This window comes from Streptomyces cinerochromogenes, assembly GCF_014648635.1.
In the GTDB taxonomy this organism is placed as follows: Bacteria; Actinomycetota; Actinomycetes; order Streptomycetales; family Streptomycetaceae; genus Streptomyces; species Streptomyces cinerochromogenes.
On the sequence record NZ_BMRM01000020.1, the window covers coordinates 57,672 to 115,342 of the forward strand.

A 57,671-nucleotide genomic window follows, 5' to 3' on the forward strand; every position below is an offset into this window, starting at 1 on the left:
CTCGGCCACGAGGGCCGGGTAGTAGCCGCTGCGCTCGATCGCCGCGCGCAGCCCCTGGGTCGTCGTACTGGTCTTGGCCATGGCGTCCATCCTAATCCGTGGGCAAGGGGGGTCCGGGCCAGTCGCCCGGACCGGGAGCGGCCTCCGTGTCCGCGCGCCGGGGCCTGGGCACGGACCCCGGGAGGATGGCCGGCGCTTCGGCGGCGACCAGGCAGGAGACGGCCTCCCGGCCGCCGGCGTCCGCCTCGAACGCGACGACGAGGGGCGCGGCCTCGCCCAGGACCCGGGCGAGACGGGCCGTCTCCCGGGGGTGGGCGGGCGGAAGACGGGGTCCTGGAAGGCCGGCGGGCAGGAGACGAACAGCGGGGCGGTGAAGATCACTTCGAGGCCGTGGTGGTAGGTGAGGTCGTACCCGGCGGCCAGGCGCAGCTGCCCCGCGTCGCAGGCGGTGATCTCCCAGTCCCACCAGCTGCCCTCGGGCAGCTTCCGTCCCGCGATCTCCATGCGCTCCCCTTCCCCCGGGCCCGCTCAGTAGGCCGGCAGGGTCCGCGGGCCGAGGTCGTCGCGGGCGGGGGGTGGTGCGAGACGCACCGTGGCGCCGAGCACGCTGACTCCGTGCGGGGCGACGACGACCGGCTCCAGGGTGACCGCGACCACCTCCGGGTGGTCGTCGACCAGTCGGGACACCCGCAGCAGCAGCTCCTCCAGGGCCGGGGTGTCCACCGGTGTGGAGCCGCGCCAGCCGAACAGCAGCGGTGCCGTCCGGATGGACCGCACGAGGGAGGTCGCCTCCCGGTCGGTGACGGGGACCAGCCGGTGGGCCATGTCGCCGAGCAGCTGGGAGGCGGCGCCGGCCAGGCCGAAGGACAGCACGGCGCCGGCCGCCGGGTCGATCACCGCGCGGACGACCGTGTCGACCCCGCGCGGTGCCATGCCCTGCACCACCGGACGCAGTTCCTCCGGCTGCCCGAACAGCTCGGTCAACTCGGTGTACGCCCGCAGCAGTTGCTCCTCGTCGGCGAGGTCCAGGCGTACGCCGCCCAGGTCGGCGCGGTGCCTCAGGTGCGGGGCGGTGGCCTTGAGGGCGACCGGGTAGCCGAGCGCGCGGGCGGCCTCCACGGCCGCGTCCGGGGTGGGCGCGGGCAGGGCGCGGCGCACGGGTATGCCGTACCTGCCGAGCAGCTCGCAGGTCTCCGCGTCGGAGATGGTGAGCCCCTCCCCGCGCGCGAGCAGCTCGCCGATCAGCCGGGCGGCCCCCTTCTCGTCGATGTCGTCGAACTCCGGCACCCTCCCGGGATCGGCCGCCTCCCGCCGCCACTCGGCGTACTTCACGGCTTCGGCGAGGGCCCGGACGGCACGTTCGGCGGCGGGGTAGGCCGGGATGAGGTGCGTGCCCTCGGGAGGGGTCGTCAGGGTGGCCGGGGCCGCGGCCTCCGCGGTGCCGGGCGCCTTGTCGACGGCCCCGGGTGCCGTGCTCGCCGCGGCCGACAGCGCCTCCGCCAGTCCCCCCAGCTCCACGTGCACCACCAGCACCGGCTTTCCCGGCACCGCCGCGGCGGCCGACCGCAGCGCCTCCGCCAGCTCGGCGTCCCCCGGCGAGCCCTCTCCGATCGCGGGGATCGCCGTCACGACGACGGCGTCGTTCGTGTCGTCGGCCAGCGCCGCGGCGAGCGCCCGGTGGAAGTCCTCCGCCCTCGCCCCGGTCGTCAGGTCCACCGGCCGGGCCGGCCGCAGCCCCTCGGCGAGGCACCGGTCGTACGTCAGCACGCCCAGCGACTCGGAGTTGCCGAGGATGGCCACGCGCGGCCCCGTGGGCAGCGGCTGGCGCGCGAGGAGCAGCCCCGCGTCGACCAGCTCGGTGATCGTGTCGACCCGGATCACGCCGGCCTGCCGGAGCAGCGCGGAGACGGTCGCGTACGGCAGCCGCGTCGCCCGTACCGCGTGGCCCTGGGGTGCCGTGCCGGTGCCCTGGACCACCACGAGCGGCTTGGCCGCCGCCGTCCGCCGGGCGAGGCGGGTGAACTTGCGGGGGTTGCCGATGGACTCCAGGTACATGAGGACGACGTCGGTCTCGGGGTCGTCGTACCAGTACTGCAGGACGTCGTTGCCGGAGACGTCGGCGCGGTTGCCGGCGGACACGAACGTGGAGACGCCGGTGACACCGGTGACCCCTCCGCCGCGCCGGTGCAGCCGGGACAGCAGGGCGATGCCGATGGCCCCGGACTGGGCGAACAGCCCGATGCGGCCGGGGCGGGGCATCTCGGGTGCGAGGGAGGCGTTCAGCCGGACCTCGGCGGCGGTGTTGATGATCCCGAAGGCGTTCGGGCCGATGATCCGCATGCCGTACGCGCGCGCGGCCCGCACGAGGGCGCGCTGCCGCTCGCGTCCCTCGGGCCCGCTCTCGGCGTATCCGGCGGAGAGCACGACCAGTCCCTGGACGCCGTGTTCGCCGCACTCGGCGACCACGGCGGGCACGTCCTCGGCCGGTACGGCGACGACGGCGAGGTCCACCGGCGCGTCGATGTCCCGCACCGAGCGGTGCGCGGGCACCCCGTCGACCTCCTTGAGGTCTTCGGGGAAGGCCTTGTTCACCGCGTACAGACGGCCGGGGTAGCCGGCGTCGCGGATGTTGCCGAGGACGCCGCGGCCCACTCCGCCGGGGGCACGGCCGACGCCGACGACCGCGACGGAGCCGGGGGTGAGGAGCCGCCGTACCGAGCGGGCCTCGGCGCGCTGCTCCCGCGCGCGCTGCACGGCGAGGGAGCGGTCGGTGGGTTCGAGGTCGAACTCCAGGCGGACGACGCCGTCCTCGAAGCTGCGCTTCTGGGTGTAGCCGGCGTCCGTGAACACCTTGATCATCTTGTTGTTGGCGGGCAGCACCTCGGCGGCGAAACGGCGGATGCCCCGCTCGCGCGCCACGGCCGCGATGTGCTCCAGCAGCGCGGAGGCGACCCCGCGGCCCTGGTGGGCGTCCTGCACCAGGAAGGCGACCTCGGCCTCGTCGGCCGCCCCGGACGCGGGCAGCCCGTCCGTGCCGATGCGGTCATAGCGTACGGTGGCGATGAACTCGCCGCCGATGGTGGCCGCGAGTCCCACCCGGTCCACAAAGTCGTGGTGCGTGAAGCGGTGGACGTCCTTGGCGGAGAGTCGCGGGTACGGCGCGAAGAAGCGGTAGTACTTCGACTCGTCCGAGACCTGCTCGTAGAAACTGACCAGGCGGTCGGCGTCATCAACGGTGATGGGCCGGATGCGCGCGGTACCACCGTCGCGCAGCACCACGTCCGCCTCCCAGTGGGCGGGGTACTGGTACCGGTCCTGCCGGTCCGCCGAGGTCTGCATGGGCCCCAGAGTACGGCTCGCGTCCGACAACGGCGCGAGGCAGTCTGTGGAGGACGGAAGAGCCGGACCGAGGCCGCGGTCCGGCGCCACACCGAGAGGGGACGCAGTCCCCTCCGGGCACGCTTCACGATGTGGGAAACTGGTCTAGACAACCCTGAACACCGAAGGGCAGCAACACATGGCTGAGCGCCGCGTCAACGTCGGCTGGGCCGAGGGCCTCCACGCCCGCCCCGCCTCCATCTTCGTCCGAGCCGCCACGGCCGCAGGCGTCCCGGTGACGATCGCCAAGGCCGGGGGCAACCCCGTCAACGCGGCCTCCATGCTGGCCGTCCTGGGCCTGGGCGCCCAGGGTGGCGAGGAGATCGTCCTCGCCTCCGACGCCGAGGGTGCGGACGCCGCCCTCGACCGTCTGGCCAAGCTGGTCTCCGAGGGCCTGGAGGAGCTGCCCGAGACCGTCTGAGCGAGCCGTCGATCAGAGCGCCGGAGCCGCGTTCGCCTTTCGGGGCGGCGCGGCTTCGCCGTATCCGGAGCGGCGCCCGTCGTCCCCGGAGCGGCGCGGCTTCGCCCCTACGTGGAAGTGCTCCGGCAGCTGCCGTCGATTTACGGGGCGGCCGGCGCCATAATTCCGGGCACGATAAATCCGGGCAGCAGAAATGCCCCGCCCGGAAATACCTCTTCTTTGTATACGGCGCCCGTGTTAATGCCGCAGGCCCGACATGTTTACGGCGTGTTGCGAAGTCCTCACACGCTCGGCGGCCCCGGAAAAGCGCAGTCGATGGGCGCCCGTCGCACGCTCGGCGTGCAGGGCCGTGAGCGCCCGCGCGCGCTCGGCGTCCCCGCGTGCCACCGCGTCCACGATCGCCCCGTGCTCCGTCCAGGACTCCACGGGACTGCCCGGCGCCTCCACCGCGTACATCCAGGCGATCTTGTGCCGCAGCTGGGTGAGCATGGAGGTCAGCGAGGGACTGCCGCAGGCCTGGGCGAGCGTCTCGTGGAACCAGCCGCCCAGCGAGCGGAGATCCTCGCTGCTGCCCCTCCTGGCCCGCTCCTGGCCCAGCCGGACCAGGCCGCGCAGCACCTTCAGATGGGCCTCGGTACGCCGCTGGGCGGCCCGGGCGGCGCCCAGCGGCTCCAACAGCATCCGCATCTCCAGCAGGTCGGCGGCCTCCTGCTCGGTCGGCTCGGCCACGCACGCGCCCGCGTGCCGGCGCGTCACCACGAACCCCTCGGCCTCCAGGGTGCGCAGGGCCTCACGCACGGGGACGCGCGAGACGCCGTACCGGCGGGCCAGGACTTCCTCGGTGAGCCGGCCGCCGCGCTCGTAGACACCGGCGACGATGTCGTCCCGGATCGCCGTGCACACCGAGTGCGCCGGAATACGCATGACCGACCTCCGCCTTAATCCCCGTGAAACGCCGACGATGGACGCGTGTTCCGTGAACTCTATTCCAATGGGCCGGAATTTCCGACGGCAGGCGGTAATCCATGGATATTTTTTGGTCAGCGCATCCGGCGGACGCTGCGAAAAACGGCGAAAGCCCCGGCTCGGTGAGCCGGGGCTTCGGACAGCCGTGCGGTGGCGTCAGAGGTCCACGCCGTGCTTGCGGAGGTAGGCGACCGGGTCGACGTCCGAGCCGTACTCGGGGGTCGTACGCGCCTCGAAGTGCAGGTGCGGGCCGGTGACGTTGCCGGTGGCGCCGGACAGGGCGATCTGCTGGCCCGGGACGACCTTCTGGCCCACCGTGACGCCGATGGACGACAGGTGCCCGTACTGGGTGTACATGCCGTCGGCCATCCGGATCACGATCTGGTTGCCGTACGCGCCGCCCCAGCCGGTGGAGACGACCGTGCCCGAACCCACCGCGTGGACGGCCGTACCGCTGGCCGCGTGGAAGTCGATGCCGGTGTGCGAGCCGGAGGACCACAGGGAGCTGCTGGCCTGGTAGCCGGTGGAGACGTACGAGTGCGCGATCGGGGCGACGAAGGTGTTCAGCAGCTTGCGCTCCGCCTCGCGGGCGGCACGGGCCTTGGCCGCCCGCACCTCCTCGGCCCGCTTGGCGGCGGCCTTCGCCGCGGCCTCCTCGGCCGCCTTCTGCTCGGCGGCGTGCTGCTGGGCGGCGGCCTGCGCGTCGATCTGCTCGGGGACGTCCTCGGTCATGGTGAGGACGGGGACGAGGCCGGTCTGCTCCGTGGGGTTCTCGGCGGCGAGCGCCGGGGAGGCGGCGAGGGTGCCGATCACACCGGTGGTGGTGAGGGCCGCGACGCCGGCCGCCTGAGCCGTGGTCCGCTTGACCCGACCGGGCTTGCGGTGCTTCCCGGTGGCGCACATGAACGCCATGAAGTGGCTGGTCCTTTCCTTCCCTCTCGCCTACCGGGTTAGCTGACGGGTTCGGAGCAGGAAGGTCTCCTACGGGCCCCCTCGCAGCCGCGCGGGCGCCCGATTCACCCCAGGGACGATGGGTCCCCGGCTCCCCTGGCTCGCGCCGTACGGGGACTCGGCGATGACTGTCCGGTGCCGCGGGTGCGGCGCACTGCCTGACGAACAGCCCGGACGACGCTACGGCGGCCCGCTTTCAATCCTCAAACAGATCCGGGTTTTTGTAGCGCATCCCACAGGGCAGACAGGCAACCTCCGCCCCAAAACGGGCATCTGAGGAACCGCGTGGAAGAGCGGGGGACGAGCGGGGGACGAGCGGGGACGAGCGAGGGAAGAGCCGGGGGAAAGCGGTGGCACGGCAGGGGCCCTGACGACCCGTAGGTCGGCGGGGCCCCACGCGCGCGTGCCGCCGGGCGGCTACTCCGCGGCGACGACGGTGACTTCGCCGATGCCGAGCGCCTCCACCGGCGCCTTGATCTGGGCGGCGTCGCCGACGAGGACGGTCACCAGGCGGTTCACCGGGAAGGCGTTCACGACGGCCGCGGTGGCCTCCACCGTGCCCGTGGCGGCCAGCTGCTGGTACAGCGTCGCCTGGAAGTCGTCGGGCAGGTGCTGCTCGACCTGGTCGGCCAGGGTGCTCGCGACGGCCGCAGCGGTCTCGTACTTCAGCGGCGCCACGCCGACGAGGTTCTGCACGGCGACGTCCCGCTCGGCGTCGGTCAGGCCCTCCGCCGCGACGGTCCGCAGCACCTTCCACAGGTCGTCCAGCGCCGGGCCGGTGTTCGGCGTGTCCACGGAGCCGCTGATGGCGAGCATCGCCGCGCCCGTGCCGTCCGGCGCGGACCTGAGGACCTGCCCGAACGAGCGCACGCCGTAGGTGTAGCCCTTCTCCTCGCGCAGGACGCGGTCCAGGCGGGAGGTGAGGGTGCCGCCGAGGCAGTACGTGCCGAGCACCTGGGCGGGCCAGACGCGGTCGTGCCGGTCGGGGCCGATCCGTCCGATGAGCAGCTGCGTCTGGACGGCGCCGGGCCGGTCCACGATGACCACGCGCCCGGTGTCGTCGGCGGTCACCGGCGGCACCGGCCGGGGCTCGCCCGGCGTGCCGGTCCAGGCACCCAGGGTGTCGCCGAGCAGTTCGTCCAGGTCGGTGCCGGTCAGGTCGCCGACGACGACCACGGTGGCCGTGGCGGGCCGGACATGGCGGTCGTAGAAGGCGCGCACGGCCGCGGCGTCGATCTTCTCGACCGTCTCCTCGGTGCCCTGGCGCGGCCGGGACATGCGCGAGGTGGCCGGGAACAGCTCCTTGGAGAGTTCCTTGGCGGCGCGGCGGGAGGGGTTGGCCAGCTCGTGCGGGATCTCGTCCAGGCGGTTGCGGACCAGCCGCTCGACCTCGCTCGGGGCGAAGGCGGGCGCGCGCAGGGCGTCGGCGAGCAGGCTGAGGCCCTTGGCCAGGCGGGAGGCCGGGACCTCCAGGCCGAGCCGGACGCCGGGGTGGTCGGCGTGGGCGTCCAGGGTGGCGCCCGCGCGCTCCAGTTCGGCCGCGAACTCCTCGGCGGAGTGCTTGTCGGTGCCTTCGGAGAAGGCCCGCGCCATGATCGTGGCGACACCGTCCAGGCCGGCCGGCTCGGCGTCCAGGGGCGCGTCCAGCAGCACCTCGACGGCGACGACCTGCTGACCGGGGCGGTGGCAGCGCAGCACGGTCAGGCCGTTGTCGAGCGCGGTGCGCTCGGGCGCCGGGAACGCCCACGGCCTGGCCTCGCCGGGCTGCGGCTGGGGGTGGAAGTCCATGGTGGCGAGCTGGGTCACTTGGCCGTCTCCTCGTTCTCGGTCTCGTCGCGGCCCGCCTCTACGGTCGCTTCCTGCTCCGGGTCCTCGGGGACCTCGGCGTCCGGGACGGTCTCCGGGGACTTCGGCTCGTAGACGAGGACAGCGCGGTTGTCGGGCCGCAGGCGGGCCGCCGCGACCTCCTGGACCTCCTCCGGGGTCACCTCCAGGACGCGCTTGACGGCGGTCAGGGCGAGCTGGGGGTCGCCGAACAGGACGGCGTACCGGCACAGTTCGTCGGCGCGGCCGGCGACCGTGCCGAGCCGGTCCAGCCACTCGCGCTCCAGCTGGGCCTGGGCGCGCTCCATCTCCTCGGGCGTGGGCCCCTCCGCGGCGAACCGGGCCAGCTCCTCGTCGATGGCCGTCTCGATGACGGGCACCTCGACGTCACCGGAGGTCTTCACGTCCAGCCAGCCCATGGAGGGCGCGCCGGCCAGGCGCAGCAGGCCGAAGCCGGCGGCGACGGCCGTACGGTCGCGGCGCACCAGCCGGTTGTACAGGCGGGAGGACTCGCCGCCGCCGAGGATGGTCAGGGCGAGGTCGGCCGCGTCGCACGCGCGCGTGCCGTCGTGCGGGAGCCGGTAGGCGGCCATCAGGGCGCGTGCCGGGACCTCCTCCACGACGACCTCGCGCTTCTGCTCGCCGATGACGTCCGGCAGGGAGCCGTCACGGGGGGCGGGCTTTCCGTCGTGGGACGGGATGGAGCCGAAGTACTTCTCGACCCAGGCGAGGGTCTGCTGGGGGTCGATGTCGCCGACCACGGAGAGCACCGCGTTGTTCGGCGCGTAGTAGGTGCGGAAGAACTGGCGGGCGTCCTCCAGGGTGGCCGCGTCCAGGTCCGCCATCGAGCCGATCGGCGTGTGGTGGTAGGGGTGGCCCTCCGGGTAGGAGAGGGCGGTCAGCTTCTCGAAGGCGGTGCCGTACGGCACGTTGTCGTAGCGCTGGCGGCGTTCGTTCTTGACGACGTCCCGCTGGTTCTCCATGGACTCGTCGTCCAGGGCGGCCAGCAGCGAGCCCATGCGGTCGGCCTCCAGCCAGAGCGCCAGCTCCAGCTGGTGGGCGGGCATGGTCTCGAAGTAGTTGGTGCGCTCGAAGCTGGTGGTGCCGTTCAGCGAGCCGCCGGCGCCCTGCACCAGCTCGAAGTGGCCGTTGCCCTTCACCTGCGCGGAGCCCTGGAACATCAGGTGCTCGAAAAGGTGAGCCAGACCGGTACGCCCCTTGACTTCGTGGCGGGAGCCGACGTCGTACCAGAGGCAGACCGCCGCCACCGGGGTCAGGTGGTCCTCGGAGAGCACCACGCGCAGACCGTTGGCCAGGCGGTGTTCGGTCGCTGTCAGGCCCCCGGAGCCTGCCTCGGCTGTGGTCGTGTGACCCATGGGCATGTACGTCCCTTCGCGAGCGGAGGCGGTTGATGGAAACCGCTGTTTTCCTGCCGGTCCTGCCACTGTATGCAAAGCGTGCGGGGGCTTCGCGAAGTTCCCGCGGGACGTACGCCCACAGCGGATCCTGCGGCCTGCCCGGACCCCGGGCGCGGGCGTACCCCGCCGCCCCGGCCGGGGTGCCCCGGGCCGCCCCGGCCCCCTGTGCCTCCCGCCGTGCCCGGGCCGGCCCCGGATGCCGGGAGATCCTCCGGTACCGGGTCGCGGCACGGGTTGTCAGTGCCTCGGTCCACAATGGTCGGCGTCAGTTCCGTCCATCCTTTCAGCAAGGAGCCGGCAGCGATGGCCCGCCGCAGCACGAAGACCCCGCCGCCCGACGATTCGTTCGAGGAGAGGATCCTCGACATCGACGTCGTGGACGAGATGCGTGGCTCCTACCTGGAGTACGCGTACTCGGTCATCTACTCGCGCGCCCTGCCGGACGCCCGTGACGGCCTCAAGCCGGTGCACCGCCGGATCGTCTACCAGATGAACGAGATGGGCGTGCGCCCCGACCGCGCCTATGTGAAGTGCGCGCGCGTCGTCGGCGAGGTCATGGGCAAGCTGCACCCGCACGGCGACGCGTCGATCTACGACGCCCTGGTCCGCATGGCGCAGCCGTTCTCCATGCGCGTGCCGCTGGTCGACGGCCACGGCAACTTCGGCTCGCTGGGCAACGACGACCCGCCGGCCGCCATGCGGTACACCGAGTGCCGGATGGCCGAGGCCACGAGCCTGATGACCGAGTCGATCGACGAGGACACGGTCGACTTCGCGCCGAACTACGACGGCCAGGAGCAGGAGCCGGTGGCGCTGCCCGCCGCCTTCCCGAACCTGCTGGTCAACGGCGCCTCCGGCATCGCGGTCGGCATGGCGACGAACATGCCGCCGCACAACCTGCGCGAGGTGATCAACGCCGCGCGCCACCTGATCCGGTTCCCGAACGCCGATCTGGACGCGCTGATGAAGCACGTCCCCGGCCCCGACCTGCCCACGGGCGGCCGGATCGTCGGCCTGGACGGCATCCGGGACGCGTACGCGACCGGTCGCGGCACCTTCAAGATGCGCGCGACGGTCTCGATCGAGACGGTCACCGCCCGCCGCAAGGGCCTGGTCGTCACCGAACTGCCGTTCACGGTCGGCCCCGAGAAGGTCATCGCGAAGATCAAGGACCTGGTCAACGCGAAGAAGGTCCAGGGCATCGCCGACGTCAAGGACCTCACCGACCGCGAGCACGGCCTGCGCCTGGTCATCGAGATCAAGAACGGCTTCGTGCCGGAGGCGATCCTGGAGCAGCTGTACAAGCTGACCCCCATGGAGGAGTCCTTCGGCATCAACAACGTCGCCCTGGTCGACGGCCAGCCGCTCACCCTGGGCCTGAAGGAGCTGCTGGAGGTCTACCTGGACCACCGCTTCGACGTGGTCCGGCGCCGCAGCGAATACCGCCGCGGCAAGAGGCGCGACCGGCTGCACCTGGTCGAGGGCCTGCTGACCGCGCTGGTCGACATCGACGAGGTCATCCGGATCATCCGCTCCAGCGAGAACTCCGCGCAGGCCAAGGAGCGCCTGATCGAGCGCTTCTCGCTGAGCGAGGTGCAGACCCAGTACATCCTCGACACGCCGCTGCGCCGGCTCACCAAGTACGACCGGATCGAGCTGGAGGCGGAGAAGGACAAGCTCACCGCGGAGATCGAGGAGCTGACCCGGATCCTGGAATCGGACGCGGAGCTGCGCAAGCTCGTCTCGGCCGAGCTGGCCGCGGTGGCCAAGAAGTTCGGCACCGACCGGCGCACGGTCCTGCTGGAGTCCGCGGGTGCCCCGGTGGCCACGGTGCCGCTGCAGGTGGCCGACGACCCGTGCCGGGTGCTGCTGTCCTCGACGGGGCTGCTGGCCCGCACGGCGACCGCGGAGCCGTTCCCGGAGGCGGCGGGCGCCAAGCGCGTCAAGCACGACGTGATCGTCTCGGCGGTGCCGGCGACCGCGCGCGGGGTGATCGGCGCGGTGACCTCGGCGGGCCGGCTGCTGCGGATCAACGTGGTCGACCTGCCGCAGCTGCCCGAGTCGGCGACGGCGCCGAACCTCGCCGGAGGGGCCCCGCTGGCGGAGTTCGTCTCCCTGGACGACGACGAGACGGTGGTCTGCCTGACCACGCTGGACGAGTCGTCCCCGGGTCTCGCGCTCGGCACCGAGCAGGGTGTCGTCAAGCGGGTGGTGCCCGACTACCCGTCCAACAAGGACGAGTTGGAGGTCATCACGCTCAAGGAGGGAGACCGGATCGTCGGCGCGGTGGAGCTGCGCACCGGCGAGGAGGACCTGGTGTTCATCACGGACGACGCGCAGCTGCTGCGTTTCCAGGCCTCCATCGTCCGTCCGCAGGGCCGCCCGGCGGGCGGCATGGCGGGCATCAAGCTCACCGAGGGCGCGAAGGTGATCTCCTTCACGGCGGTCGATCCGGCCGCCGACGCGGTGGTGTTCACGGTGGCGGGCTCGCGCGGCACGCTGGACGACTCGGTGCAGACGACGGCCAAGCTGACCCCGTTCGACCAGTACCCGCGCAAGGGCCGGGCCACGGGCGGCGTCCGCTGCCAGCGGTTCCTGAAGGGCGAGGACTGCCTGTCGCTGGCCTGGGCGGGGCCGGCGCCCGCGCTCGCGGCGCAGAAGAACGGCACTCCGGTGGGGCTGCCGGAGGTGGACCCGCGCCGGGACGGCTCGGGCACGTCGCTGCCGAAGACGGTGTCCGTGGTGGCGGGCCCGGTGTTCTAGGCGGGCGGATCCTCCAGGTCGGCTTCCGCCTCGTCGGGACGCTGTACGTAGCGCAGGACGCCCCACATGCCGTGCTCGTCGGCGTGTGGGGCGCCGTCCTTGCACCCCTCGAGTTCCTTGCCGAGGGTGTCGGCGTCGATGCCGGAGCCGATCAGCACGAGCTGGGTGAGCCGGGTCGCGCGGGGTGTCCAGGGCTCCGGGTAGAAGCGCAGGAACCGGCCGACGGCGTGGACGGCGTACCGGTTGAGCGGGTCGTACGGCCCGAAGTCGACGTACCCCTTGATCCGGTACAGCCCCTCGGGCCTGCTGTCCAGGAACCGCATGAGCCGGCGGGGCTCCAGCGGCACCTCGGAGGTGAAGGACAGGCTGTCGTAGCCGGTGTGCAGGTGCCCGGCGTGGTCCTGTCCGTCCTGCCCGTGCTGGTGCAGGTCGTCGAAGGAGAGCTGCCCGACGCGTTCCTCGCTCGGCCGGCAGTCGAAGAGGAACTCGGGGTCGATGCGGCCGTAGGTGGCGGGGACGACGGCGGCGCGGTCGGTGAGCGAGCGGACGAGCCCCAGGGTCCGGTCGGCGTCGTCGGCGCGGTCGAGCTTGTTGACGACGACCAGGTCGGCGAGGGCGAGGTGCCGGTCGATCTCGGGGTGCCTGGCCCGCGTCTCGTCGAACTCGGCGGCGTCGACCACCTCGACCAGGCCGCCGTAGACGATGCCGGGGTGCTCGCTGGCGAGGACCATGCGCACGAGTTCCTGCGGTTCGGCCAGCCCGCTCGCCTCGATGACGATCACGTCGATGCCGGCGGCGGGCGCGGCGAGCCGGTCCAGGTAGAGGTCGAGTTCGCTCGCGTCGACGGCACAGCACAGGCAGCCGTTGCCGAGTGAGACGGTCGAGTCGCCGAGGGCGCCCGCGACGGCCATCGCGTCGATCTCGATGGCCCCGAAGTCGTTGACGATCGCCCCGATCCGACTGCCTCCGCTGCGGTGCAGCAGATGGTTGAGCAACGTGGTCTTCCCGGAGCCCAGGAAACCTGCGAGCACGATCACCGGGATCTGCCGCTGACTGCCGCTGTCTCCCCAGCTGTTCCCCAAGGTGGCGACCTCTTTCCTCTCTCCCACGGTTTCCGGGGACCAGGATAGGAGCGGGAGGAAACGCGGCGAAGTGATCCTCTCTGCCGTGATTGATCATGGCGTCCGTGATCGACTTCACCCATGTCAACATTGATCGAATCAATAATCGGGCATCAATGTATGCAGAGGCGACTACGGTGAGCCCCATGCGCGATCACGACACCGCTCCCCACCGCCCCGGGCGCCGGCTGACCACCAAGGAGACCGCCGAAGTCCTCGGCGTGAAGCCCGAGACGGTCTACGCGTACGTGAGCCGCGGCCTGCTCAGCAGCAGACGCGAGCCCGGCGGCCGGGCCAGCACCTTCGAGGCCGGCGAGGTGGAGGCCCTGGCCCGCCGCAACCGGCGGGAGGCGGCCGGGAGCCCGGGGTCCGGCGGAGACCTGTCCGTCCGCACCCGCATCACGCTGATCGAAGGGGACCGGTACTTCTACCGGGGCGTCGACGCCGTCGAACTGGCCACCCGCCACTCCTACGAGGAGGTCGCGGAGTGGCTGTGGACGGGCCGGCCTGCCCCCGGGGTGACCTTCTCCGCGCCCGAGGACACCGTCGGGGTCGCCCGCCGCGCCGTGGACGCCCTGTCCGAGCACGCCTCCCCCGTCGACCGGCTGCGGGTGGCGGCGATCGCCGCGGCGGCCGAGGACCCGCTGCGCTTCGACCTGTCCGAGGAGGCCGTGCTGAACACGGCGCGGACCCTCATCCCCACCCTCGTCGCCGCGCTGCCGCCGGCCGCGCACCGGCGCGAGGACGACGGTCCGCTGGCCCACCGCCTGTGGTACCGGCTGACCGGCCGCCCGGCCGACGAGGCCTCCCTGCGCGTGCTGGACACCGCGCTCGCGCTGCTCGCCGACCACGACCTGGCCGCGTCCACCCTGGCGGTGCGGGTCGCCGCCTCGGCCCGGGCGCACGCGTACGCGGCCGTCTCGGCCGGGCTCGGCGTGCTGGAGGGGCCGCTGCACGGCGCCGCCAGCGGCCTGGCCCACCGGATGCTCCTGGACGTGCTCGACCAGGGCACGGCTGTCCCGGTGATCGCCGCCGAACTGCGCGCGGGCCGTCGCGTGCCCGGCCTCGGCCACCGGCTCTACACGGGCGAGGACCCTCGCGCACGGATGCTGTTCGGCATGCTGGAGCAGGTCCCGCGCGCGGAGTCCGCGCTGCTCGCGGCCCGGGACATCGTCGCCACCACCGCCCGGCACACCCCGCTGCACGCCAACGTGGACCTGGCCCTGGCCGTGTTCACCGCGTCCTTCGGCATGCCGGCCACGGCCGGGGAGACGATCTTCGCCGTCGCCCGGACCGCGGGCTGGATCGCCCACGCCCTGGAGGAGTACGGAGAGCGCCCGCTGCGCATGCGCCCCAGCGGCCACTACGTCGGTCCGCGCCCGCCGCAGCCCCTCCCGGAGTAGGACACGGCACCGGCCGGAAGTCCCCCTGGGGGAACTCAGGTTAGGCTCACCTCTGTGAGTAGGTGTGCGACCGTCTCCCGGAGCCTCGACGAGCCGATCTCCGGCACGGCAGCCACGGCGACGACGTGGCTGCTGCTGGAACAGCCCGGCCCGTGGGGTGCCAAGGCGCTGACGTCCAGCCACCTGGACCCCGCGCTGGGGCGGGCCCTGGAGGCCGCCGCCGACGGGACCGGCGTGCGGATCGCGCTCATCCGGCGCCCCGGGCGCCACGCGGACCCCGGCACGCCCCCGATCCGGCAGGTGTACGCCGCACACACCGTTCCGGGACGCGTGTGGCTGCACAGTGCCACCACCCGCGATCCTCGGCGGCTGCTCGAACTGGACTTCGCCGGCCTGGGGAGCGGCGACCACCGTTCCTTCGGCGCGGTGCTCGACGGACGGCCGCACCGGGGTGACCCGCTGGCGCTCGTGTGCACCAACGGCAAGCGCGACCGCTGCTGCGCCCTCCTCGGCCGCCCCCTCGCCGCCGAGCTGGTCGCCTCGGGGGTGCGCGGGGTCTGGGAGGTCACCCATCTGGGTGGACATCGGTTCGCGCCCACGGTGCTCGTGCTGCCGTACGGCTACGCCTACGGCCGCGCCGAGGCGCACACCGTCAAGGCGGCCCTGCACGGCGTGCAGGAGGGGCGTGTGGTCGTGGAGGGGTGCCGGGGGTGCTCCGCGTGGGCGCGGCCCGGGCAGGCGGCGGAGCTGGCCGTGCGGTCGGCCGCGAACGAGTACCGGGCGGGCGTGCTGAGCGTCGTACGGACCGACGGTGCGGCTCCGCGCTGGGAGGTCACCGTCGGCCACGCCGACGGCCGCCGGTGGCGGGTCACCGTGGCGCAGGGGGCGTCGCTGCCGCCCCGCCCGGAGAGCTGCGGCGCGGCCGTGCTCGGCGCGCCGGCGCGGATGGACGTGGTCGAGGTACGCGAGCTGGGGCCTTCGGCGCTGGCGAGCTAGCCGGGCGGCACGCGCCGTCCCGCGGGCGAGCCGGCCGGACGACACGCGCCGTCCATCATTGATCAACAGATGGATCAAGAGATCCACACCACACCCGCTGGGGCGCCTGCGGACGGTCCACGTACCGTCGTGGGTATGAGCCCCACTCCCCCCGCCCGCCGACTGCGCCTCGGACTGCCCCGGCGCATGTTCTCGCAGGTGCTGCTGATGCAGGTGGCGATCGCGGCGGGAGTCGCGGTGCTCGCGACCGGGCTCTTCCTCGCCCCGCTGAGCAAGCAGCTGGACCAGGAGGCGATGCGCCGCGCGCTGGCCATCGCCGAGACCACCGCGCAGGACCCGCACATCGCCGAGGGTGTCGTCACCACACCGCCGTCCAGGAACGGCCCGGTGCAGCGGGAGGCGGAACGGATCCGGCGGGCCACGCACGCCGAGTACATCGTGGTGCTGAACCGGGACTGGGTGCGCTGGTCGCACCCCACCCCCTCGGAGATCGGCCGCCGCGTCTCCACCGACCCCACCGACGCCCTGGCCGGCCAGGAGGTCATGGAGATCGACAAGGGCACCCTGGGACGCTCGGCACGCGGCAAGGTGCCGCTGTACGACGACAACCGCCGGATCGTCGGCGCGGTCTCGGTCGGCATCGCCTACGACAGCGTGCGGGCGCGGCTGATCAGCGCGATCCCGGGGCTGTTCGCGTACGCCGGGGGCGCCCTCGCGGTGGGCGCGCTGGCCGCCTGGCTGATCTCGCGCCGGGTCCAGCGGCAGACCCGGGACCTGGCCTTCTCCGACATCTCCGCGCTGCTCGCGGAGCGCGAGGCGATGCTGCACGGCATCCGCGAGGGCGTGGTCGCGCTGGACCGGGCCGGTCGCGTCCGGCTGCTCAACGACGAGGCCCGACGGCTGCTGGGCATCGGCGACGAGGCCGTCGGGCGGACCCCCGACGAGGCGCTCGGCGCGGGCCGTACGACGGACGTGCTCGCAGGACGGGTGACCGGCACCGACCTGCTCACCGTGCGCGGCCAGCGCGTCCTGGTCGCCAACCGCATGCCCACCGGGGACGGCGGCGCCGTGGCCACCCTGCGCGACCGCACCGAACTGGAGCAGCTGGGGCGCGAACTCGACTCCACCCGCGGGCTGATCGACGCCCTGCGCGCCCAGGACCACGAGCACGCCAACCGCATGCACACCCTGCTGGGGCTGCTGGAGCTGGAGATGTACGACGACGCCGTGGAGTTCGTCGGTGAGGTGGTCGGGGACCACCGGGCCACCGCCGAGCAGGTCACCGAGAAGATCCAGGACCCGCTGCTCGCCGCGCTGCTGGTCGGCAAGGCCACCGTGGCGGCCGAGCGCGGGGTCGCCCTGTGGGTGTCGGAGAGCACCCGGCTCCCGGACCGGCTGATCGACCCCCGGGGGCTGGTGACGGTCGTGGGCAACCTCGTGGACAACGCTCTCGACGCGGTCGCGGGCACCCCGCACGCGCGCGTGGAGGTCGAGTTGCGCGCGGAGGGCCGTTCGGTCGTCCTGCGGGTGCGGGACACGGGTCCCGGTATCCCCGAGGAGCAGCGGGAGGTGGTCTTCACGGAGGGCTGGTCCACCAAGAAGCCGCCCGCGCACGGCAAGCGGGGTATCGGGCTGTCCCTGGTGCGCCGGCTCGCCGAGCGGCAGGGCGGGAGCGCGACCGTGGGCACGGCGGCCGGCGGTGGCGCGGAGTTCACCGTGGTCCTGCCCGAGGCGCTGACCGAGCCGGAACCGGAACCCGCTGTGTCCGAGGCGTCCCTGGAGACCGCCGCCGTCGCCGAGGAGGAGGCGCGATGATCGAGGTCCTGGTCGTGGACGACGACACGCGCGTCGCCCGCGTCAACGCCGCCTACGTGGAGAAGGTGCCCGGCTTCCACGTGGCCGGCGAGGCCCACAACGCGGCCGAGGCGCTGCGCCTGGTGGAGAGCCTGCCGCGGCTCGATCTCGTCCTGATGGACCACTACCTGCCCGACGACACGGGTCTCGCGGTCGTCCAGGAGATGCGCCGGCGCGGCCACCAGACCGACGTGATCATGGTGACGGCGGCGCGGGACGTGTCGACCGTGCAGGCGGCCATGCGGCAGGGGGCGTTGCAGTACCTGGTGAAGCCGTTCGCCTTCGCCGGTCTGCGGGCGAAGCTGGAGGCGTACGCCGAGCTGCGGCGCACCCTGGACGGCGGCGGCGAGGCCGAGCAGGCGGAGGTCGACCGCATCTTCGGTGCCCTGTCCGCCCCGTCGGAACCCGGGCTGCCCAAGGGGCACTCCCCCACGACGGCCGAGCTGGTGCGCCAGACACTGCTGAGCGCCGAGCGCCCCCTGTCCGCCCAGGAGATCGCCGAGCGGACCGGGGTGAGCCGGCAGACCGCCCAGCGGTACCTGAAGCTCCTGGAGCGCACCGGCCGGGCCCGGCTGACCCTCAAGTACGGCGACGCGGGCCGCCCGGAACACCGTTACGTGTGGGCGACCCGCGCCTGAGCGGGGTTCGAGCAGCGCGATCCCTGCCGCGGGATTCAAGCGGGATTCATGCGGCGGGATTCATGTACGGGTCACTTGACCGCCTTGACGAACTCTGTCGTGTACGTCTTGGTCAAGTCGACCTTCGCGTTCTTGATGTTGGGGTTGAACGCCTTGAGGACCTTTTCGACGGTCTCGGGACCGCCCTGGGGCATCACGCCGTCGTCGGTGAACATCGGCAGGGTGCTCTTGATGGCTTGCGCGTACAGGCCCTTGTTGCCCTGGGAGTAGTCGGCGGGCATCTTGGCGGCGATCTCGTCGGCGCTGTGCGCGGACATCCACTTGAGCGTCTTGACGAACGCGTTGGCCAACTTCTGGACGGTGTCCTTGTGTCCGTTCACCCAGTCCGTCTGCATGTACAGACTTGACGAGGGGTACGGCCCGCCGAGCGCCTCCTGAGAACCCTCGGGGGTGCGCATGTCGATGAGGATCTTCCCGGCCTTCTTGTCCAGGATCGTCGCGACGGTCGGATCGGTGGTCATGCCGCCGTCGATCGCCCCCTTCTGGAGCGCCGCGATGAACGTCGGCCCCGCGCCGACCGCGACCGGCGTGAACTCGCTGATCTTCACGCCGTTCTTGACCGCCAGGTACTTGGTGAGGAAGTCGGTCGAGGATCCGAGCCCGGTCACGCCCAGCTTGCGGCCCTTGAAGTCCCTGGGCGAGGCGAGGTCTCCTGCGGCCTTGTCCGAGACGACCTCCACCTCGCCGGGAGCGTGCGAGAACTGCACGACCGACTCCACCTCCTTGCCCTTCACCTGCAGGTCGAGCGTGTGGTCGTAGAACCCGACCGCTCCCTGCACCTGCCCGGAGACGAGCGCGGTCTCGGCCTGGACGCCGGCGGGCTCGCTGAGGAGCTGGACGTTCAGCCCCTCGGCCTGGAAGTAGCCGAGGCGCTGGGTGAGCATCGCGGGCAGGTAGATGACCTTGTCCAGGCCACCGACCATGATCTTGACGCTCTCGCCCTTGCCGCCGCCGCTGCCGGTGTCGGCCGTGGAGCTTGCCGCGTCGTTGGCGCAGGCGGTGAGGGAGGAGAGGGCGAGCAGCCCGGCGGCGGCCAGGGAGGCGTGTCTGGCGGTCTTGCGCATGCGGTTCACGTCCTTGTGAGAGGGCGGTACGGGGGTGGGTGAGGCGGCGAGGGTCCGGTCAGCTGTCGGAGCCGGTGGGCCTCCAGCGGAAGATGCGGCGCTCGGCGAAGGTCAGCAGCCCCTCGGCGACGAGGGCGACGACGGCCAGGATGACCATCGCGGCGTACACGCCCGCGGCGTTGAAGGTGTTCTGGGACTGCGCGACGAGCAGGCCGATGCCCTTGGTCGCGCCGATGTACTCGCCGACGATGGCGCCGATGAGCGCGAAGCCGAAGCTGACGTGGAGGCTGGTGAAGATCCAGGAGGTGGCGGACGGGATGACCACCTGAAGGGTCACCCTGCGGTCGCTCGCGCCCAGGATCCGGGCGTTGGCCACGAGGTTGCGGTCCACTTCGCGGGCGCCCTGGAAGGCGTTGAAGAACACCGGGAAGAAGACGAGCACCACGGCGGAGGCCACTTTGGAGGACGGCCCGAGGCCGAACCAGATCAGGAAGATGGGCGCCAGCACGATCCTGGGGATCGAATTGAGCACCTTGATGTATGGACCAAGGATCTCGGCGAGCAATCTGATCCGCCCGAGCGCAATGCCGAGGACCACACCGGCGACCACGCCGATGACCCAGCCGAGCAGTGCCTCGTACAGCGTGTACCAGATCTGCTCGCCCAGGGAGCCGAGCGCTGTCCCGTGGGCCACCCAGGTGTGGATCTGGTCCCAGATCTTCGAGGGCATCGAGAAGTTGAACGGGTCGATGACCTTGGCGCGGGAGAGTGCCTCCCACAGTCCGAGGACGGCCACCAGGACCACCGCGCGCGCCACGTTGACGAACACCTTGCGCCGGCGTGCGGCCTGGGCCCGGGTCTCCGCGCGACCGGGTGCCTTGGCGGTGTCGACGACCGGCGTGCTGAGGACCTCAGGCGACATGGGCGGCACCCCTCTCGCGGGTGATGCGGACCTCTTCGCCGAGGGACTCCCAGATCTCGCGGTAGATCTCGATGAACCGCGGCTCCAGTCGGACCGACTCGACCTTCCGCGGGCGGGGCAGATCGATGGCGAAGACCTGCTTCACGGTCGCGGGTCCGGCGGTCATCACGACGACCTTGTCCGCCAGCGCGATGGACTCCTCCAGGTCGTGGGTGACGAAGACGACGGAGGCGCCGGTGCCCTCCCACAGCTCCAGCAGCTCGTCCGACATCAGGGCCCGGGTCTGCACGTCGAGCGCCGAGAACGGCTCGTCCATCAGCAGGATCTCGGGGTCGTTGACAAAGGTGGCCGCCAGGGCGACGCGCTTGCGCTGGCCCCCGGAGAGCTGGTGCGGATAGCGGTCCTCGAAGGCGGCGAGTCCCACCCGGGCCAGCCACTCACGGGCCTTCTGCCTGGCCTCCGCCTTGGGCACGCCCCTGAAGCGCGGGCCCGCCATGACGTTCGACAGGACCGTCCGCCAGGGGAAGGTGGCGTCCTGCTGGAAGACGAAGCCGACCTTGTCACCGACGCCGTCGACCGGCTCCCCGGCCACCAGCACCTCACCCTCGGTGGGCTCCTCCAGGCCGCTGACGAGGGTCAGCGTGGTGGACTTGCCGCACCCGGTCGGCCCTACGACGGCCACGAACTCGCCGCGTTCGACGGTGAGGTCCAGGCCGCGCACGGCCGTGTGCAGTCCCCCGGACGGGGTCCTGAAGGTCTTGCTCGCGCCCCGCAGCTCGATGGCGGGGCTGGTGTGTGCGCTCATGGGCCGGGACGGTAGGTGTGGCCCCGGCCACAGCAGCAGTCTTGTGAGCACAAGCCGTTCTTTTGCTCGCAAGAACCTGTTGTGCTCGTTTTGCTCGCGCTACAACTGCGGAGCCGAACACGGGCTGCACGCTCGCCGGCCTTGAAGGAGAGGCCTGATGATTGACGTCCTGGTGGTCGACGACGACTTCCGTGTCGCTGAGATCAACGCCAAGTACGTGGGAAAGGTTCCCGGCTTCCGGGTGGCCGCCCGCGCGCACAGCGCCGCGCAGGCCCTGACCGCCGTCGAACGCGGCACCATCGACCTGGTCCTGCTCGACCACTACCTGCCGGACCAGACCGGTCTGGAACTCGTGCACCGCATGCGGGAGCAGGGGCACGGCACCGACGTCATCATGATCACCGCGGCCAGTGACGTGACGACCGTCCAGCAGGCGATGCGCCTGGGCGCCCTGCACTACCTGGTCAAACCGTTCACCTTCGCCGCCCTGCGGGCCCGCCTGGACTCCTACGCCGCCCTGCGCCGCACGGTCGACCGGGTGGGCGGCCGGGGCCTGACGGGTCAGGAGCAGGTCGACCGGATCTTCGGTGCCCTCCGCGCCGCCCCCGCGCCCTCCGCACCCGGCCTGCCGACCGGCCACTCCGAGCCCACGACCGACCTCATCTGCGGTGTCCTGCACCGCGCCGACCACCCGCTCTCGGCCCACGAGGTGGCCGCCCGGACGGGCCTGAGCCGCTCCACCGCCCAGCGCTACCTCCGCCACCTGGAGCAGGCGGGCCGGCTCCGCCTCTCGCTGAAGTACGGCGACACCGGCCGCCCGGAACACCGGTACGCGTGGGTGACGCCGTAATCCCACCGGCGGCCGGTGCTAGACGGCTCCGGCTCCGGTCAGCGAACGCACCTCCGTCTCGGCGTACTTGGCCTCGTCCGCGACCTCGTCGGAGGTGACCGTGCCCAGCCAGCCGGCGAGGAAGCCGAGCGGGATGGAGACGATGCCCGGGTTCTCCAGCGGGAAGTACTGGAAGTCGACGGCCGGGAAGAGGGAGTCCGGGTCGCCGGACACCACCGGCGACAGCAGCACCAGTCCGATCGCCGGGAGCAGCCCGCCGTACACCGCCCACACCGCGCCGCGCGTCGTGAAACCGCGCCAGAACAGCGAGTAGAGCAGGACCGGCAGGTTCGCCGACGCGGCGACGGCGAAGGCGAGGCCGACCAGGAAGGCGACGTTGAGATCGCGGGCCAGCAGCCCGAGCGCGATCGCCACGACACCGATGCCGACCGCCGCCCACCGGGCCACGGCGACCTCACTGCGGGCCTCGCCGTGCCTACGGCGCAGCGAGGCGTACAGATCGTGGGCCACCGAGGCCGAGGAGGCCAGCGTGATGCCCGCGACCACCGCGAGGATCGTGGCGAAGGCCACCGCGGCGACCACCGCGAACAGCACGGTCCCGCCGGTGGAGCCGGCTCCGCCGCCCAGGTCGAGAGCGAGAAGCGGCACCGCCGTGTTGCCGGCCGCGTTGGATCCGCGTACGGCACCCGTCCCCACCACCGCCGCCGCGCCGAATCCGAGGACGATCGTCATCAGGTAGAAGCTGCCGATCAGACCGATGGACCACACCACGGAGCGACGCGCGGCCCGCGCGGTGGGCACGGTGTAGAAGCGGGACAGGATGTGCGGCAGTCCGGCCGTGCCCAGCACCAGCGCGAGTCCCAGGCTGATGAAGTCGACCCGGGCGGTCCAGTCCCCGCCGTACTTCAGGCCCGGCGCCAGGAACGCCGTCCCGTGCCCGCTGCGCTCCGCGGCCGTAAGCAGAAGCCGGTCGACGTCTCCGTGGAACCGCAGCAGGACGAGCACGGTCAGCACGACCGTCCCCCCGAGCAGCAGGACCGCCTTCACGATCTGGATCCAGGTGGTGGCCCGCATCCCTCCCAACGACACATAGATCACCATGAGCGCCCCGACGCCGATGACCGTCCAGGCCTGCGCCGCGCCGCTCGTCCGCCCCAGCAGCAGCGCCACCAGGCTGCCCGCGCCGACCATCTGCGCCACCAGATAGAGAACGGACACCGTCACCGAGGAAGTTCCCGCGGCGATCCGCACCGGCCGCTCGCTCATCCGCGCGGCCAGCACGTCGGCCAGCGTGAACCGCCCGCAGTTGCGCACCAGTTCGGCCACCAGGAACAGCACGACCAGCCACGCCACGAGGAATCCCACGCAGTAGAGCAGCCCGTCGTACCCGTACAACGCGATGAGTCCGGCGATCCCCAGGAAGGAGGCCGCCGACATGTAGTCACCCGCGATGGCAAAACCATTCTCCATGGGGGAGAACAGCCGCCCGCCGGCGTAGAACTCCTCCGCCGAACCGCGCCGCCGGCGGCTCACCCAGGTCGTGATCCCGAGGGTGACCGCCACGAACCCGGTGAACAGCAGCAGCGCCAGAGTCTGGTCACCGGTCACTGGGCCCCTCCCCGCGCGCCACGGGCCAGTTCCTGTGTGTCCCAGCGCAGCTCCAGCGCGGCCCGGTCCCGGCGCAGCCGCGCGTGCCGGGCGTAGGCCCAGGTCAGCAGGAACGTGGTGAGGAACTGTCCGAGCCCCGCGACCATCCCCACGTTCACCGCCCCGGCCACGGGCCGGGCCATGAATCCGGGCGCCGTCGTCGCGGTGACCACGTACCCCACGTACCAGACCAGGAAGCCGACGGTCCCCGGCACCACGAACCGCCGGTACCTCCCCCTCACCTCCTGGAACGCCGCACTGCGCTGGACCTCGACGTACACGTCGCGGGCCCCTGCCGCGGCCGCGCCGGGCCCGCCCCGCGCGGGCGGCACGGCCGGCGCCGGCGTACCGGTGTCGTGGAGCTCGCCCCAGCCCGAGGCCGGCGCGTCATGCCAGGGGTCCTCGAACGTCACGTCGCGGGAGGGCGTACCGCGGTCTTCCTGGTTCCCGGCCGGTCTCTCGGGGCCGTCCCCAGCACCGCGGGGGCCGTTGCTTGACTGCATGCCCAAGGATGGACAGACCGGGAAGATCTCTGACTTCTCTTCCTCCTGCTCTTCACCCCATCAGGTGATTCACCCCGTGGGTGGCCGCACCAGCCTCTTGCTATAGGCGTACCGCACGGCCTGCGCGCGGTCCTTGAGGCCCGTCTTGGCGAAGAGGTTGTTGATGTGTGTCTTCACCGTCGCGGTCGACACATGCAGTCTGCGGGCGATCTCCTGATTGCTGAGGCCTTCGGCGATCAGCACCAGGACCTCGGTCTCGCGCGCGGTCAGCCCGTCGGGCGCCTCGTCGGCCGCGGGAACCGGCTCGGGCTCGGGCTGTGACAGCCGCTCCAGCAACCGTCGCTGCACGCTCGGCGACAGTCCCGCGTCCCCCGAGAGCACGCTGTGCACGGCACGTACGATCTCGTCACCGCCCGCGTCCTTGGTCAGGTATCCCCGGGCGCCGGCCCTCAGCGCGGGGAACAGCGACTCGTCGTCCGCGTAGGTCGTGAGCACCACCACCTGGGTTCCGGGGTACTGGGCCCGGATCCGCCGGGTGGCCTCCACACCGTCGCAGCGGGGCATCCGGAGGTCCATCAGGACGACGTCCGGAGCGAGTTCACCGACCAGCCGCACCGCCTCCTCACCGTCTCCCGCGGCCCCGACGACCTCCACCCCCGGCAACAGCCCGAGCAGCATCACGATGCCCTCACGGACCACGGTCTGGTCGTCGGCCACCACGACCCGTGCCGGCTTCCTCTCCCCCTCCGTCTCCGTCATACGGGCACCTTCAGCGTCACCACGAACCCCTCCTTGTCCGGACCCGCGTCCAGCGAGCCGCCCAGCAGCTCGGCGCGCTCGCGCATGCCCAGCAGACCGTACCCGCCTCCGGCGCCGCCCAGTTCGCCCGACCGCCCGCCCGAGTCACGGACGTTCAGCGTCACTTCGTGCTCGCTGTAGTCGAGCCGTACCGCCACCTTGGCGCCCTGGGCGTGCTTGCGGACGTTCGTCAGTGCCTCCTGTGCGACCCGCCGCACGGCCTGGGACGCCTCGGCCGGCAGGGGTCTGCGTTCACCTGTGACGGTGACCTCGGCCGCGTCGGCCGTGCTGACCAGTTCGGTCAGGAAGTCCTCCAGCGGGGTCAGCTCGCCCCGCAGCGCGGAGAGCGCCTGACGGGTCTCGGCGAGCCCGTCCCGGGCCATTCCCCGGGCGGCCACCACCCGCTCCAGGATCCGTTCGCGCTCCGCGCCGTTCTCGATCAGCAGCCGGGCCGCCTCCAGGTGCACCAGCTGTGCCGAGAGGCTGTGCGCCAGCACGTCGTGGATCTCCCGTGCGATGCGGGCCCGCTCGGCCAGCGCCGCGGACTCGGCCTCGGCCGCGCGGGCGGCACGCTCCTGGGCGAGCAGCCGCTGCGCGCTGCCCCGTGCCTCCGCGTCCAGCCGCAGGACGTACCCGGCGAGGGCCATACCCGCCACGGTGGCGGCCGTGGTCAGCCAGACGTCGTTGTTGAACGCGGAGTACGAGGCCAGCGCCACCGACGTCACGGGGACCGCGGCGCCGAGCGGCAGCCGCTCCAGCGCGGCGACGCCGCAGCCGCACCAGAGCAGGAGGGCGGGGCCGGTGAATCCGCCGGCCTCGGCGGCGACCGCGATGGCCAGGAGCAGCGCTATGAGCAGGAGGGACGGCACCAGCCGGTGCTGGTAGGTGGTGCGGGAGAAGGCCCAGGCGACGAGTCCGGCGAGGAGGACTCCCGCCGCTGCCGCGAGCGCCCCCCACAGGCCGACGTGCCTCTGGGTGAAGGCACCCCACAGGAGCAGGGCCAGCATGAGCAGCCGCACGATCCAGGCGAGCAGTCGCCGGGGCCGGGGCGTTCCCGCGCGGCCGAGCGCTTCCCGGGACGGCCAGCGTGTCCAGGCGTTCTCGGTCACACGCGCTCCTTCCAGGCCGGCTGCATGTCGCCACCGTACGCGGGGGCGGGAGCGCTCATGGTGCCGACGGACTGGGCCCGCCAGACCAGGATCCCGCCTCGGACCAGCAGGGTGCAGGCGAGTCCGAGCAGCAGCGCCGAGCTGTCCTGGTGGATGCCGAGGGCGAGGCCGAGCGCGAAGGCACCGACGCGCAGGGCGACGCCCGCGCCCCACACGGCGACGCTCGCCTTGGTGCTCTTGGTCCATATGACGCCGTCCGGTGCCGTCCAGATACGGGTGGTCCAGCCCCAGCCGGCGCCGGTGGCCAGACCGATGAGCAGCTCCACCGTGAGCAGTACGGCGGATCCGGTGCGGTGGTGGGGGTCGAGCACCCCGGGCTCACGCAGGGCCACGACGGCGAGCACCACGGGCAACAGCCACCAGCGCCGGTCCGTGTCGATCGCCCGGGTGCGGAACTGCCGGGCGATCACTACGGCGACGACGGCCACGATCACCAGTGCGTTGACGAGCCCGGGCATCAGAGCCTCCGTGAGCGGGAAGGTGGTGCCGACAGCGAGCGCTGCCGACGCCTTCGAAGCTACGGAAATCCGCAGGCCGGGAGATCGGAGCCGGGGTGGATCACGGGTGGAACCTCGTAGCGGCTCGCCTCCACCCATGGGTGGAGAGACCGTGCGGACCGGGCCGGCCGTGGGGTGAGCGGACGAACGGGTGAGCGGCTGAGCGGATGAGGGGGGCAGCGGATGAGCGCCAACAGATGCCCGGCCCGCCGACGCGTCGCCGACGGACGTCTGCCTTCCGCACCGGCCGCCTCAGTCCATCCGCCACCCGGGACATCACCGCAGGCGGCTGCCAGGCCGGCCAACGCACAGGCTCCCGCCCGCGTCGGCCGGCCACCCGGCAGGGCCCGCTCTCGGCGAGGAGCCCCGCCTGTGCTGCCTGTGCTGCGCCCGCCCGTAACCGCGCCTTCCCGAAGCAAGCCCCCGCCCCCAGCAGGCCCTCGGCGGCCACAGCCCGCCGGCGAAGGCCCGGCGCGGCGGCTACGCGTCGATGCGTGACCGGTCCAGCGTCGCCGCCGAGCTGGAGATGAACTCCTTGCGGGGAGCCACCTCGTTGCCCATCAGCAGGTCGAAGACCTGCTCCGCCGCCTCCAGGTCGGAGAGGTTGATGCGGCGCAGGGTGCGGTGGCGCGGGTCCATCGTGGTCTCGGCCAGCTGATCGGCGTCCATCTCGCCCAGACCCTTGTAGCGCTGGATGGAGTCCTTGTACCGGATGCCCTTGCTCTGGAACTCCATGAGCTTGTCGCGCAGCTCGCGGTCCGAGTACGTGTAGACGTACTTCTCCTGGCCCTTCTTCGGCTGGATCAGCTCGATGCGGTGCAGCGGCGGCACGGCGGCGAAGACCCGGCCGGCCTCGACCATGGGCCGCATGTAGCGCTGGAACAGGGTGAGCAGCAGGCAGCGGATGTGGGAGCCGTCCACATCGGCGTCGGTCATCATGATGATCTTGCCGTAGCGGGCCTGGTCGATGTCGAAGGTGCGGCCCGAGCCCGCCCCTATGACCTGGATGATCGCACCGCACTCGGCGTTCTTGAGCATGTCGGTCACCGACGACCGCTGCACGTTGAGGATCTTGCCGCGGATCGGCAGCAGTGCCTGGAACTCGGAGTTCCGCGCCAGCTTGGCCGTGCCGAGCGCGGAGTCGCCCTCGACGATGAACAGCTCGCTGCGGTCGACGTCGTCGCTGCGGCAGTCGGCCAGCTTGGCCGGCAGGGACGAGGACTCCAGGGCCGTCTTCCTGCGCTGGGCGTCCTTGTGCTGGCGGGCCGCGACCCGGGTGCGGGCGGCCGCGACCACCTTCTCCATGACGACCCGGGCCTGCGCGGCGGCGTCCCGCTTGGTGGAGGTCAGGAACGCCTTCAGTTCCTTGGAGATCACGTTGAAGACGATCCGGCGGGCCGCGGAGGTGCCCAGCACCTCCTTGGTCTGGCCCTCGAACTGCGGCTCGGCCAGACGCACGGTGACGACCGCGGTCAGGCCCTCCAGGGCGTCGTCCTTGACGATGTCGTCCTCGGCCACGCGCAGCAGCTTCTTGGCCCGCAGCATCTCGTTCATGGTCTTGGTGACGGCCTGCTCGAAGCCGGCCACGTGCGTGCCGCCCTTGGGCGTGGCGATGATGTTCACGAACGACCGGAGGGTCGTGTCGTAGCCGGTGCCCCAGCGCAGCGCGACGTCGACGCCCAGCTCACGGGTGACCTCGGTGGGAGTCATCTGGCCGTGCTCGTCGAGGACCGGGACCGTCTCCTTGAAGGTGCCCTTGCCCGAGAAGCGCAGGACGTCGCAGATCGCCTTGTCGCTCGCCAGGTACTCGCAGAACTCGCTGATGCCGCCGTCGAAGCGGAAGGACTCCTCGCCCTTGCTGCCGCCCTCGCCGAGACCGAACTCGTCACGGACGACGATGGTCAGGCCGGGCACCAGGAACGCGGTCTGCCGGGCGCGCTGGTGCAGGTTCTCCAGGGAGAGCTTGGCGTCCTTGAGGAAGATCTGCCGGTCGGCCCAGTACCGCACGCGGGTGCCGGTGCGTGTCTTGGGGATCTTCTTGGCCTTGCGCAGGCCGCTCTTGGCCTCGAACTTCGCGTCGGGGTTGCCGGAGGCGAAGGCGCCGGGCACGCCGCGCCGGAAGCTGATCGCGTGGGTGTGGCCGCCGCGGTCCACCTCGACGTCGAGGCGGGCGGAGAGGGCGTTGACCACGGAGGCGCCGACGCCGTGCAGACCGCCGGAGGCGGCGTAGGAGCCGCCGCCGAACTTGCCGCCCGCGTGGAGCTTGGTCATGACGACCTCCACGCCGGACAGGCCGGTCTTCGGCTCCACGTCCACGGGGATGCCGCGGCCGTTGTCGCGCACCTCGACGGAGCCGTCGTCGTGGAGGACGACCTCGATGTGGTCGCAGTAGCCGCCGAGGGCTTCGTCCACCGAGTTGTCGATGATCTCCCACAGGCAGTGCATCAGACCGCGACTGTCCGTCGAGCCGATGTACATACCGGGGCGCTTGCGCACGGCCTCAAGGCCCTCAAGGACGAGCAGGTGCCGCGCGGTGTAGTTGGAACCGTCCCGGTCTGCTCCTGCCAGCAGCGCTGTGGACGGCACGGACGTATCGGCGGTCACGCGGTTCGCTCCTCGCTGAATTTCAGGTGACCCCCCTTTGGGTAAGGGGGCGGCTTCGGTCGCCGCTCAGAGGGTACCGAGCCCTGGTAGAGCCGGTGTAACGCCACCCTCGTCGGCAACTCACACTAGTCCAGAGTCGCATAGGTGTTCGATCCCTCGATGGAGTGAAGCACACATCACGTTCCATTCGAGGCATGAACCATTTAGGCTCCGGGCACGTCCTCATGAACAACCGGCAACCCGGCCGGGAGGACCGAGACAGCAAGACAGCGCGAACCCGTAGGCATACAAGAGACGCAATACGGCACATTCGCCGCCAACCGGCAGCAGACAGCCGCCCCGGAAAGATTTTTTTCGAGGAAAAGCCACGAGCGGGAACGTTTTCGGGCTGGTTGGATGTTGACCCTGGTACGACAGCTCGTCGAGCTAGAGAAGAGGCGACGTGACTACTGTTCTGACCCCCGCGAGCCCGCTGACGGCCGCCGATCGCTGCGACCGCTGCGGCGCCCAGGCATACCTGCGCGTGGTCCTGCTCAGCGGCGGAGAACTGCTCTTCTGCGCCCACCACGGTCGCAAGTTCGAGCCGGAACTCAAGAAGATCGCCGCTGAGATACAGGACGAGACGGAGCGGCTCACGTCCGCTCCGAACACCGCTTCCGAAGAAGAGCGCTGATTCTCGCACCCACGACGAGCCAGCCCCGGCACAGGCCGGTGAACGAGCGGCCGCTCCTCACCAGGAGCGGCCGCTCGTGCTCATACCCAAAAGCCGCGCTCAGGAGCGCGCGCCGGGCCGTCTCTGGGCCCCCGAGGCCGCCTGCAGCACCCGTACGACCTGGGAGACGCGCGTGTAGACGCCGGGGAGCCCCGGACGCCCGCAGCCGCTCCCCCAGGACACGAGGCCGATCAGCCGCCCCTTGGCCACCAGAGGCCCACCGCTGTCCCCCTGGCAGCCGTCGGGCCCTCCGGCGGCCTCACCGGCGCACAGCATGGTGCCGGCCTGGTAGGTGCCGTCGGGACCGCCCGGGTAGGCGCGGGCGCACAGATCGTCGGGCAGCACACGCATGCGTGCGGCGCGGAGTCGGCGTGTGTACGTTCCCCCGCCGGTCGTGTCGCCCCATCCGGACACCATGGCCTCGGTGCCCGGCGTGTAGGCCGGGTCACCCGCGCCCGCCATGGCGACGACCGCGCTCTGCGGCAGCTCCCCGGCGAGTCCGAGGACCGCGAAGTCGCCGGAATTGGTCGTGATGTCGTACGCGGGATTGACCCGGATCTCCCGTACGGGGATCTCCTGACCCTTGCCGGACAGCAGGTCTGTGCGCCCTGCGATGACCTTGAGATCACGCAGGCGGTTCGGCGCCACCCCGAGGACGTCCTGGGCCAGACAGTGGGCGGCGGTGAGCACGGTGCTGTGCCCGATGGCCACAGCTCCACAGAACTGCCCCGCCCGCATACCGCCGAACAGGTCACGGCTGGCCAGCGCCACCGTCCACGGAGCCTGGGACACGTCGATCGGAAACCCGCCGACCACCACGCTGTCGGCAGCTGCGGGAGGGGCGCTCGCCAGGGGCATCGCGGTCACGGTGGCCGCCAGGGCCAAGGGGCGGATCAGTGCCCGGGCAAAGGAACGACGCATGCATGCTCCTCACTCTGCGGTCCTCCTGGACACCCAGGGTGATCCACTCGTCACCCACGCGCAGCACGAAGGCCCGGCTCCCGCGAGGGAACCGGGCCTTCGCCGTCTTGGCCGGGACCTAGTCGAGGTAGTCGCGCAGCACCTGCGAACGCGACGGGTGGCGCAGCTTCGACATGGTCTTGGACTCGATCTGGCGGATGCGCTCACGCGTCACGCCATACACCTTGCCGATCTCGTCGAGGGTCTTCGGCTGACCGTCGGTGAGACCGAAGCGCATGGAGACGACGCCCGCCTCACGCTCGGACAGGGTGTCGAGGACCGAGTGCAGCTGCTCCTGCAGGAGCGTGAAGCTGACCGCGTCGGCCGGGACGACGGCCTCGGAGTCCTCGATGAGGTCACCGAACTCGCTGTCGCCGTCCTCGCCCAGCGGGGTGTGCAGCGAGATGGGCTCGCGGCCGTACTTCTGGACCTCGATGACCTTCTCCGGGGTCATGTCCAGTTCCTTGGCCAGCTCCTCCGGGGTGGGCTCGCGGCCCAGGTCCTGGAGCATCTGGCGCTGCACGCGCGCGAGCTTGTTGATGACCTCGACCATGTGCACCGGGATACGGATGGTGCGGGCCTGGTCGGCCATGGCGCGGGTGATCGCCTGGCGGATCCACCAGGTGGCGTACGTGGAGAACTTGTAGCCCTTGGTGTAGTCGAACTTCTCGACCGCGCGGATCAGACCGAGGTTGCCCTCCTGGATGAGGTCCAGGAAGAGCATGCCGCGGCCGGTGTAGCGCTTGGCCAGGGAGACCACCAGACGGAGGTTGGCCTCCAGGAGGTGGTTCTTGGCGCGGCGGCCGTCCTCGGCGATGATCTCCAGCTCGCGCTTGAGCTTCGGGGCGAGCTTGTCGGAGTTCGCCAGCTTGTCCTCGGCGAACAGACCCGCCTCGATGCGCTTGGCCAGCTCGACCTCCTGCTCGGCGTTGAGCAGGGGGACCTTGCCGATCTGCTTCAGGTAGTCCTTGACCGGGTCGGCGGTGGCACCGGCCGCGGCGACCTGCTGCGCGGGCGCGTCGTCCTCGTCCTCGTCGGACAGGACGAAGCCGGCGCTCTCGGTCCCCTCGGGCTCGTCGGCGACCTTGGTGTCCTCCAGGACCTCCTCGTCGAGAAGCTCGACGTCGTCCTTCTTGGCCGTGGTCTTCTTCGCGGCCGTCTTCTTCGCGACGGCCTTCTTGGCGACCGTCTTCTTCGCGGCCACCTTCTTGGCGGCGGCCTTCTTGGCGGGTGCGGTTTCCTCGGCGGAATCAGCTGCGGCCGGGGCGGCGGGCGCCGCGGGGGCGGCCGTGGTCGCGGTGGCCTTCCTGGTGGTCACCGTCTTCGCCGCGACCGTCTTGGTGGCGGTGCGCTTAGCCGGGCTCTTCGCTGCGACGCTCTTGCGGGTGCGCTTGGGCTCTGCGGCACTGACCATCAGCGTCACACCCTCTTCCTCAAGAATCTGGTTGAGGCTGCGCAGTACGTTCTTCCACTGAGTGGCCGGAATCTGGTCAGCTTCGAAGGCCCGACGCACATCGTCGCCGGCGATCTGCCCCTCAGCCTTTCCCCGCTCAATGAGCGCCATGACAGAGACGGACTCGGCGATCTCCGGCGGGAGCGTACGGGATGTGCTGGCCGACACGAACAACCTCTCGGAACGTTGGAAAACGGCTTCCGGCACCGTCCACTGCGGACAGGAGCCGACCACCGGCCTGGGGATGGGCCGACGGCGCGGGCGGGGGCCGGGAAGATGCACAGCGCCTGATGTGGCGTCCGTATTCCCTCCGCGGCTGTCACCTCTTAGGTCATCGCGCTGTCTCCACGAGCGTTACGCCCAATCTACGTGGCCCGAGTCACACCCCGTAAGCGGTCAAAAGCGGTCAGACAGGTACAGATGAGATTATCTGTACCCCCTGTCCCGATCACACCGAAGGCCAGGAACATCCCGTCGCACCGCCGGACCCCGCCGGACCCACATGGTCCGACGGGGTCCGGCGACGGCCGGCACCCGGGCCCGGCGTCGTCACGAGCACCACGAGCACGCCGCACACCGGCGACCGCACCGCACCCCTCGCGGGGTCAGTGCTCGCGCGGGGCAGGTACCACTCGCTCCACCTCGGGGTGGACCGTCAGCAGCTGGCGCATGGCCGCCTCCGCGGCCGCACCGTCGCCGGTGCCGAGCGCGTCGACGATCCGCGCGTGCTGCGCGAGGGAGGCCTCGTTCGGCCGGTCACAGCCGGTGACCGGGCCGCCGGAGACCTGGAGGGCCGCCGAGACGATCCCGGAGAGGTGCTCCAGCATGCGGTTGCCCGCGATCTGGATGAGCAGCGCGTGGAACTCGGTGTCGGCGCGCGAGTAGGTGAGCGCGTCGCCCTGCGCCATGGCGTGGCTCATGATCTCGACCATGTCGCACAGGCGCTGCTGCACCTCCTCGCGCCCGTGCCCGGCGGCGAGGCGGGCGGCGAGCGGCTCGATCGTCCAGCGCAGCTCGCTGAGCTCCCGGCGCTGGTCGTCGCGCTGCGGCCCGAAGGCCCGCCACTCGATGATGTCCGGGTCGAGGAGGTTCCAGTCGCTCACGGGACGCACACGCGTGCCGACGTTCGGGCGGGCGCTGACCAGGCCCTTGGCCTCCAGGACGCGGAGGGACTCGCGGACGACGGTGCGGGACACCTCGAACCGCTGGCCGATCTCCTCCGGCACCAGCGGGCGGTCGGCCCCCAGGTCGCCGGAGACGATCATCTGTCCCAGCTGCTGGACGAGTTGGCCGTGCAGTCCGCGTCCGCGGCTGCCCGCGGCCCGCCGGCCCACGCGGCCCAGCTCGGGATCCCCGGTGTCCCAGGCCGGCGCGCCGACGCGGTCGGCCACCGGGGCCTCGGCGTAGGGGTAGCGGTCGAGTTCGCCCGGGCCGGCCAGACCTGAGTCTGCGGGGCGGGCGGCGGTCATCATGGTGTGCGCAAGGGTACTCACGGATCCTTTGTCGGCGCCGCTTCCAACTCCCTTGAGGTCTTTGGTGAAAAGCACACGAAAGGGTGATCGCTCACCCCGTCGCAATTGACGCCTTATCGGAAAGAAATGGGCTTTCTTCGGGGAGTTGTGGGCATAGGGGAACCAGAAGCGTACGGAGGGTAGTCATCGGAGCCTGATGCGCAGCGCCGTGAACAGATACGCGCAGAGCAAGGCGCCGAGCGACAACGCCAGTGCACCGCCCACCGGTTGAGCGAGGGCCCGCGCGGCCGCGAGCAGGTACCGCTCCCCTCCGAACGGCCACTGCAGCAGGAGAACCTGCCGCATCCGCCCCGGGAAATCGGCGGCCAGGCGCACGGCCGGTCCCTGCAGTGCCTGGTGCAGGAGGGGAACGACGAGGACGGGTACGGCGAGGACCGCGGCCAGTCCGGCCGTCGTGGACCGGAACACCCCGGCCGCCAGCACCCCGGCCCAGGCGCAGCCGACGACCAGCCCGAACCAACCCGCGGTGAGCGACAGCCAGTCCGCGGGAACTTGCGTGAGCTCCCGTCCGTAGACGATGTAGAGCACCTCGGCGTCGCAGCCCACGGTCAGGAAGGCGAGCAGGACCGCGGCGGCTCCGGAGACGAGCAGCTTCGCGGTGAGCAGCCCCAGCCGGCGGGGGACGGTGCCGCGGTCCGCCGCCAGGGCGGGGTGGCGGAACTCGTCCCCGAAGGCCAGCGCACCGAGCAGCCCGGCCGCGAGCGCCGAGGGCGGCAGTGGCAGCTGCCCCGGCCACGCCGCGAACAGCCGCGCCCGCGAGGTGTGACCGATCCGCGCCAGGAACACGGCGGTGAGCGCGGAGACCACCAGTGCGGCACCGCAGGTGAGAAAGCCGGTGCCGATCCCGGTGGCGCGCCGGATCTCGTAGCGGAGGGGGCGCAGGGGGCTGGGGGCGGGGCGGACGGAGATGGGGGGCGGGAGGGGGGAGGGGGCGGCGAGGGGCCGGACACCGTCAGGGCCGGCGGCGCGGTCGGCCTGCGGCTGCCGTGCGCCGGGGTTCCTGGCGCCGGGGAGGAGGGTACGCGTGCCGGTCAGGGTCGTTGCGGGAGTGCGGGTGCCGTGGGTGTGCGGCTCGCGGGCCGTCGCCACTGCGCCGGGGCCGGCGGGGGTGGCCGTCGGGTCGGCGGACCTGCCCTCGGCGGCTCCGGCAGTCGCCTCACCGGCGCCGCCGCCGGGCGCGGCCTTCTCACCGGAGACGGAGACACCGTTCATCGTGGCGTCGGCCGCGGCGGCAGCAGCCGGCGAGGCATGGCGGGCGGAGGCAGCGGAGACGGGCAGCGGGCGATCCTGCACGCTCCCTCGATCAGCGGCTTGGCCGTGTGCAGACCACTCGCCGTCGGCGGCCCCCACCGGCGCCGAGAGGCCGGATTCCGGTTGCCGTTCGCCCACCGGGGAGGGGCCGGCCGCGGCCCGCTCCGCCTCTGGCGCCGACGGGTCGGCCGGGGTGCGCGCCCACTGGCTCGACGTGTTCCCGGAGGAGGCCGTGTCCACCGACGCGAGATCGGGCGCCGGAGTGTCCGTGTCCGGCGCCGTCCGGTCGAGGGCGATGACGCGGGATTCGACGGCTTCGGAGTCGGGAGCCGCGGCGCCCGGTGTCATCGCAGACTCCGGGGCGCGCCGCTCGGTCCCCGGAGAGGCGGCCGTCCTGGTCTCCCTCGAGACCTCCGGCCCCGCGTGTCCGGGAGCCGCCGGCCGCGCGCCCGCGGCTCGGCCGGGCTCCTTGGGTGAGCCGCCGACTGCGGAGAAACCGAACACCGGACGTCCGCGACCCGCCCACGCGCGGCCGGTCGAGAACCGCTCCCGTTCTCCTTCCGGGGCGTCGGGGGCCGCCGGGTGCCGCTCCGCCGGACCGCTTTCCGGGCGGGCCTCCCGGTCCACCGCGGCTGCGTCCGGCACCACCTTCCGGGGCTCGGCGGAGCACTCTCCCTCGCCGCCCTCGACACCGGCACCCGGCCCCATGTCGCCCACCTCGTCGGCGAGTTGGTGGACGAGGATGCCGTTGCGGAAGGCGATCTCGCCGACGTCCGCGGTCGTCGTGCCGTACACCGACAGGCGGTTGCCGTCCTCACGTACGACTTCGACGGAGCGGCGGGCGATCCGGGCGTCCTTGGCCAGCAGGGCCGCGAGGCGTGCGGCATGGGGGCTGCGGACGGCCACGCGCGGGCGCAGCCGGGTGCGGGCGAAGGCTTTGGCCTCCTGGTCGGCGACGAGTCGGCCGCCGTCGAGGGTGACGACCCGGTCGGTGATGCGTGCGGCCTCCTTGGGGTCGGCCGTGGTGAAGAGCACGGTGCCGCCCTGGGCTGCGTGGGCCCGCAACATGCTGTGCAGCCACTGGGCCTCCCGGACGGAGAGACCGTCGGTGGGTTCGTCCAGAACGAGCGTGTGCGGGTCGGGCAGCAGGGCGCAGGCCAGGCCGAGTCTGCGGTCCATGCCGCGGGACAGGGTGCCGAGGCGCTCTTCGCGGAGGCTGACGAGACCGACCACTTCGAGGACCTCGTCGGCCCGGCGGGCGGGAACCCCCGATGCGGCACAGAGCATGCGCAGATGGCCGCGGACCGAGCGGGCCGGGTGCCCCGGTACATCTCCGAGGAGAACGCCGACTTCCCATGAGGGGTGGGCGATCAGATGGAGAGGGCGGCCCCTGAAGTACGTGACGCCACGCCCCTGTTGGAGCTCAAGCATCAGTTTGAGCACCGTCGTCTTACCCGCGCCGGCGCTCCCGAGGAGCGCGGTGACATGCCCGGCGCGCGCTTCGAAGGAGATGTCGTCGACGGCGGGCGGATGCGCCTTGCGGGGATTGCTGGTCAGTCCGAAGGCCTGGATCACCTGCAGCAAGATAGCGCGACATGTCTGGTTTTTCGGGTATAAGCCGCTTTGCGGGCGGATGCCGCGTGATCCGGCCTCCTCCCTGTCCGCCGTTCGATGGAGTCGTCGCCCGGCACGGGCGGTCGGTGCGCCGACCGCCCGGCGGCCCTTTCCTCAGACCTCGGGCCGCAGCATCGGCGGGTTGAGCAGGGTGGCCCCGCCGGCTCGGAAGAGCTGGGCCGGCCTGCCGCCCTGGCGTGTGGTCGTGCCTCCCGTCGGGACGAGGAAGCCGGGGGTTCCGGTGACTTTGCGGTGGAAGTTGCGCGGGTCGAGTGCCACGCCCCACACCGCCTCGTACACCCGGCGCAGCTCTCCGACGGTGAACTCGGGCGGGCAGAAGGCGGTGGCCAGCGACGAGTACTCGATCTTGGAACGGGCGCGCTCCACTCCGTCGGCGAGGATCTGGGCATGGTCGAAGGCGAGCGGCGCCACGGGTTCGCCGTCCCGGCCGTAACCGCCCTGCTGGAGCAGTTCCTCGACCGGGGCCCAGCGGGCGTTGCTGGCGTCGCCGCCGGCACGCGGTGCGGGCAGGTCGGGCGCGAGCGCGAGGTGCGCGACACTGACCACGCGCATCCGCGGGTCCCGCTTGGGGTCGCCGTAGGTGGCGAGCTGCTCCAGATGTGCTCCGTTGTCCTGGACCGGGACCGAGGGGTCGTGGGCGCACAGCCCGGTCTCCTCGGCCAGCTCGCGCGCCGCCGCCTGGGACAGATCCTCGTCGGCCCGGACGAAGCCGCCGGGCAGCGCCCAGCGCCCCTGGAAGGGAGGCTCGCCCCTGCGGACCGCCAGCGCGCACAGGGCATGGCGGCGCACGGTCAGCACGACCAGGTCCACGGTGACGGCGAAGGGCGGAAAGGCTGACGGGTCGTAGGGCATGCGGCGATCATAGTCGTCTTCCTGACGATAAACACTCCCTCCATCGGGCGCATCGGTGCTGGTTCCGCTTCGTTCCGGTATGGGGCACAGGGCCGGCCCGCGGTTCGTCGGTCCGGTGGTGTCGTCCGAGGTCAGCCTCCTTGCCCGGGAGGTCATGCACCCAGTTGCAGGCCCTCCGCAGCCTCCTCCACCATGGCGAGCCCCAGTCGGCTGATCCGGACGGCGAAGGGGGCGCCCGCGACGCGCAGGCCGGTGAGGCCGAGTTCGCCGAGCGGGGCGCTCCGCACGGGGCGCAGGGTGACCGTGCGGGCCGGGGCGTCGGGACGGATGCCGGCGAGGGTGGTGAACAGGAGGATCACGGAGGCCGCTGCGGTGGCCGCCGGTCGGCAGGCCGCGGGGTGTGGGAGTGGCACGGCGGTGGCGGAGCGCTGTTCGCCGGCGAACATCTCGGGGAGCCGGTGGCCGAAGTGTTCCGCTGCTTCCAGCAGCCCTTTCAGCAGGCTGGCCGCTTCCCTCTCGTAGCCGGCCGCCGCCAGCCCGGCGGCGGCGAGCGCGGTCTCATGGACCCGCACGGCTCCGGTGCGGTGGCCGAACGGGTTGTGTCCCGCTTCCTTGGTCCCCAGGCCACGCAGTCCCCATCCCGCATCCATGGCGGGGGTGGCGAGCAGCCGGGCGAGGTGTTCGGTGTGCACCTTGTCGAGCAGGCCCGGGGCGAGGCTGCCGGTACCCAGCAGGCCGGTGTCGAGGAGGTGGACGGCGGTGGCGGCGAGGTGGGGCACGGGTCGGCCGTCCGGTGCCCGGGCCGCGGCCGGGCGTCCGCCGCCGCGGTCCTCCAGCCAGAAGTCGGCCCGGAAGGCGGTGCGCAGGGTGTGGGCCCACTCGCGTAACTCCGTGGCGCCCGGTCTGCCGTAGGCGTCGAGGAGGTCGGCGCCGAGCAGGGCGGCGCGATGCGCGTGGGCCTGCGTTTCGCAGCGGGCCGGTCCCGTCGGGTGCGGGTCGGGAAGGTAGGTGCCGTCGCCGACCGTGGTCCGCAGCCAGGTCAGGCAGCGCTCGGCCGCGGGGAGCAGTTCCTGTGTCTCCTGCTCGGGCAGCCCCCAGCGGCGGGCTTCTGCGAGCAGGACGGGGAAGAGCAGTGTGGCCTCCGTTCCGGTGCAGCTCGGCGGGAGGTGCGGGCCGGCGTCGCGTAGCGGACCGGGGATCATGCCGGTCCTGGGGCCCGGTCCCTGGAGCTGGGTGCGGGCCAGGATGCGCAGGGTGCCCGCGGCGAGGCGGGTGCCCAGGGGCAGTGTCATGCGGGCGGCGGCGAGTGCCTCGGCCGGCGCCATTCCGCAGCGCCAGGGGACGCCTGCGGCGAGGTAGGTGTCGGAGGGGTGGGCGGGGTCGCGCAGGAGGAGTGCCTGGAGGTCGGAGACGGCCGAGTCCAGTAGCGGCGCCACTCGGGGGTCGTCCCCCGCCGCCCGCGCGGGGGCGAGGGGACTGGTGGCGGCGTGCCCGGCGGGCCGCAGGGGGCCTGCGCCTTCGGGTCGCACCCGCAGTTCCACGGCTGCCGTCCCGCCCGGTGGCAGTTCCAGTTCCCAGCGCAGCAGTCCTGCGGATGCCAGGGCGTCGGAGGGTGGCGGATCCGCGGTGACGCAGACGGCGGTGTCGGCCGTGGCCCACCGCAGACCTGAGTCGTGGACGCTGGCCGCGAGTTCGGGGCCTGCCGTACCGGCGGCGACGGCGGCGAGTTCCGCGAGGTCGGTGCCGAGGGCGACCTCGACGGGCAGGCGCAGCGGGCGCAGAGCGGCGCTGCGGAGGGTGATCCGTTCCGTACCGTCGGCGTGGCGTGTTCGTTCGACGACGACATCGGGGTCGGGGCCGGCGGCCGGCGAAACGCGCAGCGTCCCCACGAAACGGGCGCTGTCCGCTCCGGTCATTGCGGCCTGCACCGGCAGCGGTTCGCGGCCTGCCACACGGACCTTGCAGCGGGATAGCAGCCGTCTCCCCCCTCGGTAGAACCCGTCCAGTCCCCGGCCGGCGAGCTGGCCCAGCTCCTCGGAGATGGCGAGACCGGGCAGGGCCACGCAGACCAGTGCGGTGTGCGTGGGCGGCAGCTCGGGCGTCGGGCGGTTGCCCTGGAGTGTCCGTGGCGACCGGGCCGCGCGGGGATCAGCGGTGACGGGGGAAGGAGGGCCTGCCTGGGCTGCCGGCGAAGAGCGACGTGGGCCGGCGGACGGCGTCGGCGGAAGGTCGGCGGTCTTCACTGTGCGAGGGGCGGCGCCGGCCGTCGGGAACGGCGTGTGCCTGCTCCAGAGTGGACGTTCGCCGGTGGCGGAGGGCGGAGTCGGCTGCTGGTGCATGGGGTGGCTTCTTCTGCGCTCGGTGCGCCTCGGACGTGCTGGGAGGCTGGTGGGTCGCCCCGGAGGGCAGGAAGGTACGGCGGCAGGGCCTGTCCAGGCGTTCCGCCACTCAGGTGAACGCAAGGGGCCTCGCCCGGGTCACGGCCCGGGGGGAGGAAGCCGACGGAATGGTGGTGTGCACGGGGGTGGGACCGGCCGGCGGGGATGGCCGTCGAAGTGCTCGGCGCCGGTTGACCTCCGCCCCGCGCCGGAAGGGTGCTCCGGCGGCGGGCGGTGACGCCTCCGCTGTCCGCCGTGGGCCCGACCGCCGTTCCGGCGAGAGCCGCACCGGGCAGGACCGACTGCCCGGACCGGCGCCCACCGACGTTCATACGTCCCTCTCAGGCTGCCGGTTCCGGTTGTCCGGCAGGGCACCACCGGACGTCGCGTCACCCGGAGCCGCCGCACGCGTGCGCGGGGTGCTCGTCGCACGCGTGCCGGGGCCGGTGACGTCAGTGGCGGAGGGTCGGGGGCGGGAGTCGACCGGCCGCTGCCGGCGTCCCCTGGCCCGTCCCGGGTGCCCGCCGCCGCCGTCCTGGATCCGTGCACGGCGTCGCCGCTGCACACGCGTCGGGGAGCCGGGTTCGGCGCTCTGATCACTCCCGTGCGGATCGGCCCCGCGTGACGGCGCCGGGGTCTGCGGCGGTTCGGCGAGAGCGGGCCGCGGTCCCGGCGCCGCAGCCTCCGTCGAGCACATGTGCTCCGCTGCGTCCGCATGGCCCCGGTGCGCTCGCTCCACCCGGTGCGCTTGCTCAACCCGGTCCGCTTGCTGCACCCGGTCCGCTTGCTCCACCCGGTCCGCTCGCTCCGCCAAGGCCACTGGCTCCCCCGTGGTGCCTCGCTCGCCCGAAGCGGCTTGCTCCGAGCTGTGCGCCGGTGTGCGCCGCGTGCCCTCCGCGCGCAGGCAGCGGCGGACCGCCTCGGGGTCGAGCCCCTCGTTGCAGGCCTGGTGCAGCAGGCGGGCGAAGAGGTAGTCGGGATCCGCGGCCAGTGCCATGGCCAGTGCCTCGCGCGCCTCCAGTTCGTCGCCCATGGACCAGGCGACCCAGCCCGCGAGGGTCAGCGGCGCCGCGGCGTGCTCCCCGTAGGGTCCTACGCAGCGGCGGGCCAGGGCGCGCCACAGCCGCAGCGCCGGACCGGCCTCGTCCCCTTCCATCCAGGCGGCGGCCCTGTCACGGGTCGTGCGGTCCTGGAGTCCGAGGATCAGGGTCGCCGCCTCGTCGTCGGCGAGGAGGTCGTCGTCGCGTACGTCGGCCGGACGGGTGCCGGAGACGGGTGCCGCCGTGGCATAGCGGCGAATGATCCGCTCGGCGAGAGCGAGGGTCTCCTCCGCCACTTCCTGCCGGGCGCTCTCTTCCAGGATGCGGGGCACGAGGCTCATGCCGGCCGCGTCCAGGGCGATCTCCTGCTCCAGCGCCGCGGCGGTCTCCCAGGGCTGCAGCCGGGCGCGCAGTTCCCTGAGGGTGCCGCGGACCTGGATGCCGGCGTAGGTGGCCGCCGCGGCGAGGACGGAGGTGCCGGGCAGACCCATCGGCGAGCCCTCTTCGGGGCAGCAGTCAGTGACCGGGCAGCAGTACGACCAGAATCGGCCGTCCGAGACGCACAGGGCCTCGATGACCGGCACGTCGAGGTTGCCGCACTCGATGCGCATCAGCTGGGCCAGCCTCTCCAGCCGCCGTTTGACGTCCCGGCCGGACTCTCCGGGGCCGGGTTCCTGGCAGACGTAGGCCACCATCCGCTCGGGCCGGGAGCCTCGCCGCTCGCTGCCGGTCACCAGCCCGCGGGCCAGCTGGCGGGCGGCGGCCTCCCAGTCCTCGTCGTTCGCGGGGATGCCGAGCCGGGCGCGGCCCCCGAACCGGCCGCGGCCTCCGTGGTCGTGCAGGGCGACGAGGACCATGCTGTCCTCCGGGCGATAGCCGAGCAGGTAGGGCAGGGCGTCGGCCAGTTCGGCCGGGCTGCGCAGCGTGACCTGCGCGACGTGTTCGACCGGGCCGGTAGCTGACGTCTGCCCCGGGATGTCGTCGTTTCCGTGGGGTCCGGTGGTTCCGCTGTGATTCGTCATGCGCCGACGATCTCGCGGATCACGAGACTCCGGTTGAGCCTGTGGATAAGTCGAATCAGGGACACGACAAGCCTGCCCTCGTTGTCCACAGCCCTGCCCCGGCCGCGCCCGATTGTCGGTCCCGTCCTGTTGTATGGACGCATGGAGCACACGAGCAACGCGGATCTCCGCGCACAGGCCGACGCCGTCCTCGCCCGGCTCGTCGGGGACGCCACGGGCACCGCCAGGCTGCGCGAGGACCAGTGGCGGGCGATCGAGGCACTGGTGGCCGACCGGCGCCGGGCCCTGGTCGTGCAGCGCACGGGATGGGGCAAGTCCGCGGTGTACTTCGTGGCGACCTCGCTGCTGCGGGCCCGGGGAAGCGGTCCCACGGTGATCGTCTCACCACTGCTCGCCCTCATGCGGAACCAGGTGGAGGCCGCGGGCCGGGCCGGTATCCACGCCCGGACCATCAACTCCGCGAACACCGAGGAGTGGGAGGCCGTCCAGGCGGAGATCGCGGCCGGCGACGTCGACGTGCTGCTCGTCTCGCCGGAGCGGCTGAACAACCCCGACTTCCGGGACCAGGTCCTGCCCAAGCTGTCCGCGGCCACCGGCCTGCTGGTCGTGGACGAGGCCCACTGCATCTCCGACTGGGGCCACGACTTCCGCCCCGACTACCGTCGACTGCGCACCATGCTCGCCGACCTCCCGCCCGGCGTCCCCGTGCTGGCCACCACCGCCACGGCCAACGCACGGGTGACCGCTGACGTCGCCGAGCAGCTCGGCACGGGCGGCACATCCGACGCGCTGGTGCTGCGCGGGCCACTGGACCGGGAGAGCCTGAGCCTCGGTGTGCTGCGCCTCCCGGACGCCGCCCACCGGATGGGGTGGCTCGCGGACCATCTCGCCGACCTGCCGGGCTCGGGCATCATCTACACGCTCACGGTCGCCGCGGCCGAGGAGGTCACCGCCTTCCTGCGGCAGCGCGGGCACGTCGTCGCCTCGTACACGGGCAAGACCGAGAACGCCGAACGACAGCAGGCGGAGGAGGACCTGCTCGCCAACCGCGTCAAGGCCCTGGTCGCCACCTCCGCGCTCGGCATGGGCTTCGACAAGCCGGATCTCGGTTTCGTGGTCCATCTCGGCTCGCCCTCCTCCCCCATCGCCTACTACCAGCAGGTCGGCCGGGCCGGCCGCGGCGTCGAGCACGCCGAGGTGCTGCTGCTGCCGGGCAAGGAGGACGAGGCGATCTGGGAGTACTTCGCCTCGCTGGCCTTCCCCTCCGAGGATCTGGTCCGCCGCACGCTCGACGTCCTCGCCCGGGCGGACGGGCCCCTGTCGCTACCGGCCCTGGAACCACTGGTCGAGCTGCGCCGCTCACGCCTGGAGACCATGCTGAAGGTCCTCGACGTGGACGGAGCGGTGCGTCGCGTGAAGGGCGGCTGGATCGCGACCGGACAGCCGTGGGCGTACGACGCCGAGCGCTACGCGTGGGTGGCCCGGCAGCGCGCGGCCGAGCAGCAGGCGATGCGCGAGTACGCGACCACCGCCGAGTGCCGGATGGAGTTCCTGCAGCGTCAACTGGACGACGAGGGCGCCAAACCCTGCGGGCGCTGCGACAACTGCGCGGGCCCCCGCTTCACCTCCGATCTGACAACGGCAGCCCTGGACGCGGCGCGCAGCGACCTGGGCCGCGCCGGGGTCGAGGTGGAGCCCCGCCGTATGTGGCCGACGGGCCTCCCGGCGATCGGCATCGAGCTCAAGGGACGCATCCCGGCGGGGGAACAGGCTTTGCCGGGGCGGGCTCTGGGACGTCTGTCGGACATCGGCTGGGGCAACCGGCTGCGACCGCTGCTCGCACCCGGCGCTCCGGACGCCGCGGTACCGGACGACGTGGCGCGGGCCGTGGTCGATGTCCTGGCCGACTGGGCGCGGGGCCCCGGGGGCTGGGCCTCCGGTGCGTCCGACGCGCCGCCCCGGCCGGTGGGCGTGGTGACCGTGGCCTCGCGCAGCCGGCCGCAGCTGATCCAATCCCTGGGCGCGCGTATCGCCGAGATCGGCCGGCTCCCGCTGCTCGGCGCGGTGGAATACGCCGCGGACGCTCCGCGGTTGCCGCGCAGCAACAGCGCGCAGCGACTGAAGACCCTGGACGGCGCGCTGACGGTGCCGCCCGCCCTGGCCGGGGCCCTCGGCGAGGCACACGGTCCGGTGCTGCTGGTCGACGACTTCACGGAGACGGGCTGGACCCTGGCGATGGCGGCACGGCTGCTCCGGAAGTCGGGGGCGCGGGGCGTGTTGCCGCTGGTCCTCGCCGTACAGGGATGACCGGCGCCCCGCCACTGCGCCTGTCGGCGTCTAGCGCAGTCGGCCGCCGGTCCCGGCGAACCCGGGGCTGGTCCGCAGGCCGCCGTGGCCGACGAACCCGGGTTGGTCCGCGGGCCGCCGGTCGCCCGGTGCACCCAGGGCGGGTCCGCGCTGCCGCTCGCGGAAACCGCCGGACGGTGACGGGCCGCCTCAGGCGTCAACAGCCGAAGCTTTGGGTAGGGATATAAGCCACGCACCACCTGATAACAGTCGGTGGCCCCAATTGCTCGTTGCCGCATCCAAGTTCGACAGGAAGAATTGAGGTCCGCTCCCCGCACGGCTCGTCTGTGATCCGGTTGGGCTCCGCTGCGGTGCGCGCTCCCCCGAATCCGACCTCGCCCGCAGTATGGGCGCGTAGCCGAAGGGAGGAACGTGACCTTCGGATTCGCCTCGTCCTCGGCGGCCTCGTTGTCGACGTCCGCGTCCGCCGCCTCCGCCAGTCGCCTGCTTGAGCCGGCGGAGTGGGCTGCCGCCGGTATCCCTCTGCTGCGCAACCCCCGCGAGGTCGTCAGCGGGTTGCACGCCCGCCATCACCCGAAACCGCTCACGGCGGTCGTGGCGGTCCTCGACCCTGACGAACGACTGCGAGCCAGCGCCTCGTTCACCCGCCGTGCGGCCCCGGCCGACGGCTGGATGTTCCGCAACGCGCTGCTGGCCCAGCTGCGCCGGGTGATCCCGCACGACCTGCGCCGCCGCACCCCCGTGCGCACGGCTGTCCTCCTCTACTGCCGTGAGGGCGACGGGCGTTGGACCGAGGAGGACGGGGCCTGGATGTGGGGACTGCGTGACGCCTGCACCCTGCACGGGCTGCGGTGCGGGGCGTACATCACGCTGACGCATGAAGGCTGGCAGGTGCTCGGCGAGGGGCGCGGCGGACGCCGTCCCCACGCGCACTCGGAGCCGGAGCCCTTCTCCACGTCGGAGGCCCCACCGCTCGCGCCACGCACCGGGGGCCCGGTCTCCGAGGTGCTGCGCCGGGCAGCGGCCCGCTGAACCGCGCGAAGCGGACGGTCCGCCGGCTCGCGTCGCCGACCGGCGACGCGAGCGGCACCGGGGCCGGTGCGCGATGACCGGGCGGTGAGCCGACGCGTGCCGTGTACAGCGCCGATGAGCGCAGGCGGAGCAGCCTCGGAGGCCCGGCGGACCTGCGAGACCAACTCCGGAAGCGCCCAATGTGGTGCCTGCGCCAAGGCTGCCCGGACGGGCCGCACAGCCCGGCCCCGGCACGCACCGCCGCGGCGACCCGGATCAACCCGCCGGACAGCCCGGCGCGTTCCCCGGGATCGCCACGGGAGCAGCCCCACCGGCAGCACCGCGGCTGCCTGGCACCCGGGCACGTCAAAAGCCGCACCGTGCGGATTCCACCGGAGCGGCTCCTTCGGCACCCCCGATGCAGGAGGTGCCGGACGTGACTCAGACGCCGGCGCCCAGCACCGAGTTGATCTGCTGCGGGTCGCCGCAGACGATCAGCAGTGCACCGGCCCGCGCATGCGCCAGGGGGAGGGCGGCGGCAGCGACAGAGGCGGGGCCTCCGTTGACTGCCACGACGACCACCGGGCGGGACGCGGCACGGGAGACCAGAGCGGCGTCCGTGTAGAAGACGTCGTCACCGGCGTCGTGCTGCGCCCAGTAGGACGCCTCACCGAAGGACAGCTCGTGCTCGGCCCACGGATGCTGCGCACCCGTGGTGATCACGAGCACGTCGCCGGGGGCGCGGCCCGAGTCAAGGAGCAGGTCCACCGCCTCTTCGGCGGCGTCGAGCGCACCCTCGGCCGAGGCCGGGATCAGCTGGATCTGGGGGCTTGCCGCCGCGGCGGCGGGAGCGGCCGGGCCGGACGGGCCAGGCTGGGCCGGAACCACGTCACGCGGCGTGCGCTGCACCGGCGGCGTGGGCCGCAGAGGGCCGGGACGACCGGGGCGGGACGGAGCCGCGGGGCGGGGGCCGGGTACGGGGCGGGGGGTCGGCGCGGTACGGCCACTGGCCGGAGTGGCGCGGGGACCCTGGGCACTCTCGTGAATCTGAGGCTCCTCGGGAATGAGAGGCATGAGCTGATATTTATCAAACGTTGGTGCGGCGCGGATGACCGGGTGGCACATCAGTGCGAGCGGAACCGTCAGAAATCGAAGCCGAGCTGACCCTCAATTTCCGGAACGCTTCCGTCCGCCCAGCTGCGGACCTTCTTGAGGTGCCGCCACTGAGGCAACGCATCAAGATACGCCCACGACAAGCGGTGGTGCGGGGTGGGCCCCCGCTCCTCCAGTGCGGCCTTGTGCACGGGCGACGGATACCCGGCGTTGTCCGCAAATCCGAAGTCTGCATGGTCGATACCCAGTTCGGCCATCATTTTGTCGCGCTGAACCTTGGCGATCACCGACGCCGCCGCCACGGCCACGCACGAACGATCGCCCTTGATCACCGTGCGCACCCTCCAGGGGGCGCCGAGGTAGTCGTGCTTCCCGTCGAGGATCACGGCATCGGGGCGGACCGGCAGAGCGTCCAGGGCGCGGACCGCGGCGAGCCGCAGCGCGGCCGTCATCCCCAGGTCGTCGATCTCCTCGGGGGAAGCATGCCCCAGCGCGTAGGACGTCACCCATCCCTGCAGGGTCACGGCGAGTTCCGTGCGCCGCTTGACCGTCAGCAGCTTGGAGTCGGTCAGCCCCTCCGGCGGGCGGCGGAGGCCGGTGATCGCGGCGCAGACGGTGACGGGCCCGGCCCAGGCGCCGCGTCCCACCTCGTCGACACCGGCAATGACCTTCGCTCCGGTCGTGGCGCGCAGGGAGCGCTCGACGGTGTGAGTAGGTGGTTCGTACGGCATGGCGCCCTTAGCGTACGCCGCCGCTGTCGCCGCGCGACACCCCGGGCATACCGTCACGCGACACCCCGGGCGCACACCACACCGCGGCCCGGACGCACCACCGCACGGCAGCCCGGGTGTACCGCTCCGCGATGCCCCGATGCCGGGCCGGCGCACACAGCTCCGGTGCGGGGGTCAGGTGCCGTACGGGCGCAGCAGCGGGAGCATCAGCCGGTCGATCATTCCCACGAGATCCTGATCATTCCATTCACTCGCGCACATCTTTGCGCGGTACATCATCATGGCCGGGATCACGTCGAACACATACCCGTTGGCCGCGTCCGACCGGACTTCTCCCCGCTCTATTCCGCGCTCGATGACTTCGCGCAGCAGCTTGACGGTCGGCTCCACCACGCTTCCGAAGATCACGCCCTCGAAGCGTTCGACCTGCATGTGATCGCATTCGTGAATGACCGACCGCAGCGCTACACCAGGCCGCGAGTACATGATCTGCCGCACCTGCCGGCACAGGGCGAGGAGGTCCTCGCGTACTCCGCCGAGGTCCGGAGCCCCCTCACCCGAGGCAGCCCGGACACCAGGGCATCCGCAAACGAGGTCCTCCTTCGAGGGCCAGCGGCGATAGACCGCGGCCTTGCCGGTCTGGGCGCCGGCCACGACGCCCTCCATGGTCAGCCCCTTCCAGCCGACCGTGCTGAGCTGCTCCAGAGCGGCGTCCAGGAGCGCGCGCTCCAGCACCGCGCCGCGCCGACGTGGGGAAGTCGTCGGGGAGGACGTGACAGAGAGTCTCCGGCCGGCCGTAGCAGGGCCGACCGCAGGACCGCGGAAGCCGTCAGACCCCCGCGGGCACCCAGTCCGGCAGCGCCTCGGTGCGCTGCACCCACTCGGCGGGCGGTGTCCCGGCCTTGCCCGCGGCGAGCACGCCGCCCACGATCGCGCAGGTGGTGTCGACGTCCCCGCCCGCCTGGGCGGTCACCCAGAAGGCCGTCTCGTAGTCCCCCAGGGCCCGTGCGGCGGACCAGAGGGCGAAGGGGACGGTGTCATGGGCCGTCGTACGGCGTCCGCAGCCCAGGACGGCAGCGACGGTGGCCGCGTCGTCGTAGTCGAGCATGTCCCGGGCGCGGCGCAGGCCCTGGCCGACCGCACTCTTCGGTACGAGCGCGACGACGCCGTCGAGGAGGGCCTCGGGGGCGGGTGGCCCGGCCGGCGAGCCGGCCAGTGCCGCGGCGGCGGCCACGGCCATGGCCCCGACCACCGCCTCCCGGTGCTGGTGGGTGGGATAGGCCGAGATCTCCGCCTGGTGGGTCGCCTGCTCGGGGTCGTCCGCGTACCAGGCGCCCAGGGGCGCGATCCGCATGGCGGCGCCGTTGCCCCAGGATCCCTGTCCGTTGAAGAGGCCGGCGGCCAGCTCCCGCCAGTCCCCGCCCTCCCGGACCAGGCGCAGCAGCCGGTTGACCGCGGGGCCGTACCCCCGGTCGAAGTCGTGGTGCTCGGCGAAGGAGCGGGCGAGCGCGTCCTGGTCGATGCGGTGGTGGGCCGCGAGGACGGCGACCACGGAGCAGGCCATCTCGGTGTCGTCCGTCCACTGCCAGGTGGCTGCGGGCAGCTCGCGGCGCTTCAGCAGGGGATAGTTCGCGGGAACGAAGAACTGGGAGCCCAGCGCGTCCCCCACGGCCAGTCCGCGCAGGCTCGCCAGGGCGCGCTCCAGGCGCCCGAGAAAAGAGGAGTCAGCGGTCATCGCCCTGCCACTCTATCCGTTCACCCAGTACGGCACAGGCTTCCGCCAGCGCTCGAAGGGCCGGTCGAGCGTGTATTTGCCGTCGTCTCCCAGAACGAGCATCCGCATCTCGGCGTTCCCGGGATTGGCCAGGGACTCGAAATCCGCCACCGTCCAGTGAAACCAGCGCATGCAGAACAGCCGCATCGCGAGCCCGTGGGTCACCAGGAGAACGTTCGGCGGATGGTCGGGGGCCTCGAAGCTGCGGAACAGGCTCTCCAGGAAGCCACCGACCCGGTCGTACACATCGGCGCCGGACTCGCCCTGCGGGAACCTGAAGAAGAAGTGGCCGTACGCGTCGCGGTAGGCCTTCTGCAGACGTACGTCGTCACGGTCCTGCCAGTTGCCCCAGTCCTGCTCGCGCAGGCGGGGTTCCTCCCGGACGCGTATGAGGTCGGGGTCGAGGTGGAACGCGCGGAGGGTCTCGTGGGTGCGCCGGTACGGGGAGACGTACACGCTCACGCGTTCCCGGCCGAACAGCTCGCGCAGCTGCTTGCCGGTCTCCTCGGCCTGCATCCAGCCGCGCTCGGTCAGCGCGAGGGCGTGGTCGGGCTCGCGTTCGTACACGGAGTCGTCGACGTTGCCCGTTGACTCGCCGTGTCGGACAAGGACGATGCGCCGTGGTCGTGCCATGCCAAAACCCTAGATCGAACGGCGGGGCGACGAGCACTCGTAAGGGCTCTATACAGCGTAGGTCACACGTCTCTCAGGTCGCGGGCCGGCTTCCATCTGCCGTGCGGCGGTGCGGAGTGGTGCGTTCGGCCACCGAACCAAGGGACGGTTCAGACGGTCCAGGACGGCTCCAGGTCAACGATGTCACCGGAGAGCGCCGCGACGTCCGCCTCGGTCTGGGCACGCAGGGCGAGGCGTTCCACACGCTCCGTGCGGTACTTGCCGTGCTCGGCCGCCGACCTCCACATCGACAGGATCAGGAACTCCTGCTCGGGCGCCTCGGCGAACATGCCGCGGATCATGCCGGGCGAACCGGCCATCGCGGGGTTCCAGACCTTCTCCTGCATGAGGGTGAAGTGCTCGACACGCTCCTCATGGATGCGGCACAGGGCCACGCGGATCAGATCGGCGTCGCTGAACCGCGGCTCGAAGCCCGTCTTCACATCGAAGCGGTACTCGAACAGTTTGACCTGGGCGTCCTTGAACGTGCCGACCTGGGCGGTGGCCAGGCGGTCGTGGGAGCGGGCCATGAAGGAGTCGTAGAAGGCGCGGCTCTCCCAGAAGGCGAAGATGTGCGCCACCCCCGGCCGCTGCCGGCTCCAGCCCCCGCCTTGTCCCCGAAAACCCGGCTCCCCCGGAAGCCCCGCCCATTTCCGCTGCCCCCGCTCGAAGCCCCGGCGGTCAACCACGGTGCAGCGAATCCACTTGACCAGCACCGCGCCATCGTAAGGCCACCGGGCGTGGCGCCGGTCACGCTCCGGCGGAGATCGCTCGCGCACACTCCCCCGCGCGCGTGGGACGATGGGCAAAGAACCCCGGCTGATGGGGAGTTGGGGTCGAGCGAGCCACAGGGGGAAGGGAAAGCCTGGTGACCGGCTTCAGCAAGGGAATCCGCAAGGTCGAGGTCGCGCTCAAGTGGGACCCCAGTCCCGCGGGTCGGCCGCCGACCGACCTCGACATCATCGCCGCGACCTTCCTGTCCGGTGATCCGTACGGGGCTCCGGCCTATCTGGTGCACTTCGACAGCCGCTCTCCGGACGGCACGATCCTGCTCAACCGCGACAGCACGGACGGCAAGGGGTTCGGCTGGGACGAGGTCATGACGATCGAACTGGACCGCCTCGACGACCGCTACGCGCGCGTGGTGGTGGGTGTCGTCATCCAGCAGCGGTCCGGGCGCAAGACGTTCGCCGACGTTCTGAACCCCGCCGCGCGCATTCGTGAGGGGTACACCGTGCTCGCCGAGGACGACTTCGGTTCGGTCCTCGGTGCGACGGCCGCCACCTTCGCCGAGTTCGTCCGGGACGACTCCGGCGAGTGGACCTTCCACCCCGGCGCGCACGGTTTCGACGAGGACCCGGCCGCCTTCACCCAGGTGATGGGACGAGTACGCCGGAGCTGACGCCCTCGGCCCCGATGGGTAAGGGCCGCCGGCCCAGGCAGGCGCCCCTTACCTCAGTCATGGCGGTCCCTGCTGACGACGGACCGCCTCGGTGGTTGCGGACAGGGGACCTCGCACCGGGCAGGGCCTTTGGCGGGTACGACGAAGGGGACCGCCCGTGGGTCGGTCCCCTTCGTGAGCCGCTGGTCAGCTACGTGCGCCGCTCACGCCGGAGGTGATGTCCGGCGTGTTCGGGGCCGGTTCAGCTGCAGCCGCTGGTCGAGCCGCAGCCCTCGCAGATGTAGCAGGAGCCGGCCCGCTGCATCTTCGTACCGCAGGAGAAGCACAGCGGGGCGTCGGCCTGGATGCCCAGCTGCATCTCCACCAGCTCGGCGCTGGTGTGGGCCTGCTTGGGGGCGGGCTTGGCCGCCTCGGACTCGGCCTTCGGCGTGGCGACGGCCTTCAGCTCCTGGGCACGCGGGGCCGACTGGGCCAGGCCCTCGACGTCGACCTCGTCCTCGGCCGGCTCGTAGGAGCCGGTCTCCAGGTGCCGCTGACGCTCCTCGGCGGAGTGGATGCCGAGCGCGGAGCGGGTCTCGAAGGGCAGGAAGTCCAGCGCCAGGCGGCGGAAGATGTAGTCGACGATCGACTGCGCCATCCGCACGTCCGGGTCGTCCGTCATGCCGGCCGGCTCGAAGCGCATGTTGGTGAACTTCGAGACGTACGTCTCCAGCGGCACGCCGTACTGCAGACCGACGGAGACGGCGATGGAGAAGGCGTCCATCATGCCCGCGAGGGTGGAGCCCTGCTTGGACATCTTCAGGAAGACCTCGCCGAGGCCGTCGTCCGGGTAGGAGTTGGCGGTCATGTAGCCTTCGGCGCCGCCGACCGTGAAGGACGTGGTGATGCCGGGACGTCCCTTCGGGAGGCGCTTGCGGACCGGGCGGTACTCGACGACCTTCTCGACCGTCTCGCGGATGGCCGCCTCGGTCTTCTCCGTGACCTCGGCCTTCTCCTTCTCCTTGGTCTTGGCGGAGAGCGGCTGGCCGACCTTGCAGTTGTCGCGGTAGATCGCGAGGGCCTTGACGCCGAGCTTCCAGGCCTCGAAGTAGATCTCCTCGACCTCCTCGACGGTCGCCGTCTCCGGCATGTTGACCGTCTTGGAGATGGCGCCGGAGATCCACGGCTGGATCGCGGCCATCATGCGGACGTGCCCCATCGGGGAGATGGCGCGCTCGCCCATGGCGCAGTCGAACACCTCGTAGTGCTCGTGCTTGAGGCCGGGGGCGTCGATCACATTGCCGTGCTCGGCGATGTGGGCGACGATCGCCTCGATCTGCTCCTCCTGGTAGCCCAGGCGGCGCAGGGCCTGCGGGACGGTGCCGTTGACGATCTGCATGGAGCCGCCGCCGACCAGCTTCTTGAACTTCACCAGCGCCAGGTCGGGCTCCACACCGGTGGTGTCGCAGGACATCGCGAGACCGATGGTGCCGGTCGGCGCGAGGACGGACGCCTGGGAGTTACGGAAACCGTTCTTCTCGCCGAGGCGGACGACGTCCTGCCAGGCCTCCGTGGCGGCGGCCCACACCGGGGTGTCGAGGTCGTCCATGCGGACGGCCTGGCCGTTGGCGTCGGCGTGCTGCTTCATGACGCGGTTGTGGGCGTCGGCGTTGCGGGCGTAGCCGTCGTAGGGGCCGACGACCGCGGCCAGCTCGGCGGAGCGGCGGTAGGCCGTACCGGTCATCAGGGAGGTGATGGCGCCGGCGAGGGCGCGGCCGCCGTCGGAGTCGTAGGCGTGGCCGGTGGCCATCAGCAGGGCGCCGAGGTTGGCGTAGCCGATGCCGAGCTGGCGGAACGCGCGCGTGTTCTCGCCGATCTTCTGGGTCGGGAAGTCCGCGAAGCAGATCGAGATGTCCATCGCGGTGATGACCAGCTCGACGACCTTCTGGAAACGCTCGGTCTCGAAGGACTGGTTGCCCTTGCCGTCGTCCTTCAGGAACTTCATCAGGTTCAGCGAGGCCAGGTTGCAGGACGTGTTGTCCAGGTGCATGTACTCGCTGCACGGGTTCGACGCGGTGATCCGGCCGGACTCGGGGCAGGTGTGCCAGCTGTTGATGGTGTCGTCGTACTGGATGCCCGGGTCGGCGCAGGCCCAGGCGGCCTCGGCGATCTTGCGGAAGAGCGCCTTGGCCTCGACCTCCTCGATGACCTCACCGGTCATGCGGGCACGCAGGCCGAACTTGCCGCCGTCCTCGACCGCCTTCATGAACTCGTCGTTCACACGGACCGAGTTGTTGGCGTTCTGGTACTGGACGGACGTGATGTCGTCGCCGCCCAGGTCCATGTCGAAGCCCGCGTCGCGCAGGACGCGGATCTTCTCCTCCTCCTTCACCTTGGTCTCGATGAAGTCCTCGATGTCGGGGTGGTCGACGTCGAGCACGACCATCTTGGCGGCGCGGCGGGTGGCGCCACCGGACTTGATGGTGCCGGCGGAGGCGTCGGCGCCACGCATGAAGGAGACCGGGCCGGAGGCGTTGCCGCCGGAGGAGAGCAGCTCCTTGGAGGAGCGGATGCGGGAGAGGTTCAGGCCGGCGCCGGAGCCGCCCTTGAAGATCATGCCCTCTTCCTTGTACCAGTCGAGGATCGACTCCATGGAGTCGTCGACGGACAGGATGAAGCAGGCGGAGACCTGCTGGGGCTGCGGGGTGCCGACGTTGAACCAGACGGGGCTGTTGAAGCTGAAGATCTGGTGCAGGAGGGCGTACGCCAGCTCGTGCTCGAAGATCTCGGCGTCGGCGGGCGAGGCGAAGTACTTGTAGTCCTCACCGGCCTTCCGGTACGTCTTCACGATGCGGTCGATCAGCTGCCTGAGGCTGGTCTCGCGCTGCGGCGTGCCGACGGCACCGCGGAAGTACTTGCTGGTGACGATGTTGACCGCGTTCACCGACCAGAAGTCGGGGAACTCGACGCCACGCTGCTCGAAGTTGACCGAGCCGTCGCGCCAGTTGGTCATGACGACGTCACGGCGCTCCCACGACACCTCGTCGTACGGGTGTACGCCGGGGGTGGTGTGGATGCGCTCGACACGCAGCCCCTTGGTGGCCTTGGCGCCCTTGGCTCGGGAACCTCGTGCCGGACCGCTCGCCGTCTCTGTCATGCCGCCTCCCTGTACGGGCAAAAACGCCCTGAAGTGCCCGTTTGTTCCCATGGGCACGTGTTTCTGTCTTGCGTTGCGGGCACCCTCAGCTGCCGCCCGCAACAGGTCTTCGTTCGCCGCCTCCCGGCCGGAACCCAGGCGTTCTCCCGGTTTCCGGCCCGCCGGTCAGTCGGCGGCGCGGGCGGGCACGGGGACCTGAGTGGTCCCGCCGGGCCCGCGGTCGTCTTCCTGGCTCCCCGCTCCCGCGTCACCCGTGTCCGCGGCGGGGCCGCCCGTCGCTTCCCTCAGCTCCGCGATGGCGGCCTCGAAGTCCTCAAGCGAGTCGAACGCCCGGTAGACGGAGGCGAATCGCAGATAGGCGACGAGGTCGAGCTCCTGCAACGGGCCGAGTATGGCCAGACCCACGTCATGGGTGGTCAGCTCGGCACTTCCGGTCGCACGCACCGCCTCCTCGACCCGCTGGCCCAGCTGGGCGAGTGCGTCCTCGGTGACGGGTCGCCCCTGGCATGCCTTGCGCACACCGTTGATGACCTTGGTACGACTGAAAGGCTCGGTGACTCCGGACCGCTTGACCACCATGAGCGAGCACGTCTCCACAGTCGTGAACCGACGGGAGCAGTCAGGGCACTGGCGGCGCCTGCGGATGGATGTGCCGTCGTCGGTCGTACGACTGTCGACCACACGGCTGTCGGGGTGCCTGCAGAAGGGGCAGTGCATGTTCTCCAACCCTCCTCACAGCAGACTCGTCAGCCCCGCTGGACCCACAGGTCTCGCGAGGCAGCCCTAAGCATAGGCGATTACCGAGCAGTCTCCGACCGGGGGACCACAACTTCTGGGCCGCTGTAGCCATCCAACCACTACATGTGGGGCTTGACTCATACATGAGGGGCACGCGCGTGTCGCCCGGGCCGGGGCACGCGCGCGTGCGGCGCGGGAACAGCGGCACCGACATCGGTGGCGACCGGCGCGGGACACGCGGACGCCGAGCCGGGCCGTCGAGCGCTTGCGGGGATACCGTGGGCGCCACAGGGAGGAGGCGTGGCACTCCCGCGCAGAACCGACCCCGGATCCCGGACCGCGGGATTCCGGATGGCAGACTGGGGCGCAGCCCACGAGGCGAACAACCCCGGCGGTGAAGAGTACAACAATGGGTGCTTTTGCCCGCCAAGTGTCGCGTTACCCATACACCCGGACACGTGATCACGTCAGGTAAAACGCACTTTTTCACTCGAACGTGTGTTTGGCGCAACCTTTCGAAAGCAACTACCGTTGTGCAGCAGGGAGACCATCGAGAGGGGCCGACGTGACCACCACCGCAGACAGTGCCACCATCACCGCCCAGGACCGCTCCCAGGGCCGAGTCGAGCCGGTACACGCGATGAACGAAGCCACGAATCCCGAGGCACACAAGCGCTCCCTGCCGGGGCGACCTCCAGGTATCCGGGCGGACAGCTCCGGACTCACCGACCGGCAGCGCCGGGTCATCGAGGTCATCAGGGACTCCGTACAGCGGCGCGGTTACCCGCCGTCGATGCGGGAGATCGGCCAGGCGGTCGGCCTTTCCAGCACGTCCTCCGTCGCTCACCAGCTGATGGCACTGGAACGCAAGGGCTTCCTGCGCCGCGACCCTCACCGCCCGCGCGCGTACGAGGTGCGCGGATCGGACCAGGCCGTCACCGTGCAGCCCACGGACACCGCCGGCAAGCCCGCCGCGTCCTACGTCCCGCTGGTCGGCCGTATCGCGGCCGGCGGCCCGATCCTCGCGGAGGAGTCCGTCGAGGACGTCTTCCCTCTGCCCCGCCAGCTCGTCGGTGACGGTGAACTCTTCGTCCTCAAAGTCGTCGGCGACTCCATGATCGAGGCCGCCATCTGCGACGGTGACTGGGTCACCGTGCGCCGCCAGCCGGTCGCCGAGAACGGCGACATCGTGGCCGCCATGCTCGACGGCGAAGCCACGGTCAAGCGCTTCAAGCGCGAGGACGGCCACGTGTGGCTCCTCCCCCACAACGCGGCCTACGAGCCGATCCCCGGCGACGACGCGACCATTCTCGGCAAGGTCGTCGCAGTGCTGCGCCGCGTGTGACGGCCGCGGCGGGCGGGCGGCCGCTCGCTCCCTGACCGGGCCCCGGAACCCCTGCGCCGGTTCCGGGGCCCTGCATGTGTTCGGGCCTGTGTGCGCTCGGGTCCTGTGTACGTTCGGGACTGCGTGTGTTCAGGCCCTGCGTGGGTTGGAGGCTTGCGCGTGCACGGGGCCTGCGTGTGCACGGGGTGGCGTACGCGGGGCGGGATTCACGCGCGGGTGGCGTGACCGGCTCTGGTCACGCCACCCTGTGATCACGTCGCTGCCGCTGTCGGCGTCTCCGCCTGCTTCGCCGCCGCGTCGATCGCCGAGAGCGACTTGCGGACCTGGTTGCGGTCCGTGGTGTACCAGAAGTCCGGCAAGGACGCCTTGAGATAGCCGCCGTACCGCGCGGTGGCCAGCCGCTGGTCCAGCACGGCAACCACGCCCCGGTCGCCGGACGCCCGGACGAGACGGCCGGCACCCTGCGCCATGAGCAGGGCCGCGTGCGTGGCGGCCACCGCCATGAACCCGTTGCCCCCGGCGTCCTCCACGGCCTTCTGGCGTGCGCTCATCAGCGGATCGTCGGGCCGCGGGAACGGGATCTTGTCCATGACGACCAGCTGGCAGCTGGGGCCCGGGACGTCGACGCCCTGCCACAGCGACAGTGTGCCGAAGAGACAGGTCTTGGGATCGGCCGCGAAGTTCTTGATCAGTTCGCCGAGCGTCTCCTCGCCCTGGAGCAGGATCGGGAACTCGGGGATCCGGGAACGCAGCTCCTCAGCGGCGAGCTGGGCGGCCCGCATGGACGAGAACAGGCCGAGGGTGCGCCCCCCGGCTGCCTGGATCAGCTCGGTCAGCTCGTCGAGCATGTCGGTGCGCTCGCCGTCACGCGCCGGCCGCGCCAGGTGTTTGGCGACGTACAGGATGCCCTGCTTGCGGTAGTCGAAGGGCGAGCCGACGTCGATGCCCTTCCACTGCGGCAGGTCATCGCCCTCCGCCCCCTCAGGGCCGAGCCCCAGTGAAGCGCCGACGCCGTTGAAGTCGCCGCCCAGCTTGAGCGTCGCCGAAGTGAGCACGACCGCCCGATCGGCGAAGAGCTTCTCCCTGAGCAGGCCGGAGACCGACATGGGGGCGACCCTGAGGGACGCGCCGAAGCGGTCGTGCCGCTCGTACCAGACGACGTCCCACTCCGAGCCGTTCAGTACCCGCTCTGCGACGTCGTGCACCGTCTCCACCGAGGCCAGCGCCTGCTTGCGGACCGCGTCCTCGTCCTGGACGGACTTGTCACGTGTCGCACCGATAGCGGTGATCACCGTGCGGGCGGCATCTCTCAGCGCCATCAGCGCGTAGCCGAGGTCTTCCGGGATCTCCTCCAGGCGGCCCGGCAGCGCCAGTTCCATGAGCCGCTCGAAGCCCTCGGCGGCGGTCTGGAGCTGATCGGCGGCCTTCTCGTTGACCAGCTTTGCGGCACGGCGCACGGCACGGTTGACCTGGCCGGGTGTGAGTTCGCCGGTGGCGACACCGGTGACGCGGGAGACGAGTTCGTGCGCCTCGTCCACGATCAGCACCTCGTGCTGGGGCAGCACCGGGGCGCCCTCGATGGCGTCGATGGCCAGCAGGGCGTGGTTGGTCACGACGACCTCGGCGAGCTTGGCCCGCTCACGGGCCATCTCGGCGAAGCACTCGGCGCCGTAGGCGCACTTCGACGCACCCAGGCACTCTCGCGACGACACCGACACCTGCGCCCAGGCACGGTCCGAGACACCCGGAGTGAGATCGTCGCGGTCGCCGCTCTCGGTCTCGTCCGCCCAGTCCCGCAGCCTCAGGAGATCCTGGCCCAGCTTGCTGGTGGGCGCGGCGGCCTCGAACTGGTCGAAGAGCCCCTCCTCCTCGTCCTGCGGCATTCCCTCGTGCAGGCGGTGCAGGCACAGGTAGTTCGACCGGCCCTTGAGCATCGCGAACTCCGGGCGGCGCCG

The 57,671-nt window shown here is 71.7% G+C and carries 43 protein-coding genes, 1 pseudogene and 1 riboswitch (2 of these 45 cut by a window edge); of the genes and pseudogenes, 12 read left to right on the forward strand and 32 right to left on the reverse strand.

Annotated features, from left to right (window positions below; genetic code table 11):
• Positions 1-90: the beginning of a DUF5998 family protein gene (locus IEZ20_RS31725; RefSeq protein WP_189305084.1), read on the reverse strand. Its footprint begins 507 nt before the window's first position; the window shows 90 of its 597 coding nt (coding positions 1-90); its start codon is at positions 88-90; the stop codon falls past the left edge of the window.
• A 438-nt stretch (positions 91-528) separates the two neighbouring features.
• Positions 529-3,339 carry a bifunctional acetate--CoA ligase family protein/GNAT family N-acetyltransferase gene (locus tag IEZ20_RS31730; RefSeq protein WP_189305086.1) on the reverse strand — a complete coding sequence of 937 codons (2,811 nt, stop codon included), beginning with the start codon at positions 3,337-3,339 and terminating at the stop codon, positions 529-531.
• Positions 3,340-3,517: 178 nt separating this feature from the next.
• On the opposite strand from IEZ20_RS31730, the gene IEZ20_RS31735 reads away from it, so the two are divergent.
• Entirely contained in the window at positions 3,518-3,799 is a 282-nt protein-coding gene (locus IEZ20_RS31735; RefSeq protein WP_014675499.1) for an HPr family phosphocarrier protein, read from the forward strand.
• 237 nt (positions 3,800-4,036) lie between these two features.
• Here IEZ20_RS31735 and IEZ20_RS31740 read toward each other — a convergent pair whose 3' ends face one another.
• The 4 genes from IEZ20_RS31740 to IEZ20_RS31755 all read right to left on the reverse strand — a co-directional run bounded on the left by IEZ20_RS31740 (position 4,037) and on the right by IEZ20_RS31755 (position 8,922).
• Positions 4,037-4,723 carry a GntR family transcriptional regulator gene (locus tag IEZ20_RS31740; protein ID WP_189305088.1) on the reverse strand — a complete coding sequence of 229 codons (687 nt, stop codon included), beginning with the start codon at positions 4,721-4,723 and terminating at the stop codon, positions 4,037-4,039.
• A 198-nt stretch (positions 4,724-4,921) separates the two neighbouring features.
• A complete protein-coding gene (locus tag IEZ20_RS31745) occupies positions 4,922-5,677 on the reverse strand; it encodes a M23 family metallopeptidase (protein WP_189305090.1) in 756 nt (251 codons plus the stop codon).
• A gap of 12 nt (positions 5,678-5,689) precedes the next feature.
• Positions 5,690-5,850: riboswitch (cyclic di-AMP (ydaO/yuaA leader) on the reverse strand.
• Positions 5,851-6,133: 283 nt separating this feature from the next.
• Positions 6,134-7,522: a M16 family metallopeptidase gene (locus IEZ20_RS31750; RefSeq protein WP_189305092.1), complete on the reverse strand. Its 1,389-nt coding sequence runs from the start codon at positions 7,520-7,522 to the stop codon at positions 6,134-6,136.
• On the reverse strand, positions 7,519-8,922 hold the full coding sequence (locus tag IEZ20_RS31755; protein WP_189305094.1) for a M16 family metallopeptidase: 1,404 nt from the start codon (positions 8,920-8,922) through the stop codon (positions 7,519-7,521). The genes IEZ20_RS31750 and IEZ20_RS31755 overlap by 4 nt, the downstream gene beginning before the upstream one ends.
• A 339-nt stretch (positions 8,923-9,261) precedes the next feature.
• Between IEZ20_RS31755 and IEZ20_RS31760 the strand changes: the two genes are divergently transcribed.
• Entirely contained in the window at positions 9,262-11,721 is a 2,460-nt protein-coding gene (locus tag IEZ20_RS31760; RefSeq protein WP_189305095.1) for a DNA gyrase/topoisomerase IV subunit A, read from the forward strand.
• Here the strand turns inward: IEZ20_RS31760 and IEZ20_RS31765 are convergent.
• Positions 11,718-12,803: a CobW family GTP-binding protein gene (locus IEZ20_RS31765; RefSeq protein ID WP_189305097.1), complete on the reverse strand. Its 1,086-nt coding sequence runs from the start codon at positions 12,801-12,803 to the stop codon at positions 11,718-11,720. The genes IEZ20_RS31760 and IEZ20_RS31765 overlap by 4 nt on opposite strands.
• Before the next feature lie 185 nt (positions 12,804-12,988).
• Between IEZ20_RS31765 and IEZ20_RS31770 the strand changes: the two genes are divergently transcribed.
• The 4 genes from IEZ20_RS31770 (at position 12,989) to IEZ20_RS31785 (ending at position 17,733) form a co-directional block, all read left to right on the forward strand.
• Positions 12,989-14,245, forward strand: coding sequence for a citrate synthase (locus tag IEZ20_RS31770; RefSeq protein WP_189305099.1), 1,257 nt, complete (start codon positions 12,989-12,991; stop codon positions 14,243-14,245).
• Positions 14,246-14,299: 54 nt separating this feature from the next.
• Positions 14,300-15,241, forward strand: coding sequence for a ferredoxin family protein (locus IEZ20_RS31775; protein ID WP_189305102.1), 942 nt, complete (start codon positions 14,300-14,302; stop codon positions 15,239-15,241).
• 135 nt (positions 15,242-15,376) lie between these two features.
• A complete protein-coding gene (locus IEZ20_RS31780) occupies positions 15,377-17,056 on the forward strand; it encodes an ATP-binding protein (RefSeq protein WP_189305104.1) in 1,680 nt (559 codons plus the stop codon).
• On the forward strand, positions 17,053-17,733 hold the full coding sequence (locus tag IEZ20_RS31785) for a response regulator (protein WP_189305106.1): 681 nt from the start codon (positions 17,053-17,055) through the stop codon (positions 17,731-17,733). The genes IEZ20_RS31780 and IEZ20_RS31785 overlap by 4 nt, the downstream gene beginning before the upstream one ends.
• A gap of 71 nt (positions 17,734-17,804) precedes the next feature.
• Here the strand turns inward: IEZ20_RS31785 and IEZ20_RS31790 are convergent, their stop codons facing one another.
• From IEZ20_RS31790 to IEZ20_RS31800, 3 genes are read right to left on the reverse strand one after another with little or no spacing between them, the layout of a single operon-like run.
• Positions 17,805-18,857, reverse strand: a complete 1,053-nt coding sequence (locus IEZ20_RS31790) for an ABC transporter substrate-binding protein (RefSeq protein WP_189305108.1) — start codon at positions 18,855-18,857, stop codon at positions 17,805-17,807.
• A 58-nt stretch (positions 18,858-18,915) separates the two neighbouring features.
• Entirely contained in the window at positions 18,916-19,779 is an 864-nt protein-coding gene (locus IEZ20_RS31795; protein WP_189305109.1) for an ABC transporter permease, read from the reverse strand.
• Complete coding sequence (locus tag IEZ20_RS31800; RefSeq protein ID WP_189305111.1) at positions 19,769-20,584, reverse strand: ABC transporter ATP-binding protein; 816 nt, start codon at positions 20,582-20,584, stop codon at positions 19,769-19,771. Before IEZ20_RS31800 ends, IEZ20_RS31795 begins: the two co-directional genes overlap by 11 nt.
• Positions 20,585-20,741: 157 nt before the next feature.
• Between IEZ20_RS31800 and IEZ20_RS31805 the strand changes: the two genes are divergently transcribed.
• On the forward strand, positions 20,742-21,434 hold the full coding sequence (locus tag IEZ20_RS31805; RefSeq protein ID WP_189305113.1) for a response regulator: 693 nt from the start codon (positions 20,742-20,744) through the stop codon (positions 21,432-21,434).
• 18 nt (positions 21,435-21,452) lie between these two features.
• On the opposite strand, the gene IEZ20_RS31810 is transcribed toward IEZ20_RS31805, so the two are convergent.
• The 6 genes from IEZ20_RS31810 to IEZ20_RS31835 all read right to left on the reverse strand — a co-directional run bounded on the left by IEZ20_RS31810 (position 21,453) and on the right by IEZ20_RS31835 (position 28,652).
• Entirely contained in the window at positions 21,453-23,042 is a 1,590-nt protein-coding gene (locus IEZ20_RS31810) for a monocarboxylic acid transporter (protein ID WP_189305115.1), read from the reverse strand.
• The gene (locus IEZ20_RS31815; RefSeq protein WP_189305117.1) at positions 23,039-23,584 is read right to left on the reverse strand and encodes a DUF485 domain-containing protein; all 546 of its coding nucleotides are present in this window, start codon (positions 23,582-23,584) and stop codon (positions 23,039-23,041) included. The genes IEZ20_RS31810 and IEZ20_RS31815 overlap by 4 nt, the downstream gene beginning before the upstream one ends.
• Positions 23,585-23,653: 69 nt before the next feature.
• Complete coding sequence (locus IEZ20_RS31820) at positions 23,654-24,343, reverse strand: response regulator transcription factor (protein ID WP_189305119.1); 690 nt, start codon at positions 24,341-24,343, stop codon at positions 23,654-23,656.
• Complete coding sequence (locus IEZ20_RS31825) at positions 24,340-25,491, reverse strand: sensor histidine kinase (protein ID WP_189305121.1); 1,152 nt, start codon at positions 25,489-25,491, stop codon at positions 24,340-24,342. The genes IEZ20_RS31820 and IEZ20_RS31825 overlap by 4 nt, the downstream gene beginning before the upstream one ends.
• Positions 25,488-26,009, reverse strand: a complete 522-nt coding sequence (locus IEZ20_RS31830) for a DUF1453 family protein (RefSeq protein ID WP_189305123.1) — start codon at positions 26,007-26,009, stop codon at positions 25,488-25,490. The genes IEZ20_RS31825 and IEZ20_RS31830 overlap by 4 nt, the downstream gene beginning before the upstream one ends.
• 519 nt (positions 26,010-26,528) lie before the next feature.
• Positions 26,529-28,652, reverse strand: coding sequence for a DNA gyrase/topoisomerase IV subunit B (locus IEZ20_RS31835; protein WP_189305125.1), 2,124 nt, complete (start codon positions 28,650-28,652; stop codon positions 26,529-26,531).
• A gap of 442 nt (positions 28,653-29,094) precedes the next feature.
• Here IEZ20_RS31835 and IEZ20_RS31840 point away from each other — a divergent pair, with 442 nt between their 5' ends.
• Positions 29,095-29,325 carry a DUF7455 domain-containing protein gene (locus tag IEZ20_RS31840; protein WP_146463514.1) on the forward strand — a complete coding sequence of 77 codons (231 nt, stop codon included), beginning with the start codon at positions 29,095-29,097 and terminating at the stop codon, positions 29,323-29,325.
• A 99-nt stretch (positions 29,326-29,424) separates the two neighbouring features.
• Here the strand turns inward: IEZ20_RS31840 and IEZ20_RS31845 are convergent, their stop codons facing one another.
• The 7 genes from IEZ20_RS31845 to IEZ20_RS31875 all read right to left on the reverse strand — a co-directional run bounded on the left by IEZ20_RS31845 (position 29,425) and on the right by IEZ20_RS31875 (position 41,487).
• On the reverse strand, positions 29,425-30,285 hold the full coding sequence (locus IEZ20_RS31845) for a serine protease (protein ID WP_189305128.1): 861 nt from the start codon (positions 30,283-30,285) through the stop codon (positions 29,425-29,427).
• A 118-nt stretch (positions 30,286-30,403) separates the two neighbouring features.
• A complete protein-coding gene (locus IEZ20_RS31850) occupies positions 30,404-31,945 on the reverse strand; it encodes an RNA polymerase sigma factor (RefSeq protein WP_189305130.1) in 1,542 nt (513 codons plus the stop codon).
• Positions 31,946-32,382: 437 nt separating this feature from the next.
• Positions 32,383-33,270, reverse strand: coding sequence for a FadR/GntR family transcriptional regulator (locus IEZ20_RS31855; RefSeq protein ID WP_189305132.1), 888 nt, complete (start codon positions 33,268-33,270; stop codon positions 32,383-32,385).
• Positions 33,271-33,432: 162 nt separating this feature from the next.
• The gene (locus IEZ20_RS31860; RefSeq protein WP_373304006.1) at positions 33,433-36,135 is read right to left on the reverse strand and encodes an ATP-binding cassette domain-containing protein; all 2,703 of its coding nucleotides are present in this window, start codon (positions 36,133-36,135) and stop codon (positions 33,433-33,435) included.
• A gap of 153 nt (positions 36,136-36,288) precedes the next feature.
• Complete coding sequence (locus IEZ20_RS31865; protein ID WP_189305136.1) at positions 36,289-37,047, reverse strand: NUDIX hydrolase; 759 nt, start codon at positions 37,045-37,047, stop codon at positions 36,289-36,291.
• Between the two features lie 152 nt (positions 37,048-37,199).
• Positions 37,200-39,110: a glycogen debranching N-terminal domain-containing protein gene (locus IEZ20_RS31870; protein WP_189305138.1), complete on the reverse strand. Its 1,911-nt coding sequence runs from the start codon at positions 39,108-39,110 to the stop codon at positions 37,200-37,202.
• Positions 39,111-39,753: 643 nt separating this feature from the next.
• Entirely contained in the window at positions 39,754-41,487 is a 1,734-nt protein-coding gene (locus tag IEZ20_RS31875; RefSeq protein WP_189305140.1) for a DUF4192 domain-containing protein, read from the reverse strand.
• A gap of 141 nt (positions 41,488-41,628) precedes the next feature.
• Between IEZ20_RS31875 and IEZ20_RS31880 the strand changes: the two genes are divergently transcribed.
• Positions 41,629-43,794: a RecQ family ATP-dependent DNA helicase gene (locus IEZ20_RS31880; protein WP_189305142.1), complete on the forward strand. Its 2,166-nt coding sequence runs from the start codon at positions 41,629-41,631 to the stop codon at positions 43,792-43,794.
• 411 nt (positions 43,795-44,205) lie between these two features.
• Positions 44,206-44,826, forward strand: coding sequence for a hypothetical protein (locus tag IEZ20_RS31885; RefSeq protein ID WP_189305144.1), 621 nt, complete (start codon positions 44,206-44,208; stop codon positions 44,824-44,826).
• Positions 44,827-45,246: 420 nt separating this feature from the next.
• Here the strand turns inward: IEZ20_RS31885 and IEZ20_RS31890 are convergent, their stop codons facing one another.
• From IEZ20_RS31890 to IEZ20_RS31915, 6 genes and pseudogenes are all read right to left on the reverse strand, one after another.
• Positions 45,247-45,879 (reverse strand): hypothetical protein, encoded by a 633-nt coding sequence (locus tag IEZ20_RS31890; RefSeq protein ID WP_189305145.1) that lies wholly within the window; start codon positions 45,877-45,879, stop codon positions 45,247-45,249.
• Positions 45,880-45,947: 68 nt separating this feature from the next.
• Positions 45,948-46,649 (reverse strand): ribonuclease HII, encoded by a 702-nt coding sequence (gene rnhB, locus IEZ20_RS31895; RefSeq protein ID WP_189305146.1) that lies wholly within the window; start codon positions 46,647-46,649, stop codon positions 45,948-45,950.
• Positions 46,650-46,823: 174 nt separating this feature from the next.
• Positions 46,824-47,384: pseudogene (locus tag IEZ20_RS31900) on the reverse strand (TetR/AcrR family transcriptional regulator).
• A 94-nt stretch (positions 47,385-47,478) separates the two neighbouring features.
• Entirely contained in the window at positions 47,479-48,384 is a 906-nt protein-coding gene (locus IEZ20_RS31905; RefSeq protein ID WP_189305148.1) for an ADP-ribosylglycohydrolase family protein, read from the reverse strand.
• Positions 48,385-48,396: 12 nt separating this feature from the next.
• Complete coding sequence (locus IEZ20_RS31910) at positions 48,397-49,056, reverse strand: histidine phosphatase family protein (protein ID WP_189305149.1); 660 nt, start codon at positions 49,054-49,056, stop codon at positions 48,397-48,399.
• 149 nt (positions 49,057-49,205) lie between these two features.
• Positions 49,206-49,811 (reverse strand): YdbC family protein, encoded by a 606-nt coding sequence (locus tag IEZ20_RS31915; protein ID WP_189305150.1) that lies wholly within the window; start codon positions 49,809-49,811, stop codon positions 49,206-49,208.
• 152 nt (positions 49,812-49,963) lie between these two features.
• Here IEZ20_RS31915 and IEZ20_RS31920 point away from each other — a divergent pair, with 152 nt between their 5' ends.
• Positions 49,964-50,497, forward strand: coding sequence for a TerD family protein (locus IEZ20_RS31920; RefSeq protein WP_189305151.1), 534 nt, complete (start codon positions 49,964-49,966; stop codon positions 50,495-50,497).
• Positions 50,498-50,738: 241 nt separating this feature from the next.
• Here the strand turns inward: IEZ20_RS31920 and IEZ20_RS31925 are convergent, their stop codons facing one another.
• Positions 50,739-53,633 carry a vitamin B12-dependent ribonucleotide reductase gene (locus IEZ20_RS31925; protein WP_189305152.1) on the reverse strand — a complete coding sequence of 965 codons (2,895 nt, stop codon included), beginning with the start codon at positions 53,631-53,633 and terminating at the stop codon, positions 50,739-50,741.
• A gap of 165 nt (positions 53,634-53,798) precedes the next feature.
• On the reverse strand, positions 53,799-54,350 hold the full coding sequence (gene nrdR / locus IEZ20_RS31930) for a transcriptional regulator NrdR (RefSeq protein ID WP_189305153.1): 552 nt from the start codon (positions 54,348-54,350) through the stop codon (positions 53,799-53,801).
• 586 nt (positions 54,351-54,936) lie between these two features.
• On the opposite strand from nrdR, the gene lexA reads away from it, so the two are divergent.
• Complete coding sequence (gene lexA, locus IEZ20_RS31935) at positions 54,937-55,716, forward strand: transcriptional repressor LexA (protein ID WP_030342891.1); 780 nt, start codon at positions 54,937-54,939, stop codon at positions 55,714-55,716.
• A gap of 251 nt (positions 55,717-55,967) precedes the next feature.
• Here lexA and IEZ20_RS31940 read toward each other — a convergent pair whose 3' ends face one another.
• A protein-coding gene (locus IEZ20_RS31940; protein WP_189305154.1) for an ATP-dependent DNA helicase crosses the window boundary here: on the reverse strand, positions 55,968-57,671 show its 3' portion. The gene runs 288 nt beyond the window's last position; the window shows 1,704 of its 1,992 coding nt (coding positions 289-1,992); its start codon lies beyond the right edge, outside the window; its stop codon occupies positions 55,968-55,970.

What these genes read in the sequence shown, in the direction of transcription:
- IEZ20_RS31795 (WP_189305109.1), bottom strand. Translation starts at nt 19,779, where the DNA reads ATGTCGCCTGAGGTCCTCAGCACGCCGGTCGTCGACACCGCCAAGGCA.
- IEZ20_RS31880 (WP_189305142.1), top strand. Translation starts at nt 41,629, where the DNA reads ATGGAGCACACGAGCAACGCGGATCTCCGCGCACAGGCCGACGCCGTC.
- IEZ20_RS31740 (WP_189305088.1), bottom strand. Translation starts at nt 4,723, where the DNA reads ATGCGTATTCCGGCGCACTCGGTGTGCACGGCGATCCGGGACGACATC.
- IEZ20_RS31905 (WP_189305148.1), bottom strand. Translation starts at nt 48,384, where the DNA reads ATGACCGCTGACTCCTCTTTTCTCGGGCGCCTGGAGCGCGCCCTGGCG.
- IEZ20_RS31845 (WP_189305128.1), bottom strand. Translation starts at nt 30,285, where the DNA reads ATGCGTCGTTCCTTTGCCCGGGCACTGATCCGCCCCTTGGCCCTGGCG.
- IEZ20_RS31760 (WP_189305095.1), top strand. Translation starts at nt 9,262, where the DNA reads ATGGCCCGCCGCAGCACGAAGACCCCGCCGCCCGACGATTCGTTCGAG.
- IEZ20_RS31790 (WP_189305108.1), bottom strand. Translation starts at nt 18,857, where the DNA reads ATGCGCAAGACCGCCAGACACGCCTCCCTGGCCGCCGCCGGGCTGCTC.
- IEZ20_RS31800 (WP_189305111.1), bottom strand. Translation starts at nt 20,584, where the DNA reads ATGAGCGCACACACCAGCCCCGCCATCGAGCTGCGGGGCGCGAGCAAG.
- IEZ20_RS31820 (WP_189305119.1), bottom strand. Translation starts at nt 24,343, where the DNA reads ATGACGGAGACGGAGGGGGAGAGGAAGCCGGCACGGGTCGTGGTGGCC.
- IEZ20_RS31865 (WP_189305136.1), bottom strand. Translation starts at nt 37,047, where the DNA reads ATGCCCTACGACCCGTCAGCCTTTCCGCCCTTCGCCGTCACCGTGGAC.
- IEZ20_RS31875 (WP_189305140.1), bottom strand. Translation starts at nt 41,487, where the DNA reads ATGACGAATCACAGCGGAACCACCGGACCCCACGGAAACGACGACATC.
- IEZ20_RS31780 (WP_189305104.1), top strand. Translation starts at nt 15,377, where the DNA reads ATGAGCCCCACTCCCCCCGCCCGCCGACTGCGCCTCGGACTGCCCCGG.
- IEZ20_RS31745 (WP_189305090.1), bottom strand. Translation starts at nt 5,677, where the DNA reads ATGGCGTTCATGTGCGCCACCGGGAAGCACCGCAAGCCCGGTCGGGTC.
- IEZ20_RS31735 (WP_014675499.1), top strand. Translation starts at nt 3,518, where the DNA reads ATGGCTGAGCGCCGCGTCAACGTCGGCTGGGCCGAGGGCCTCCACGCC.
- IEZ20_RS31755 (WP_189305094.1), bottom strand. Translation starts at nt 8,922, where the DNA reads ATGCCCATGGGTCACACGACCACAGCCGAGGCAGGCTCCGGGGGCCTG.
- IEZ20_RS31910 (WP_189305149.1), bottom strand. Translation starts at nt 49,056, where the DNA reads ATGGCACGACCACGGCGCATCGTCCTTGTCCGACACGGCGAGTCAACG.
- rnhB (WP_189305146.1), bottom strand. Translation starts at nt 46,649, where the DNA reads ATGCCGTACGAACCACCTACTCACACCGTCGAGCGCTCCCTGCGCGCC.
- IEZ20_RS31925 (WP_189305152.1), bottom strand. Translation starts at nt 53,633, where the DNA reads ATGACAGAGACGGCGAGCGGTCCGGCACGAGGTTCCCGAGCCAAGGGC.
- nrdR (WP_189305153.1), bottom strand. Translation starts at nt 54,350, where the DNA reads ATGCACTGCCCCTTCTGCAGGCACCCCGACAGCCGTGTGGTCGACAGT.
- IEZ20_RS31770 (WP_189305099.1), top strand. Translation starts at nt 12,989, where the DNA reads ATGCGCGATCACGACACCGCTCCCCACCGCCCCGGGCGCCGGCTGACC.
- IEZ20_RS31785 (WP_189305106.1), top strand. Translation starts at nt 17,053, where the DNA reads ATGATCGAGGTCCTGGTCGTGGACGACGACACGCGCGTCGCCCGCGTC.
- IEZ20_RS31890 (WP_189305145.1), bottom strand. Translation starts at nt 45,879, where the DNA reads ATGCCTCTCATTCCCGAGGAGCCTCAGATTCACGAGAGTGCCCAGGGT.
- IEZ20_RS31830 (WP_189305123.1), bottom strand. Translation starts at nt 26,009, where the DNA reads ATGCCCGGGCTCGTCAACGCACTGGTGATCGTGGCCGTCGTCGCCGTA.
- IEZ20_RS31730 (WP_189305086.1), bottom strand. Translation starts at nt 3,339, where the DNA reads ATGCAGACCTCGGCGGACCGGCAGGACCGGTACCAGTACCCCGCCCAC.
- IEZ20_RS31815 (WP_189305117.1), bottom strand. Translation starts at nt 23,584, where the DNA reads ATGCAGTCAAGCAACGGCCCCCGCGGTGCTGGGGACGGCCCCGAGAGA.
- IEZ20_RS31805 (WP_189305113.1), top strand. Translation starts at nt 20,742, where the DNA reads ATGATTGACGTCCTGGTGGTCGACGACGACTTCCGTGTCGCTGAGATC.